Origin of the sequence: Pseudomonas sp. NPDC099000 (genome assembly GCF_044759925.1) — a bacterium.
GTDB lineage: Bacteria > Pseudomonadota > Gammaproteobacteria > Pseudomonadales > Pseudomonadaceae > Aquipseudomonas.
The window spans coordinates 230,831-285,344 of sequence record NZ_JBIWAF010000006.1; the positions used below are offsets into that span (position 1 = coordinate 230,831).

At 60.1% G+C, this 54,514-nt stretch carries 54 protein-coding genes, 4 tRNA genes, 1 pseudogene and 1 riboswitch (1 of these 60 only partly in view); of the genes and pseudogenes, 17 read left to right on the plus strand and 42 right to left on the minus strand.

Annotated features, from left to right (window positions below):
• Window positions 1–297, plus strand: the final stretch of a protein-coding gene (locus ACIQV9_RS10730; RefSeq protein WP_403100933.1) for a catalase family protein. Its footprint begins 837 nt before the window's first position; 297 of the gene's 1,134 nt are visible here — the last part of the coding sequence; the start codon falls outside the window, past its left edge; it ends in the stop codon at window positions 295–297.
• An 85-nt stretch (window positions 298–382) separates the two neighbouring features.
• Here ACIQV9_RS10730 and ACIQV9_RS10735 read toward each other — a convergent pair.
• The 4 genes from ACIQV9_RS10735 to ACIQV9_RS10750 all read right to left on the minus strand — a co-directional run bounded on the left by ACIQV9_RS10735 (window position 383) and on the right by ACIQV9_RS10750 (window position 924).
• A tRNA-Asp gene (locus ACIQV9_RS10735) sits at window positions 383–459 on the minus strand.
• Window positions 460–478: 19 nt separating this feature from the next.
• Window positions 479–554: transfer RNA gene (locus ACIQV9_RS10740), tRNA-Val, on the minus strand.
• 199 nt (window positions 555–753) lie between these two features.
• Window positions 754–830 (minus strand) — tRNA-Asp (locus ACIQV9_RS10745).
• 18 nt (window positions 831–848) lie between these two features.
• Window positions 849–924, minus strand: a tRNA-Val gene (locus ACIQV9_RS10750).
• Window positions 925–1,084: 160 nt separating this feature from the next.
• On the opposite strand from ACIQV9_RS10750, the gene rdgC reads away from it, so the two are divergent.
• Together rdgC and sugE are read left to right on the plus strand one after the other, a co-directional pair.
• Window positions 1,085–2,005, plus strand: coding sequence for a recombination-associated protein RdgC (rdgC, locus tag ACIQV9_RS10755; RefSeq protein ID WP_403100935.1), 921 nt, complete (start codon window positions 1,085–1,087; stop codon window positions 2,003–2,005).
• 326 nt (window positions 2,006–2,331) lie between these two features.
• Window positions 2,332–2,646 (plus strand): quaternary ammonium compound efflux SMR transporter SugE, encoded by a 315-nt coding sequence (gene sugE / locus ACIQV9_RS10760; RefSeq protein WP_010456757.1) that lies wholly within the window; start codon window positions 2,332–2,334, stop codon window positions 2,644–2,646.
• Between the two features lie 125 nt (window positions 2,647–2,771).
• On the opposite strand, the gene ACIQV9_RS10765 is transcribed toward sugE, so the two are convergent.
• The 4 genes from ACIQV9_RS10765 to ACIQV9_RS10780 form a co-directional block, all read right to left on the minus strand.
• Window positions 2,772–4,646 carry an MFS transporter gene (locus tag ACIQV9_RS10765; RefSeq protein ID WP_403100937.1) on the minus strand — a complete coding sequence of 625 codons (1,875 nt, stop codon included), beginning with the start codon at window positions 4,644–4,646 and terminating at the stop codon, window positions 2,772–2,774.
• 98 nt (window positions 4,647–4,744) lie between these two features.
• Window positions 4,745–5,896, minus strand: a complete 1,152-nt coding sequence (locus ACIQV9_RS10770) for a TDT family transporter (protein ID WP_403100939.1) — start codon at window positions 5,894–5,896, stop codon at window positions 4,745–4,747.
• A 105-nt stretch (window positions 5,897–6,001) separates the two neighbouring features.
• Window positions 6,002–6,313 carry a cupin gene (locus ACIQV9_RS10775; protein WP_109628676.1) on the minus strand — a complete coding sequence of 104 codons (312 nt, stop codon included), beginning with the start codon at window positions 6,311–6,313 and terminating at the stop codon, window positions 6,002–6,004.
• Between the two features lie 35 nt (window positions 6,314–6,348).
• A complete protein-coding gene (locus tag ACIQV9_RS10780; RefSeq protein WP_403100942.1) occupies window positions 6,349–7,248 on the minus strand; it encodes a LysR family transcriptional regulator in 900 nt (299 codons plus the stop codon).
• Window positions 7,249–7,408: 160 nt separating this feature from the next.
• Here ACIQV9_RS10780 and ACIQV9_RS10785 point away from each other — a divergent pair, with 160 nt between their 5' ends.
• Window positions 7,409–8,158: an SDR family NAD(P)-dependent oxidoreductase gene (locus ACIQV9_RS10785; protein WP_403100944.1), complete on the plus strand. Its 750-nt coding sequence runs from the start codon at window positions 7,409–7,411 to the stop codon at window positions 8,156–8,158.
• 44 nt (window positions 8,159–8,202) lie between these two features.
• Here the strand turns inward: ACIQV9_RS10785 and ACIQV9_RS10790 are convergent, their stop codons facing one another.
• Window positions 8,203–9,399, minus strand: a complete 1,197-nt coding sequence (locus tag ACIQV9_RS10790) for an MFS transporter (RefSeq protein WP_403100946.1) — start codon at window positions 9,397–9,399, stop codon at window positions 8,203–8,205.
• Between the two features lie 91 nt (window positions 9,400–9,490).
• On the opposite strand from ACIQV9_RS10790, the gene ACIQV9_RS10795 reads away from it, so the two are divergent.
• Window positions 9,491–10,030, plus strand: a complete 540-nt coding sequence (locus ACIQV9_RS10795) for a TetR/AcrR family transcriptional regulator (RefSeq protein ID WP_403100948.1) — start codon at window positions 9,491–9,493, stop codon at window positions 10,028–10,030.
• Window positions 10,031–10,258: 228 nt separating this feature from the next.
• Complete coding sequence (locus ACIQV9_RS10800; protein ID WP_403100951.1) at window positions 10,259–13,729, plus strand: NahK/ErcS family hybrid sensor histidine kinase/response regulator; 3,471 nt, start codon at window positions 10,259–10,261, stop codon at window positions 13,727–13,729.
• Between the two features lie 193 nt (window positions 13,730–13,922).
• Here ACIQV9_RS10800 and rmuC read toward each other — a convergent pair whose 3' ends face one another.
• The gene (rmuC, locus tag ACIQV9_RS10805) at window positions 13,923–15,287 is read right to left on the minus strand and encodes a DNA recombination protein RmuC (protein WP_403101038.1); all 1,365 of its coding nucleotides are present in this window, start codon (window positions 15,285–15,287) and stop codon (window positions 13,923–13,925) included.
• Window positions 15,288–15,462: 175 nt separating this feature from the next.
• Window positions 15,463–15,786 carry a sel1 repeat family protein gene (locus tag ACIQV9_RS10810; RefSeq protein WP_403100953.1) on the minus strand — a complete coding sequence of 108 codons (324 nt, stop codon included), beginning with the start codon at window positions 15,784–15,786 and terminating at the stop codon, window positions 15,463–15,465.
• A 940-nt stretch (window positions 15,787–16,726) separates the two neighbouring features.
• Between ACIQV9_RS10810 and ACIQV9_RS10815 the strand changes: the two genes are divergently transcribed.
• The 3 genes from ACIQV9_RS10815 (at window position 16,727) to ACIQV9_RS10825 (ending at window position 19,129) form a co-directional block, all read left to right on the plus strand.
• Complete coding sequence (locus tag ACIQV9_RS10815) at window positions 16,727–16,951, plus strand: hypothetical protein (protein WP_008031832.1); 225 nt, start codon at window positions 16,727–16,729, stop codon at window positions 16,949–16,951.
• 277 nt (window positions 16,952–17,228) lie between these two features.
• Window positions 17,229–17,711: a hypothetical protein gene (locus tag ACIQV9_RS10820; protein WP_046032924.1), complete on the plus strand. Its 483-nt coding sequence runs from the start codon at window positions 17,229–17,231 to the stop codon at window positions 17,709–17,711.
• 146 nt (window positions 17,712–17,857) lie between these two features.
• The gene (locus tag ACIQV9_RS10825; RefSeq protein WP_403100956.1) at window positions 17,858–19,129 is read left to right on the plus strand and encodes an OmpP1/FadL family transporter; all 1,272 of its coding nucleotides are present in this window, start codon (window positions 17,858–17,860) and stop codon (window positions 19,127–19,129) included.
• An 89-nt stretch (window positions 19,130–19,218) separates the two neighbouring features.
• Here the strand turns inward: ACIQV9_RS10825 and ACIQV9_RS10830 are convergent, their stop codons facing one another.
• From ACIQV9_RS10830 to cobO, 14 genes are all read right to left on the minus strand, one after another.
• On the minus strand, window positions 19,219–19,770 hold the full coding sequence (locus ACIQV9_RS10830) for a glutathione peroxidase (protein ID WP_403100958.1): 552 nt from the start codon (window positions 19,768–19,770) through the stop codon (window positions 19,219–19,221).
• 55 nt (window positions 19,771–19,825) lie between these two features.
• Window positions 19,826–19,948: a hypothetical protein gene (locus ACIQV9_RS10835; RefSeq protein WP_403100960.1), complete on the minus strand. Its 123-nt coding sequence runs from the start codon at window positions 19,946–19,948 to the stop codon at window positions 19,826–19,828.
• Window positions 19,945–21,153 carry an MFS transporter gene (locus ACIQV9_RS10840; protein WP_403100962.1) on the minus strand — a complete coding sequence of 403 codons (1,209 nt, stop codon included), beginning with the start codon at window positions 21,151–21,153 and terminating at the stop codon, window positions 19,945–19,947. Before ACIQV9_RS10840 ends, ACIQV9_RS10835 begins: the two co-directional genes overlap by 4 nt.
• Before the next feature lie 51 nt (window positions 21,154–21,204).
• Window positions 21,205–21,609, minus strand: coding sequence for a MarR family winged helix-turn-helix transcriptional regulator (locus ACIQV9_RS10845; protein WP_403100964.1), 405 nt, complete (start codon window positions 21,607–21,609; stop codon window positions 21,205–21,207).
• Between the two features lie 151 nt (window positions 21,610–21,760).
• Entirely contained in the window at window positions 21,761–22,495 is a 735-nt protein-coding gene (locus tag ACIQV9_RS10850; protein ID WP_403100966.1) for an adenosylcobinamide-GDP ribazoletransferase, read from the minus strand.
• 2 nt (window positions 22,496–22,497) lie between these two features.
• Window positions 22,498–23,073, minus strand: a complete 576-nt coding sequence (gene cobC / locus ACIQV9_RS10855; RefSeq protein WP_403100967.1) for an alpha-ribazole phosphatase family protein — start codon at window positions 23,071–23,073, stop codon at window positions 22,498–22,500.
• Window positions 23,070–24,125: a nicotinate-nucleotide--dimethylbenzimidazole phosphoribosyltransferase gene (gene cobT / locus ACIQV9_RS10860; RefSeq protein WP_403100969.1), complete on the minus strand. Its 1,056-nt coding sequence runs from the start codon at window positions 24,123–24,125 to the stop codon at window positions 23,070–23,072. The genes cobC and cobT overlap by 4 nt, the downstream gene beginning before the upstream one ends.
• Window positions 24,122–24,643 (minus strand): bifunctional adenosylcobinamide kinase/adenosylcobinamide-phosphate guanylyltransferase, encoded by a 522-nt coding sequence (gene cobU, locus ACIQV9_RS10865; RefSeq protein ID WP_403100971.1) that lies wholly within the window; start codon window positions 24,641–24,643, stop codon window positions 24,122–24,124. The genes cobT and cobU overlap by 4 nt, the downstream gene beginning before the upstream one ends.
• A 118-nt stretch (window positions 24,644–24,761) precedes the next feature.
• A complete protein-coding gene (locus ACIQV9_RS10870) occupies window positions 24,762–26,213 on the minus strand; it encodes a cobyric acid synthase (protein ID WP_403100973.1) in 1,452 nt (483 codons plus the stop codon).
• Complete coding sequence (gene cobD / locus ACIQV9_RS10875; protein WP_403100975.1) at window positions 26,210–27,202, minus strand: threonine-phosphate decarboxylase CobD; 993 nt, start codon at window positions 27,200–27,202, stop codon at window positions 26,210–26,212. Before cobD ends, ACIQV9_RS10870 begins: the two co-directional genes overlap by 4 nt.
• Entirely contained in the window at window positions 27,195–28,103 is a 909-nt protein-coding gene (gene cbiB / locus ACIQV9_RS10880) for an adenosylcobinamide-phosphate synthase CbiB (RefSeq protein ID WP_403100977.1), read from the minus strand. The genes cobD and cbiB overlap by 8 nt, the downstream gene beginning before the upstream one ends.
• A complete protein-coding gene (gene bluB / locus ACIQV9_RS10885) occupies window positions 28,100–28,750 on the minus strand; it encodes a 5,6-dimethylbenzimidazole synthase (RefSeq protein WP_403100979.1) in 651 nt (216 codons plus the stop codon). The genes cbiB and bluB overlap by 4 nt, the downstream gene beginning before the upstream one ends.
• Window positions 28,747–30,144, minus strand: a complete 1,398-nt coding sequence (locus tag ACIQV9_RS10890; protein ID WP_403100981.1) for a cobyrinate a,c-diamide synthase — start codon at window positions 30,142–30,144, stop codon at window positions 28,747–28,749. The genes bluB and ACIQV9_RS10890 overlap by 4 nt, the downstream gene beginning before the upstream one ends.
• A gap of 10 nt (window positions 30,145–30,154) precedes the next feature.
• Window positions 30,155–30,766 carry a cob(I)yrinic acid a,c-diamide adenosyltransferase gene (cobO, locus tag ACIQV9_RS10895; RefSeq protein WP_059402199.1) on the minus strand — a complete coding sequence of 204 codons (612 nt, stop codon included), beginning with the start codon at window positions 30,764–30,766 and terminating at the stop codon, window positions 30,155–30,157.
• Between the two features lie 80 nt (window positions 30,767–30,846).
• Window positions 30,847–31,082: riboswitch (cobalamin riboswitch) on the minus strand.
• 157 nt (window positions 31,083–31,239) lie between these two features.
• Here cobO and ACIQV9_RS10900 point away from each other — a divergent pair.
• Entirely contained in the window at window positions 31,240–31,824 is a 585-nt protein-coding gene (locus ACIQV9_RS10900) for a hypothetical protein (protein WP_403100983.1), read from the plus strand.
• 67 nt (window positions 31,825–31,891) lie between these two features.
• Complete coding sequence (locus ACIQV9_RS10905) at window positions 31,892–33,205, plus strand: PQQ-dependent sugar dehydrogenase (protein WP_403100985.1); 1,314 nt, start codon at window positions 31,892–31,894, stop codon at window positions 33,203–33,205.
• A 103-nt stretch (window positions 33,206–33,308) separates the two neighbouring features.
• Here ACIQV9_RS10905 and ACIQV9_RS10910 read toward each other — a convergent pair whose 3' ends face one another.
• The 6 genes from ACIQV9_RS10910 to ACIQV9_RS10935 form a co-directional block, all read right to left on the minus strand.
• The gene (locus tag ACIQV9_RS10910; protein ID WP_403100987.1) at window positions 33,309–33,962 is read right to left on the minus strand and encodes an O-methyltransferase; all 654 of its coding nucleotides are present in this window, start codon (window positions 33,960–33,962) and stop codon (window positions 33,309–33,311) included.
• 22 nt (window positions 33,963–33,984) lie between these two features.
• Window positions 33,985–34,521, minus strand: a complete 537-nt coding sequence (locus tag ACIQV9_RS10915; RefSeq protein WP_403100989.1) for a C40 family peptidase — start codon at window positions 34,519–34,521, stop codon at window positions 33,985–33,987.
• 219 nt (window positions 34,522–34,740) lie between these two features.
• Window positions 34,741–35,382: a C40 family peptidase gene (locus tag ACIQV9_RS10920; protein WP_403100991.1), complete on the minus strand. Its 642-nt coding sequence runs from the start codon at window positions 35,380–35,382 to the stop codon at window positions 34,741–34,743.
• A gap of 214 nt (window positions 35,383–35,596) precedes the next feature.
• Complete coding sequence (gene hda / locus ACIQV9_RS10925; RefSeq protein ID WP_010456804.1) at window positions 35,597–36,301, minus strand: DnaA regulatory inactivator Hda; 705 nt, start codon at window positions 36,299–36,301, stop codon at window positions 35,597–35,599.
• A gap of 219 nt (window positions 36,302–36,520) precedes the next feature.
• Window positions 36,521–37,594 carry an AI-2E family transporter gene (locus ACIQV9_RS10930; RefSeq protein WP_403100994.1) on the minus strand — a complete coding sequence of 358 codons (1,074 nt, stop codon included), beginning with the start codon at window positions 37,592–37,594 and terminating at the stop codon, window positions 36,521–36,523.
• A gap of 38 nt (window positions 37,595–37,632) precedes the next feature.
• Window positions 37,633–38,694, minus strand: coding sequence for a DUF2066 domain-containing protein (locus tag ACIQV9_RS10935; RefSeq protein ID WP_403100996.1), 1,062 nt, complete (start codon window positions 38,692–38,694; stop codon window positions 37,633–37,635).
• A 381-nt stretch (window positions 38,695–39,075) separates the two neighbouring features.
• Between ACIQV9_RS10935 and purM the strand changes: the two genes are divergently transcribed.
• From purM to ACIQV9_RS10950, 3 genes are read left to right on the plus strand one after another with little or no spacing between them, the layout of a single operon-like run.
• Window positions 39,076–40,134 carry a phosphoribosylformylglycinamidine cyclo-ligase gene (purM, locus tag ACIQV9_RS10940; RefSeq protein ID WP_010456810.1) on the plus strand — a complete coding sequence of 353 codons (1,059 nt, stop codon included), beginning with the start codon at window positions 39,076–39,078 and terminating at the stop codon, window positions 40,132–40,134.
• Window positions 40,134–40,784, plus strand: a complete 651-nt coding sequence (gene purN / locus ACIQV9_RS10945; RefSeq protein ID WP_403100998.1) for a phosphoribosylglycinamide formyltransferase — start codon at window positions 40,134–40,136, stop codon at window positions 40,782–40,784. Before purM ends, purN begins: the two co-directional genes overlap by 1 nt.
• An 8-nt stretch (window positions 40,785–40,792) precedes the next feature.
• Window positions 40,793–41,506 (plus strand): DUF3108 domain-containing protein, encoded by a 714-nt coding sequence (locus tag ACIQV9_RS10950; protein WP_403101000.1) that lies wholly within the window; start codon window positions 40,793–40,795, stop codon window positions 41,504–41,506.
• 64 nt (window positions 41,507–41,570) lie between these two features.
• Here ACIQV9_RS10950 and ACIQV9_RS10955 read toward each other — a convergent pair whose 3' ends face one another.
• The 3 genes from ACIQV9_RS10955 to ACIQV9_RS10965 all read right to left on the minus strand — a co-directional run bounded on the left by ACIQV9_RS10955 (window position 41,571) and on the right by ACIQV9_RS10965 (window position 45,281).
• The gene (locus ACIQV9_RS10955; protein WP_403101002.1) at window positions 41,571–42,749 is read right to left on the minus strand and encodes a trans-sulfuration enzyme family protein; all 1,179 of its coding nucleotides are present in this window, start codon (window positions 42,747–42,749) and stop codon (window positions 41,571–41,573) included.
• Window positions 42,746–44,122, minus strand: coding sequence for a pyridoxal-phosphate dependent enzyme (locus ACIQV9_RS10960; RefSeq protein ID WP_403101004.1), 1,377 nt, complete (start codon window positions 44,120–44,122; stop codon window positions 42,746–42,748). Before ACIQV9_RS10960 ends, ACIQV9_RS10955 begins: the two co-directional genes overlap by 4 nt.
• Window positions 44,123–44,270: 148 nt before the next feature.
• Complete coding sequence (locus ACIQV9_RS10965) at window positions 44,271–45,281, minus strand: amidohydrolase family protein (protein WP_403101006.1); 1,011 nt, start codon at window positions 45,279–45,281, stop codon at window positions 44,271–44,273.
• 142 nt (window positions 45,282–45,423) lie between these two features.
• On the opposite strand from ACIQV9_RS10965, the gene ACIQV9_RS10970 reads away from it, so the two are divergent.
• Together ACIQV9_RS10970 and ACIQV9_RS10975 are read left to right on the plus strand one after the other, a co-directional pair.
• Entirely contained in the window at window positions 45,424–45,840 is a 417-nt protein-coding gene (locus tag ACIQV9_RS10970) for an OsmC family protein (RefSeq protein ID WP_403101008.1), read from the plus strand.
• A 61-nt stretch (window positions 45,841–45,901) separates the two neighbouring features.
• Window positions 45,902–46,789 carry a pirin family protein gene (locus ACIQV9_RS10975; RefSeq protein WP_403101010.1) on the plus strand — a complete coding sequence of 296 codons (888 nt, stop codon included), beginning with the start codon at window positions 45,902–45,904 and terminating at the stop codon, window positions 46,787–46,789.
• Between the two features lie 130 nt (window positions 46,790–46,919).
• Here ACIQV9_RS10975 and ACIQV9_RS10980 read toward each other — a convergent pair whose 3' ends face one another.
• The 4 genes from ACIQV9_RS10980 to ACIQV9_RS10995 all read right to left on the minus strand — a co-directional run bounded on the left by ACIQV9_RS10980 (window position 46,920) and on the right by ACIQV9_RS10995 (window position 50,626).
• Window positions 46,920–47,648 (minus strand): dienelactone hydrolase family protein, encoded by a 729-nt coding sequence (locus ACIQV9_RS10980; protein WP_403101012.1) that lies wholly within the window; start codon window positions 47,646–47,648, stop codon window positions 46,920–46,922.
• 66 nt (window positions 47,649–47,714) lie between these two features.
• The gene (gene htpG / locus ACIQV9_RS10985) at window positions 47,715–49,619 is read right to left on the minus strand and encodes a molecular chaperone HtpG (protein WP_403101014.1); all 1,905 of its coding nucleotides are present in this window, start codon (window positions 49,617–49,619) and stop codon (window positions 47,715–47,717) included.
• Between the two features lie 81 nt (window positions 49,620–49,700).
• Window positions 49,701–50,153, minus strand: a complete 453-nt coding sequence (locus ACIQV9_RS10990; RefSeq protein WP_403101016.1) for a PaaI family thioesterase — start codon at window positions 50,151–50,153, stop codon at window positions 49,701–49,703.
• Window positions 50,150–50,626, minus strand: a complete 477-nt coding sequence (locus ACIQV9_RS10995; RefSeq protein WP_403101018.1) for a PaaI family thioesterase — start codon at window positions 50,624–50,626, stop codon at window positions 50,150–50,152. Before ACIQV9_RS10995 ends, ACIQV9_RS10990 begins: the two co-directional genes overlap by 4 nt.
• Window positions 50,627–50,783: 157 nt before the next feature.
• On the opposite strand from ACIQV9_RS10995, the gene ACIQV9_RS11000 reads away from it, so the two are divergent.
• Window positions 50,784–51,017 (plus strand): hypothetical protein, encoded by a 234-nt coding sequence (locus ACIQV9_RS11000; RefSeq protein WP_109635983.1) that lies wholly within the window; start codon window positions 50,784–50,786, stop codon window positions 51,015–51,017.
• A gap of 67 nt (window positions 51,018–51,084) precedes the next feature.
• Here ACIQV9_RS11000 and ACIQV9_RS11005 read toward each other — a convergent pair whose 3' ends face one another.
• The 4 genes and pseudogenes from ACIQV9_RS11005 to ACIQV9_RS11020 all read right to left on the minus strand — a co-directional run.
• Entirely contained in the window at window positions 51,085–51,486 is a 402-nt protein-coding gene (locus ACIQV9_RS11005) for an MAPEG family protein (RefSeq protein WP_403101020.1), read from the minus strand.
• On the minus strand, window positions 51,486–52,223 hold the full coding sequence (locus ACIQV9_RS11010; RefSeq protein ID WP_403101022.1) for a DUF599 domain-containing protein: 738 nt from the start codon (window positions 52,221–52,223) through the stop codon (window positions 51,486–51,488). The genes ACIQV9_RS11005 and ACIQV9_RS11010 overlap by 1 nt, the downstream gene beginning before the upstream one ends.
• Window positions 52,224–52,475: 252 nt before the next feature.
• Complete coding sequence (gene brnQ, locus ACIQV9_RS11015; RefSeq protein ID WP_403101023.1) at window positions 52,476–53,789, minus strand: branched-chain amino acid transport system II carrier protein; 1,314 nt, start codon at window positions 53,787–53,789, stop codon at window positions 52,476–52,478.
• A gap of 455 nt (window positions 53,790–54,244) precedes the next feature.
• A pseudogene (locus tag ACIQV9_RS11020) lies at window positions 54,245–54,514 on the minus strand (succinate--CoA ligase subunit alpha); the annotation flags it as partial.

The following is a 54,514-nucleotide window of genomic DNA, read 5'->3' on the forward strand; positions in this document are numbered from 1 at the left end:
GTGCCCGCGTGCTTTGTCTTGCAGATCCAGCGGCAGGATGCCGGTAAATACATGCCGATCGAGGACACGAGTATCGAGTGGAAGGAAAAGGAGGCGCCGTTCGAAACCGTGGCGCGGATCAGACTGCCCGCTCAGGACTTCGACACGCCGGCGCTGAACCTGCAATGCGACAACCAGTCATTCAATCCGTGGTTCGGCCTTGAGGCTCATCGACCGATTGGCGGTATCAACCGCCTGCGCAAAGCAGTGTATGAAGCGGTCAGCGATTACCGCCACAGCCGCAACGCCGAGCAATAAAGCCAAATCCCGGACAGCAAAAAGCCCGCATCAAGCGGGCTTTCTGTGTGGTGACCTGGCGTTCAGCGTTCCAGGTTACCGAATATGGCGCAGCGGACGGGACTCGAACCCGCGACCCCCGGCGTGACAGGCCGGTATTCTAACCGACTGAACTACCGCTGCGCGTAGCGTTGAAAGTAAGTGGTGGGTGATGACGGGATCGAACCGCCGACATTCTGCTTGTAAGGCAGACGCTCTCCCAGCTGAGCTAATCACCCTTTACCTTCGTTGCGGGGCGCATTGTGCCACAGATTTTCATAAAGTGTTGATTTAATTGAATAATTTTTCAAAAAAATCTGAAAACCGGTAAAACGACACGACCTGCAGGAACAACGTACAAACTGTGGGCAGAAAAAAACCCGCGTTAGCGGGCTTTTCCGTGGTGACCTGGCGTTCAGCGTTCCAGGTGACCGAATATGGCGCAGCGGACGGGACTCGAACCCGCGACCCCCGGCGTGACAGGCCGGTATTCTAACCGACTGAACTACCGCTGCGCGTAACACTAAAGCGAATGGTGGGTGATGACGGGATCGAACCGCCGACATTCTGCTTGTAAGGCAGACGCTCTCCCAGCTGAGCTAATCACCCTTCACTTTCGGTGTGGCGCGCATTCTACGGAGCGACCCCACCTCTGGCAAGCACTTTTTTAAATAATTTTTTCAGGCCTTCCAAAGGCTTAGAGAAGGGTTGGCCTACGGCTTCGCTAAGAGAATAATGCCCCCCTTTGTATAAAGGAGAGACTCGCCCCATGTGGTTCAAAAACCTGCTTATCTATCGCCTGACCCAAGATCTGCCTTTTGATGCCGAGGCGTTGGAAACTGCACTGGCCACCAAACTGGCGCGTTCATGTGCAAGCCAGGAGTTGACCACTTACGGTTTCGTCGCGCCCTTCGGCAAAGGCGAAGATGCCCCCCTGGTGCACGTCAGCGGCGACTTCCTGCTGATTTCCGCCCGTAAGGAAGAACGTATCTTGCCGGGCAGCGTCGTGCGTGATGCCGTGAAGGAAAAGGTCGAAGAGATCGAAGCCGAACAAATGCGCAAGGTCTACAAAAAGGAACGCGACCAGATCAAGGATGAAATCATCCAGGCGTTCCTGCCGCGTGCCTTTATCCGTCGTTCGTCGACCTTCGCTGCCATTGCGCCGAAACAGGGCCTGATCCTGGTCAACTCGGCCAGCCCGAAACGTGCCGAAGACCTGCTGTCCACCTTGCGTGAAGTAGTCGGCACACTGCCGGTACGTCCACTGACCGTTAAAATGTCGCCGACCGCGACCATGACGGAATGGGTCACCACCCAGAAAGCCGCGGACGACTTCTTTGTGCTGGACGAGTGCGAACTGCGCGACACCCACGAAGACGGTGGCATCGTGCGTTGCAAGCGTCAGGACCTGACCAGCGAAGAAATCCAGCTGCACTTGAGCACCGGCAAAGTGGTCACTCAATTGTCGCTGGCCTGGCAAGACAAGCTGTCTTTTGTCCTCGACGACAAGATGGTGGTCAAGCGCCTGAAGTTCGAAGACCTGCTGCAAGACCAGGCGGAACAGGACGGCGGCGAAGAAGCCCTCGGCCAGCTGGACGCCAGCTTCACTTTGATGATGCTGACCTTCGGCGACTTCCTGCCGGCGCTGGTTGAAGCGTTGGGTGGCGAAGAGCTTCCGCAAGGGATCTGAAAATAACCGGTTCCCCTGGAGGAACCGGATCAAATGTGGGAGCTGGCTTGCCTGCGATAGCGGTGTGTCAGGCAACTAAGATGCTGGCTGACACACCGCTTTCGCAGGCAAGCCAGCTCCCACATTGATTGGGTTTCCAACTCAGGAACCCCACTTACATAACAGAAACAAGACCGGGAAACCGCGGCTCAGCAAGCAGCCGAGTAATCCGCAAACTTGATCCCAGGATTAATGATGGGCACTCTATGGCGCAACGCGAGGACGACCTCGCGGCTCGATCGAGTCATTAATCTGGGGACGACCCCGTCAATCGATGGAGGTCTCTCATGTCCTGGATCATTCTGTTTTTCGCTGGCCTGTTCGAAGTCGGCTGGGCCGTCGGCCTGAAATACACCGACGGTTTCAGCCGCCCTCTCCCTACCGCATTGACCGTTGCCGCCATGGCGATCAGCCTTGGCTTGCTGGGCCTTGCCATGAAGGAATTGCCGCTGGGCACGGCCTATGCGATCTGGACCGGTGTGGGTGCGGTGGGCACGGTGATCGCCGGGATCATTCTGTTTGGCGAGTCCATGGCGCTGTTCAGGCTGGCCAGTGTGGCGTTGATTATTGCCGGGTTGATTGGGCTCAAAGTCAGCGCCTGACCTTTAGATCGCCTTCGCGGGCAAGCCTCGCTCCTACAGGGTTTGCGGCGCATCCCCAATAATGGATGTGCCACAAACCCCGTAGGAGCGAGGCTTGCCCGCGAAGAGGCCCTCACAGTCACCGCCTATCTAACTGTGCCGCGCAAATCCCCGACCATTGCCTGCAACTTCGCAGGCTCCGCCGCCTCAACCGCCACCGCCGGCCCTGCCACCAACGTCACCCGCGACCACAACCGACGAAACAGCCCCTTGCCCGGATCGCGACTGAAGAAACTCCCCCACAACCCTTGCAACGCCAGCGGAATCACCGGCACCGGCGTCTCTTCGAGAATGCGCACAAGGCCGCCCTTGAACTCACTCATCTCCCCGTCACCGGTTAACTTGCCTTCCGGGAAGATGCACACCAGTTCTCCGTCCTTCAGATATTGGGCGATACGCGTGAAGGCTTTTTCGTAGATTTGAATGTCTTCCTGGCGCCCCGCAATCGGAATCGTCCCCGCCGTGCGGAAGATGAAGTTCAGCACCGGCAGGTTGTAGATCTTGTAGTACATGACAAAGCGAATCGGCCGACGCACTGCGCCGCCAATCAGCAATGCGTCGACAAACGACACGTGATTGCAGACCAGCAATGCCGCGCCTTCATCCGGAATCAGGTCCAGATTGCGATGCTCCACGCGGTACATGGAATGGCTGAGCAGCCAGATCATGAAACGCATGGTGAACTCGGGAACAATGCTGAAGATGTAGGCGTTGACGCCGATGTTCAGTAGCGACACCACCAGAAACAGCTGCGGGATCGACAGCTCGACCATGCTCAGCAGGATGATTGAGACAATCGCCGACACCACCATGAACAGTGCGTTGAGAATGTTGTTGGCGGCAATCACCCGGGCCCGCTCGTTCTCGGGGGTGCGCGACTGAATCAGCGCATACAGCGGCACGATGTAGAAACCACCGAAAATCCCAAGGCCCAGAATGTCGATCAGCACCAGCCAGGTGTGGCCAAAACCAAGGATTTCGATCCAGCCATGGCCGTTAACGCTGTCTGGAATACCGCCGGAATGCCACCACAGGAGCAAGCCAAACACCGTCAGGCCAAACGAGCCGAACGGCACCAGGCCGATCTCGACTTTGCGCCCGGAGAGTTTCTCGCAGAGCATCGAACCGAGGGCGATGCCCACCGAGAACACCGTCAGAATCAGCGTCACCACGGTCTCGTCGCCGTGCATCCACTCCTTGGCATAGGCCGGGATCTGCGTCAGATAAATCGCCCCGACAAACCAGAACCATGAGTTGCCAACGATAGATCGCGACACCGCAGGCGTTTGCCCCAGGCCCAGCTTCAAGGTGGCCCAGGACTGACTGAAAATGTTCCAGTTGAGGCGCATTTGCGGTGATGAGGCCGCCGCCCGGGGAATGCTGCGACTGGCCAGGTAGCCGAGCACCGCGACACCGATGATCGCGGTGGACACGATGGGCGCGTAATGACTGGAGGACATCATGATCCCGGCGCCGATGGTGCCGGCGAGGATCGCCAGAAACGTGCCCATTTCGACCAGCCCGTTGCCGCCCACCAACTCTTCTTCACGCAGGGCCTGGGGCAGGATCGAGTATTTGACCGGCCCGAACAGCGCCGAGTGCGTGCCCATGGCGAACAGCGCCACCAGCATCAGCGACAGGTGATCGAACAGGAATCCGACCGCGCCGACCGCCATGATGGCGATTTCCCCGAGCTTGATCAGCCGAATCAGCGCGTCCTTGGCGAACTTTTCCCCGAACTGGCCGGCCAGCGCCGAGAACAGGAAGAACGGCAGGATGAACAGCAACGCACACAAGTTGACCCAGATCGAACGGTCACCTTCGATAGTCAGCTTGTACAGAATGGCGAGGATCAACGACTGCTTGAAAATGTTGTCGTTGAACGCCCCGAGGGACTGCGTAATAAAGAATGGCAGGAAGCGCCGGGTGCGAAGCAAGGTGAACTGTGAGGGGTGGCTCATCTTCCATGTGTCCCTGATGTTGGGTAAAGAGTGGCTTGGCAACGGTTATTGGAATGTCGAACGTCGACCCAGGCCACACATTACCTAAACTTTGCCGGTTATTTCTTTAATCCTGCAATGCACGGCGAGACAAACAACTCGCCCCGCCACGCGCCCTGCACGGTGCGTTTGGAGACGATCAGCCACATCACCGCCAGCATCGCCACCAGCACGCAGCCAAAGACACTGAAAAACGCCAGGTTCAGGGTGCTGCCCAGTTTCAACGTCGTCAGAGAATAGACGCCCAGCGGGAAGGTGAAGCCCCACCAGCCAAGGTTGAACGGGATACCGTCGCGCAAGTAACGCACGGTGATCAGCACCGCCATCAGCATCCACCAGAAGCCGAAGCCCCACAGCGTGATCCCGGCCACCAGGCCCAACCCGGCAGCAATTTCACCGATGCCCGGCAGACCGTTGGCCGCGAAGATCGCCGGCGCGTCGGAGCCCAGCAGCAACATGCCTAATGCCCCGGTGCCGATCGGCCCCAGCGCCAGCCAGCTGGAGGCGGCCATGTTTTCGTGAGGCAGTTTATGCAGCGCCATACGCAGCAACAGAATCGTCAGAATGCTGAACGCCACCGGTAGGGAAAAGGCCCAAAGCACGTAGCTGGTCGTCAGCACCACCAGTTGCGAATGGGCATCGGCCAGGTGCGGTGCCAGCAGGCCCCCGCTGGCGGCCGCTACTTCCGCCGCAACCACGGGCAACAGCCAGACCGCTGTCATCTGGTCGATGCTGTGCTCCTGACGGGTGAACATCATGTAGGGAATCAGCACGCCGCAGGCCAGGGACATGGCCACATCGAGCCACCACAGCACTTCGGCGACATGAATCACTCCATCGCCCCAGCGCGGCAGGCCGAACACCAGGAAGCCGTTGATGATGGTCGCCAACCCCATCGGGATGGTGCCGAAGAACATCGAGACCGTGGAATGGCCAAAAATCCTTCGCGCTTCATCAAAGAACAACACCCAACGTGCCGTGTAGGCGACGGTGAATAAAACAAACAGGCAGATATTGAGCAGCCAGAGACCTTCGGCCACTGCGTGCAGGCCGGGTATGGCGACGGGCAATTGCGCCAGGGCCAATGCCAGCACACCTGTGCCCATGGTCGCGGCGAACCAGTTGGGCGTGAATTGGCGAATGGCCTCTAGCGGGTGCTGCAAATGGCTGAACGGTTTGAAACCGGGGGTGGTGGTGTTGGGGCATGTCATGGCGAATTCCTCTCCTCTTGTGAGGTGGAATTCATGGTAGATCCGAATCGAATATCTATATAACGGGTAATATCTCTAACTGTTATCTGTTTTGCAGATATAGAATCAAACGCTGCCTTCAGTTTCGATTACCAGGATCCTCGCCGCACCTAGCGGATGGGCGACGTGCTCGGTGCCGACCGACGCATAGAAAATATCGCCCACGTCCAGCAGCGTTTCCTTTTCGACGCCCTCCTCGCGGTAGCGCATTTGAACCTGGCCATCGAGCACCACGAATACTTCCTGCCCATCGTTGACGTGCCATTTGTACGGCTGATCGGTCCAGTGCAAACGGGTGGTGATGCCGTTCATGTTGGCGATATCCAACGCGCCCCAGGCACGGTCAGCGGTGAAGGATTTGCTGCGGATGATCTTCATGGGGCGTTCCGTTCAAAGAAGTGGCGGTGCCAAGGCTACGCCAAACCGGCGAACAGTTGCGCCAGCCAATCGATAAATACCCTTACCCGATTGCTCAGGTGCCGGTTCGGCGGGTACAGCACATGAAACGGGTAACGCGGTGGCCGCCAGTCTTCGAGAATCGGCACCAGTTCGCCACGCTCGATGTGCGACTGCACGGTGTAGGTAAAGGTGTGAATGACGCCCAGTCCGGCCAGCCCCGAAGCCAGTTGGGCGTTGCTCTCGTTGACCGAGAAGTGTCCTTGCCCGCGGATCTCCAGCTTCTCGCCGTTGCGCTCGAACCGAGCTGGCATCACCCGCCCCGTGCGGGCCGAGTGATAGTTGACTATGCGATGTTTTTTCTCCAGTTCGCGCGGATCGGTCGGGACACCAAAGCGCTCGAGATACCGCGGCGCCGCGCACGTTGTCCATGACGACAAACCTAAGGGTCGCGCTGCCATGGACAGTTCGATCAACGGCCCACCGCGAATCACGCAGTCGACGTTTTCGCTGACCAGGTCGACCGGCCGGTCGCTGACGCCCATGTCGATCTGAATGTCCGGGTAGCGCGCGTAGAAATCCGGCAGCGCCGGGATGATCAGGATCGTTGCGACCGAGCCGCCGACATCGACACGGATCTTGCCGCGAGGATGGCCCTGGGCGCTGGCGAAACTGTTGTCCAGGTCATCCAGTTCCCCTATCAGTTGCAGGGCGCGCTCGTAATAACTCATGCCATCCGCCGTCACGGTAAGCCGCCGAGTGGTGCGCTGCAGCAGTCGCGCACCGAGATGTTCCTCCAGTTCCGCCACCAGTTTGCTGACCGAGGTTTTCGGCATATCCAGCGAGTCGGCGGCTTTGGTAAACGACCCGGCCTGCACGACCCGGGCAAAGACGCGCATGGCCAATAGCTGATTCATGAGAAAAACCTCAGGTGACGTGCCCTGAGTATTGTCCACAACCTTGCACAAACAAACCCGATTCAGGTGATTTTTCTGCCCAATTTTCCGGCATAGAGTTCGTTCAACGGCGCACAACCTTGCCGACAACTTCCTACATGACTCTCCGGAGATTCACACCATGAGCAGCACTCTAAAAGGCAAAGTTGCACTGATCACGGGCGGCACCACCGGCATCGGCCTGGCGTCGGCCCAAGCATTCGTCGATCAGGGCGCCACCGTGTTCATCACAGGTCGGCGCCAGGCGGAACTGGATGCAGCGGTCAACGCCATCGGCCATCACATCACCGGGATCCAGGGCGACGTGTCGAACCTTGCCGATCTGGACCGGATTTTTGAAATCATCAAGGCATCAGCCGGACACCTGGACATCGTGTTTGCCAACGCCGGCGGCGGTGACATGCTGGCACTTGGAGAGATTACCGAAGAGCACTTCGACCGGATTTTCAGCATCAACGTCAAAGGCCTGCTGTTCACCGTGCAGAAATCCCTACCCCTGCTCAAGGATGGCGGCTCGGTGATCCTCACCGCATCCACCACCGCCACCAAAGGCACCGAGAATTTCAGCGTCTACAGCGCCAGCAAAGCCGCGGTGCGCAACTTCGCCCGCTCATGGCTGCTGGATTTGAAAGCCCGCAGGATTCGCGTGAATGTCATCAGCCCCGGCCCGATTCACACCCCAGGCCTGACTGAACTCGCGCCGCCGGATCAGCAGCAGGGCTTGCTGGATTTGCTGACCAGCCAAGTGCCGATCGGCCGTCTCGGAACGCCATCTGAAGTGGGGAAAGCGGCGGTGTTCCTGGCCTCGGATGACAGCAGCTTTATCAACGGGATCGAGCTGTTTGTGGATGGCGGGTTCGCGCAGATCTGATCGCGTCCAACAAAAACGCGGCGCCTTGACGGGCGCCGCGCTTTTTATGGCTGACCGTTAACGCTGCAGGCCTGGGCGGTTCGCTGGCGCATCAATGCCAACAACGCAACGACGGCCAGGACAATCAGCACCGCGCCATAGCCATCGGTCGTCGCCACCAGACCAAAGGCTCGCGTCAGGTTCCCCGCCAGCAACGACGGCAGGCAGAACGCCAGATAGCTGAGCACATAAAACGCCGACATCAACCCGGCCCGCTCGTGAGGCAAGGCCAACGGCACGACACTGCGCAACGCGCCGAGGAAACTGGCGCCGAAACCGCATCCAGCCACCAGCGTCCCGATGAAGAACAGCGGCAGGCTGGCGCTGTGGACCGCCAGTAAAATCAGCACCACGCCCACCGGCAGAATGCTTGCGCCGACCCGCAGGACTTTGTCGGCCGGGCGACTGCGCAACGTGTAGATCATCAATGCGCCGGTGACAGTCAGCGCGGCCACTGTCGCGCCGCCAATCAGATTCGAAGTCGATCCGGTGGCCGTCCGCACAAGGGACGGCGCGAGGGAGGCGTAAAAACCGCCGAGCGCCCACGCCGCGGTGTTAAGCGGCATCACCAGCCACAACACGCGCCGAGCCTGGACCGGCACATGCAGGGTAGGAAGCAACGAAGCCAGCGCCCCCCTTTGCGGACTGACGCTTTCCGGAAGACGCCAAACGTACAACGCCTGCAACCCGAACATCGCGAGCAGCACCCAAAAGGTCAATTGCAGCGGCAGCGGCGCGAACTCGGCCAACAAACCACACCCCATGGCACCCGCCGCCATGCCGAGCAGCGGCGCGACGCTATTGACCAGCGGACCTTGCTGGCGATCAGTGTCGAGCAGCGCGGCACCTAATACCGCCGTGGCCATTCCAGTAGCAAAGCCTTGAAGCACTCGGGCGCTGATCAACCAGGCGACGCTGTCGGCATTGATAAACAGCAGCATGGCCAGCATGTTCAGTGCCACAGCGGTGAAAATCACCGGTTTGCGTCCCAGGTAATCCGAAAGCGAACCGACGGTGAGCAGCGCGGCGAGCAAGCTGATGGCGTACACGCCGAAGATCAGGGTCAGGGTCGCTGCCGAGAATTGCAGGTGTTCCTGATACAAGTGGTACAGCGGCGTTGGTGCAGTGGAAGCGGCGAGAAAACTCAGTAAAGTAATCGCCAGGAACCACAGACTGGAACGGTTTGATATCGAGCTGGACATGCGCACACTCCGCAAAAGCTAATTTGTTGCTTTTGCGGAGTGTGCTACTGGCCTGCGCTTAAAGCAAATTCTTTGTGTTAAGGTCCGCCGTATGGCTATTAAAGAAGGTTTACGCCCCGGCGGTCGAAGCGCCCGGGTGCAAGAGTCGATTCATTCGGCTGTTCGCGATCTGCTCGAAGAGCAGGAACGCTCGACCGTGACCGTGCCGCAAATCGCTGCGCGCGCGGGGGTGACGCCGTCGACCATTTATCGACGCTGGGGCGATTTGTCGGTGTTGCTGGCAGACGTCGCGCTGGCGCGCATGCAACCCGACAGCGAGCCGGCCAATACGGGCAGCCTGCGCGGTGACGTGCGAGCCTGGGCCGAGCAATACCTGGACGAGATGAGTTCCGAGCCTGGCCGCAACATGCTTCGCGACGTGCAATGCAGCACCACACCGGTCTACTGCACGACGATCATTGGCGGGCAGTTGCAGACGATTCTGGATCGTTACCCGGATCAGCCGAAGCCGAGTGTTGATCGGCTGATCAATCTAGTGGCGGCGCCGACGGTGTTTCGCATCCTGTTTTCGGCGGCGCCGTTGGAAGTTGGGGAATTGCATCGGTTGATTGAGATTGCGTTGAGTCAGTGAGGCCGTCTTCGCGGGCAAGCCTCGCTCCCACAGGTTCTGCGTCGTTCACATCCTGTAGGAGCGAGGCTTGCCCGCGAAGAGGCCAGCAAAAACACTAAAAATCCAACTGGCGAACACCCTGCGACACCCCGCCACGCCACGACCTTGGTCGACACTGACTAACCCCGGCCATCGTGCGAGACTGTCTGACCGGGCGGGAGTCCCGGGTGTCTTTTGTCGGGAGTTCCCATGTCGCTGTCCAGCGGGCTGATCGCCGCCGTCGCCTTGGCCTACATGGCCATCATGTTCGCCATCGCCTTTTACGGCGACCGTCGCAGCACACCGTTGCCGCCGCGAGTGCGCGCGTGGGTGTACAGCCTGTCGCTGGCGGTCTATTGCACCAGTTGGACCTTTTTTGGCGCCGTGGGCCAGGCCGCCGAACAGCTCTGGTCTTTCCTGCCGATCTACCTCGGGCCGATCCTGCTGCTGGTGTGCGCGCCGTGGGTCCTGCAAAAAATGGTGATGATCAGCAAACAGGAGAACATCACCTCCATCGCCGACTTCATTGCCGCCCGCTATGGCAAATCCCAATCGCTGGCGGTGGTAGTGGCGTTGATCTGCCTGGTGGGCGTGTTGCCCTACATCGCGCTGCAACTCAAGGGCATCGTCCTCGGGGTGAACCTGCTGATCGGCGCCGGTGCCGACGCCATGGGCACCCGCGCCCAGGACACGGCGCTGATCGTGTCGCTGGTGTTGGCGCTGTTCACCATTGTCTTCGGTACCCGCAACCTCGACGCCACGGAACACCACCGTGGCATGGTGCTGGCGATTGCCTTCGAATCGCTGGTCAAGTTGTTCGCGTTTCTCGCGGTCGGTGCGTTCGTGACCTACGGCCTTTACGACGGATTCGACGACCTGTTCAACCAGGCCATGCTCGCCCCGCGCCTGGAGGAATACTGGAAGGAAACCATCAACTGGCCGTCGATGGTGGTGCAGACCGGCGTGGCGATGATGGCGATCATCTGCCTGCCACGGCAGTTCCACGTGACGGTGGTGGAAAATATCGACCCTCAGGATTTGCGCCTGGCGAAATGGGTATTCCCTGCCTACCTGGCGCTGGCAGCGCTGTTTGTCGTACCCATCGCCCTCGCCGGTCAGATGCTGCTGCCCAGCTCGGTACTGCCGGACTCTTTCGTCATCAGCCTGCCGTTGGCCCAAGCCCACCCGGCCCTGGCGATGCTGGCCTTTATCGGTGGCGCCTCGGCGGCGACCGGCATGGTGATCGTCGCCAGCGTGGCGCTGTCGACCATGGTGTCCAACGACATGTTGCTGCCGTGGCTGCTGCGGCGAAACAACGCTGAGCGACCGTTCGAAGTGTTCCGCCAGTGGATGCTGTCCGTGCGCCGGGTCAGCATCGTGGTGATCCTGTTGCTGGCTTACGTCAGTTATCGCCTGCTTGGCTCCACGGCGAGCCTGGCGACCATCGGCCAGATCGCCTTCGCCGCCGTGACCCAACTGGCCCCGGCCATGCTGGGCGCGTTGTACTGGAAACAGGCCAATCGCCGGGGCGTGTTCGCCGGTCTCGCCGCCGGCACATTCCTCTGGTTCTACACCCTGATTCTGCCAATCGCCGCCCACAGCCTCGGGGTGTCCTTGAACAGTTTCCCGGGGCTGGCCTGGTTGCACAGCAATCCGCTGAACCTGCCGCTCACCCCGCTGACCCAAGGCGTGGTGCTGTCGCTGGCGGCCAACTTCACGCTGTTCGCCTGGGTGTCGGTGCTGTCACGCACAAGGGTGTCGGAGCACTGGCAGGCGGGTCGTTTCATCGGTCAGGAAATCAGCGCGCGCCCCAGCGCCCGCTCGATGCTCGCGGTGCAGATCGGCGACTTGCTGCAACTGGCCGCACGCTTCGTCGGTGAAGAACGGGCGCGACAGAGCTTCATCCGTTTTGCCTACCGCCAAGGCAAAGGCTTCAACCCGAACCAGAACGCCGACAGTGAATGGATCGCCCACACCGAACGCTTGCTGGCCGGTGTACTCGGCGCTTCTTCGACGCGTGCGGTGGTAAAAGCCGCCATCGAAGGTCGGGAAATGCAACTGGAGGATGTAGTCCGCATCGCCGACGAAGCCTCGGAAGTGCTGCAGTTCAACCGCGCCCTGTTGCAAGGCGCTATCGAAAACATCACCCAGGGCATCAGCGTGGTCGACCAGTCGCTGAAACTGGTGGCCTGGAATCGACGCTATCTGGAGCTGTTCAATTACCCGGACGGGCTGATCAGGCTTGGCCGCCCGATTGCCGACATCATTCGCTACAACGCCGAGCGCGGATTGTGCGGCCCCGGTGAAGCCGAGGTGCACGTCGCCCGCCGCCTGCACTGGATGCGTCAGGGCCGCGCCCACACCTCTGAAAGACTGTTCCCCAACGGGCGTGTGATCGAACTGATCGGCAACCCGATGCCCGGCGGCGGTTTCGTCATGAGTTTCACGGACATCACCGCGTTCCGCGAGGCCGAGCAGGCGCTGACCGAAGCCAACGAAGGCCTGGAGCAGCGGGTCACCGCGCGGACCCATGAACTGTCCCAACTCAACGTGGCCTTGACCGAAGCCAAGGGCACCGCCGAATCGGCCAACCAGTCGAAAACCCGCTTTCTGGCGGCGGTCAGCCATGACTTGATGCAACCGCTGAATGCCGCACGCCTGTTCTCCGCCGCCCTCTCCCATCAAGACGATAGCCTGTCCAGCGAGGCGCAGAAACTGGTGCATCACCTCGACAGTTCGTTGCGCTCGGCCGAGGACCTGATCAGCGATCTGCTGGACATTTCCCGCCTGGAGAACGGCAAGATCAACCCGGACCTCAAACCCTTCGTGCTCAACGAGTTGTTCGATGCACTCGGTGCCGAGTTCAAGGCACTGGCCCAGGAACAAGGGCTGAAATTCCGTGTTCGAGGCAGCGCATTACGAATCGACAGCGACATCAAACTGCTGCGGCGGATCCTGCAGAACTTCCTGACCAACGCGTTCCGCTACGCCAAGGGACCCGTGCTGCTCGGCGTCCGGCGGCGCAAGGGCGAGTTGTGCCTGGAGGTGTGGGACCGTGGACCGGGAATCCCTGAAGACAAACAGCAGGTGATTTTCGAAGAATTCAAACGCCTCGACAGCCACCAGACGCGCGCCGAGAAAGGCCTGGGGCTGGGGCTGGCGATTGCCGATGGGCTGTGTCGCGTGCTGGGTCACACCTTGCGCGTAAGGTCCTGGCCGGGGCGCGGTAGCGTGTTCAGCGTCAGCGTGCCGCTGGCGCGGGCACAAACCGTCGCGCCGACCCAAGTCAGCGAGCTCAATGGCCATGTGTTGAGCGGCGCGCAGGTGCTGTGTATCGATAACGAAGACAGCATCCTGATCGGCATGAACAGCCTGCTGACACGCTGGGGTTGCCAGGTCTGGACCGCACGCAACCGCGACGAATGCGCAGCGCTGCTGAAGGACGGTGTACGCCCGCAATTGGCGCTGGTGGATTACCACCTGGACCATGGCGAGACCGGGACCGAGTTGATGGCGTGGCTGCGCACCCAGCTTGGCGAGCCGGTGCCGGGGGTGGTGATCAGTGCCGATGGCCGACCGGAGACGGTGGCCCAGGTGCATGCGGCGGGCCTTGAGTACTTGGCCAAACCGGTGAAACCGGCGGCGTTGCGGGCGTTGTTGAGTCGGCATTTGCCGTTGTAGCGCAGGAGGGTTCAACACACATCAATGTGGCGAGGGGGCTTGCCCCCGTTGGGCTGCGCAGCGGCCCCAGAACCCTTAACGCGATTCCTTCAGGTAATAACGCGCGGCCTGATTGACGGCTGCTGCGCAGCCGAACGGGGTGATGCGGCATTCCGACAAGCCCCCTCGCCACAAAGTCCAGGTGGTGCCTTGTTTATTCAGGTAACTCGGCGAGGCCATCGACATCGGTCATCGCCCGCTCCAACAGATCAGCCGGCAAGCTCTTGCTGGCTCGCGCACCCAGCAACTTCAACTGCTCACTGCGACTGACCAGGTTGCCGCGCCCTTCTGTCAGCTTGTTGCGTGCTGAACTGTAGGCTTTGTCCAGTTGCTGCAAGCGATTGCCGACTTCATCCAGATCCTGGATGAACAACACGAACTTGTCGTACAGCCACCCGGCGCGCTCGGCGATTTCCCGGGCGTTCTGGCTCTGGCGCTCTTGCTTCCACAGGCTGTCGATAACCCGCAGAGTCGCCAGCAATGTGGTCGGGCTGACGATGACGATGTTGCGGTCGAAGGCTTCCTGGAACAGTGTCGGCTCAGCCTGCAACGCAGCGGAGAACGCCGCTTCGATCGGCACGAAGAGCAACACGAAATCCAGACTGTGCAAGCCGTCGAGTCGCTTGTAATCCTTGCCTGACAGGCCTTTGACGTGATTGCGCAGCGACAGCACGTGCTGCTTGATGGCGATCTGGCCGATGGCATCGTCTTCAGCCGCCACGTATTGCTGATAGGCCGTGAGGCTGACTTTGGAGTCGACCACCACCTGCTTGTCGCCCGGCAGATAAATGATCACGTCCGGCTGAAAACGCTCACCGTCCGGCCCTTTGAGATTGACCTGGGTCTGGTACTCGCGGCCCTTCTCCAGCCCGGCATGTTCAAGCACGCGCTCAAGAATCAACTCGCCCCAGTTGCCCTGGGTTTTCTGCCCTTTCAACGCACGGGTGAGGTTGGTGGCTTCGTCGCTCAGGCGCAGGTTCAGCTGCTGCAGGCGTTCTAGCTCTTTGGCCAGGGAAAACCGTTCGCGGGCTTCGGCCTGATAGCTTTCCTCAACGCGCTTTTCGAAAGACTGAATGCGTTCTTTCAAAGGATCGAGCAACTGGCCCAGGCGCTGCTGGCTGGTTTCGGCGAAACGCTGCTCGCGCTCGTCGAAGATCTTGCCTGCCAGTTCGGCGAACTGTGCTCGCAGTTCGTCTCGTGAGCCTTGCAGGTCGTTGAGGCGCTTTTGATGACTGTCCTGCTGCTCACGCAGTTCAGCGGTGAGCGAGGCCGCCCGGGCGTCCAGGCGTCGCAGCTCGGCGTCTTTGCCGGCCCGTTCGATGTTCCAGGCGTGAGACGCGTCGCGGGCATCGTCGCGCTCTATCTGTAGCAGTTCGATTTCACGGCGCATGGCGGCGAGTTCTGCTTGCTTGGCGGCGTTGGCCTGGCTCAGATCACCGATTTCATCGCGGCAGGCTTCGAGCTGAGCGTTCAAGCCGTCCTGCGCCAGTTGCGACATGGCCAGACGCTCTTCCAGCAACGCCACCTCGGCCTGCCCTGCGCTCGCCCGGCGCTGGATTTGCCAGGCCAGTACCAGCAAGGGCAGTGCAGCGCCCGCCAGACCCAGCAAAATGCTGGTCAAGTCCATAGCCATAGCGACTCCTGCCGATGAGATAAAGCTTGAAGGGTAACGAAGGCGTCAGAACTTGGACAGCTCAGTCTTCGACCAGACCCAGTTCCTGAAGGGCGCGCCGATCCCCTGCTCGTGCGGCTTGGCGCAGCAGGTCCTGGCCAATGCGGCGATCCCGGGCATTGCCGCATTCGCGGCACATCAGCTGGCCGAGACGACTTTGCGCAGCCACGACACCTTCACGGGCAGGCTGTTTGAGCAAACGCCCGGCGAAGTGTTTGACGTTGGTGTTTTCGCCAAGGCGCGGGCTGTCCAGCAACCACTCCGCCACTCGCATCGAAAGGCGTTTGGGAGGGGTAACACCGGAAGGTGTGGAAGTGGCAGCAACTGATACGGAGCGAAACTTCATAAAGCACTGTGGGGCAGATCGGAAGGCGCGCCACTCTACTCTTTTTTTCTTACAGGTAAAGCCTAAAAAACCCGGCACGCCCGTCCTAGAGCAAGCGCTCGGGACAATCCACAGAAGCTGTGGATAACTCAGTGGACAACCGCCCTTGAACTCTCGCAAAGCCCTGTGGAACGGGGCTCGCAGTCAAACTGACGATTTTTTCACCAGTAAAAAAAAGCGATGTTTTTCATTGACTTAAATTTTCAATACAGGCACCCACTGTGGTCGGGGCGCGGATGACAGTCCGGTTACAGTCTGCGCAACTTATGTGCACAAGTACCTTCGCGGCAGTTATATCGATGCACTTTTTCGGAGCGATTTGTGGAGGGTTTCTGGGGATAACCTTGGTAAACCCTTGTCCCAGGCTTATGCCGGAGCGACTACCAGTGGTCGGAAATTGGCCCATTGCGCAGCGAGATTGCGGGGCTTCGGAATTATTTTGCTTTCGCGCTTCCCTTCACCGACTCGATCCGTTAGTATCCGCGGCGTTAGTACCAAGCTGAAAGTCAATTCTGGTCGAACAAATCCTCCCGGTCAGCCTTCCCAAAGGAAGCTTCTACCGAACAAGCGGGATCGACCACCTCGATGGTTTCCAGGTAAACCTTGCGCCAACACAGCCTTTGAATCGAAAGCAAAGGGTGTTGCGAAGCTCACTTACTCTGACCGAACCAGCCTGCAAATTGATCAGGATCTTCACCCCGGGCCCAGAACCTTTGCCCTTGATGTGTTGCCTGCCCTCCTAAGTACCTACCTGCCAGCCCAAGCGCGCCAATTATCAGCGCTTCAAACTGGCTGCTTTGTTCCAGTCGGGTTCTTCGTTCGACCAATGGTGGTCGTCGTCACTGGAACGTTTTAATTTTGCACGGCTCTTATCCGTGTCGCTTGTAGGAACACCCATTTAATGACTACTCAAATCCACACCCAGGATGCCATTCGCACCCTAACCAACGCTTTTGCACCAATGAATTGCCTGATCATGGCCGCTCGCAAAGGCTGCTTCAGCTTCACTCTGGTCAACGAACACGGCATCGCTCGTCACAGCGAACGCCTCTACCCCGATCAATACTCCAGCGCAGAACCGCTGCAGGCAGTGATCGAGCGTACCCGTCAGGCACTGGTTGCCTGATACGCCAGAAAGACTGAAAACCTCAAAAGCCCTGCTCAAAAAGCGGGGCTTTTTATTGCCTGTTATTTCCCCTCAGGCAGCCTGCGGCTAAGCACTAACCGATATAACGGTTATAACTCGAAGCCGGAAATATTTTAAAAACAGTCCTTTACAGCGCGAATATGACACTACACTTCAACTCAAGCGGCTTGTTCCGCTTCCGGCGAGCCTGATTCGATTCACCAGCTGCCAACGCTTCCTTCAGGTATCGCCGACCACTTAATGTTCCGAGGGCTTTATGGGTATCGCTGCCAGCGAACTGTGCCGTTATGTGATCCGCCCTACTTTGATTTACCTGGGGCGCCATAGCGCAACTGCCGAATCCCTTCTGCTGGGTATCGCCGCCAGCCAGTCTGCCCTTGGTTCCGCCCTGCATGACCGCCGTGGACACGGCCTGTACCGGATTGCCGAACCCCGCCACCAGGCTCTCTGGGATCACTATCTGGCATTGGACCCGGAGCGCGCGAGCCTTGTGCGCGGCCTCGCCAGTCAGCATGCCTTTCTCAGCGGGCCCCACCTGGAATTGACCGTCAACCTGCGTTATGCCACTGCCATCGCCTGGCTGCTGGTAGAAGAACAGAACACTCCCCTCCCCGCCGCAGATGACTTGTTGGGTATGGCCCGAATCTGGCGCCAGACTTTTCAACCTCAAGGCCGCCTGCGCGACTTTACCTGCGCATGGCAAACCTGTGTTTCACCACTGAATCAGGTCGCCTGCTGACCCACCGGTTTCCAAAGATCCTCTAACGGGTCGCGAATCTGGTCGGATTGTCCTACAAAACCGCTCTAACTCAAGCCATACAGCCTATAGCGCTGGGACGAAAATGTTGGTAATTTTCGCCCCGGTGATCACCAGGAGTTCTAATAATGAAAAAAGTAATGCTCAAAACCACCATTAGCCTCGCCGTTGCCATGGCATCCACCCAGATCTTTGCAAGTGGCTTTGCCCTCAACGAACAAAGCATCAGCGGGATGGGAACAGGTTTTGCCGGGCGATCTTCCTCTGCCGACGACGCATCTACCATTGCTGGCAACCCTGCCGGCATGTCTCGCCTCAAGCGCGAACAAGTGACTGGTGGTGTCGCATTCATCGACGCACACACTGACATCAGTGACGCCAGCTCCAGTCCGAATGGCGGTACCAACAAAGGTGACATGGTCCCTTTCATGGGCGTGCCGATGGGCTACTACGTCAAGCCAATCGATGACCATTGGGCAGTCGGTTTCGGCGTCTACGCTCCATTCGGCCTGGTGACCGACTACGAGAACGGCTTTGCCGGCCGTTACTTCGGCAGCAAGAGCGAAGTCAAGATCGTCACCCTGCAACCGACTGTCAGCTACGCCTTCAACGACAAGGTTTCCATCGGCTTCGGTCCGACCATCAACCGCATCGACGGCACCCTGGAATCGAACCTGTCGATCACCCAGGCCGCGCCGGATGGCAAGGTCAAGATCGAAGGTGACGACACTGCGCTGGGCTACAACATCGGCGTGTTGGTACAGGCCACCGACAGCACCCGCGTCGGCCTGACCTACCACTCGAAAGTGAAGTACAAGCTCGAGGGCAACACCAAGGTCGACTACAACGTGCTGGGCCTGATCGGTCAGAACCCAAGCCAGAAGTACGACGCCTCGCTGGACCTGACCACGCCTGAATCGGTGGACTTCTCGGTCACTCATCAGCTGGACGACCAGTGGACCCTCTACGCAGGCAGCACCTGGACTCGCTGGAGCCGCCTGAAAGAAATCACGGTCGATAACAAAGGTGTTCCAGCCGTCTTGAACGGTCAGTTCGGCACCATCACCGAAGATCAGAACTGGCACGACACCTGGGCTCACGCCATCGGCGCGTCCTACCAGCTGAACAAGCAATGGGTATTGCGTACCGGTCTGTCCGTCGACCAGGCGCCGACCAACAACACCGACCGTTCCCCACGCATTCCGACGGGCGATCGCAAGATTTTCAGCCTGGGCGCTGGCTGGAGCCCGACCGACGACCTGACCATCGACGTCGCGTACTCGTACCTGCGTGAAGAGTCGGTCAAAGTCGACAACAGCAACAACCGTGGCCAGAACTACAACGCCAAGTATGAAAACTATGCAAACGGTTTCGGTGTTGGTGCGACTTACCGCTTCTGATGAAGCTCGGCGCGCCTGAAACGCTCGCCACCGGAATCAAAAAAGCCCCGCGCTCTTGTACAGAGGCGGGGCTTTTTAGTCGGCGTCAATCAGGGTTGCGAGGCCAGGGCTTTTTCCACCGCCTCGATGAACTCGGGATCGTCGGGCTTGGTCAGGCTGGAGAAGCTGGCAATTACCTTGCCCTTGCGATCCACCACGTATTTGTAGAAATTCCACTTCGGCGCGCTGGACTGTTTGGCGAGGACTTTGAACAGGTGAGTCGCGCCGTCGCCGCGGACTTTTTGCGGCTCGGTCATGGTGAAGGTCACGCCGTAGTTCACGTAGCAGACCTTGGCGGTCTCAGCGCCGTCCTTGGACTCCTGCTTGAAGTCATTGGACGGAACGCCGATCACCTCCAGCCCCTGGTCCTTGTAGCGCTGATTCAGCGCCTCAAGGCTTTTGAACTGCGGAGCGAAGCCACAGAAGCTTGCGGTATTGACCACCACCAGCGGTTTACCCTCAAACCGTTGGCACAGGTCGATGGATTCCTTGGCGCGCAGCTTGGGCAACGAGCCCTGCAACAGTTCCGAGCACTCGGCCGCCTGTGCCAATCCGGTAAACGCCATCAGCAACGCGGGGACTGCAATCCAGCGCATCAGCATGTCGGTGCATCCTTGTTCAATGGTCACAAACGAAGTTACTCGCCCTCGCCTGTTCCTAGCAAGCGCCCATGCCCAACTGCATCAGCGCCAATCCGCCCTGATGCCAGCCCCACCAGGCCAAGGCCAGCAGCAAGGCGCCGACAGCGACCACCGCCATTCGCGGCAAGAGACGGTTCATATCGCACTCAACCGGGTTTGCAGGCGCGCCACCGGCTGCTCACGCACCGGCCAGTTCAGGGCGGCGGCCAACAGACTCAACAGTATTGCCACTTGCCAGATCAAGTCATAACTCCCGGTTCGGTCATACACCACGCCACCCAGCCAGCCGCCAAGGAACGAACCGAGCTGGTGGAAGAGGAAAACAATCCCACCGAGCATGGACAGATTTCGCACACCGAACAAGGTCGCCACCGTGCCGTTGGTCAACGGCACGGTGGATAACCACAGTAAGCCCATGGCCATGCCGAACAGGTAGGCGGTGGTCGTGGTGACCGGTGCCCAGAGAAACAACGTAATCACCACCGCCCGCAACAGGTACAAACCGGTCAGCAAGCGCGGTTTGGACATGCGACCGCCGAGCCATCCTGCGGTGTACGTGCCGAAAATATTGAACAGCCCGATCAGCGCCAGCACCGTGGTGCCCACTGTGGCTGGAAGATGCTGATCCACCAGATACGCCGGCAAATGCACGCCGATGAACACCACCTGGAAACCGCAGACAAAAAAGCCGAACGCCAACAGCCAGAACCCCGAATGGGAGCAGGCTTCACGCAGCGCTTCAGAGAGGGTTTGTTCATGGCCGAGCATTGGCAGCGGTTTGTCCTTGAGCATGCTCACCAACGGGATAATCAGCGCCACCAGCAGACCCAGCACCAGCAATGCCGCAGACCAGCCGAGCCAGCCAATCAACCCCAGCGTACCCGGCAACATGGCGAACTGACCAAACGAACCGGCGGCGCTGGCGATGCCCATGCCCATGCTGCGTTTCTCCGGCGGCACGGCACGACCGACCACGCCGAGGATCACCGAGAACGACGTGCCCGACAGGCCGATGCCGATCAACAGGCCCGCACTCAGGGACAACGTTACCGCCGAGTCGGACAAGCCCATGAACACCAGGCCCAATGCGTACAGAACACCACCGACCAACACCACTTTCGCCGCGCCAAAGCGGTCAGCCAGCGCGCCGGTGAATGGCTGCGCCAGGCCCCAGATCAGGTTCTGCAGAGCGATGGCAAAAGCGAACGTCTCACGCCCCCAGCCGAATTCGGCACTCATCGGTGCCAGGAACAGGCCGAAGCCGTGTCGCACGCCCAACGACAATGCCAGGATCAGCGCACTCCCCACCAACACCCAACCGCATGTACGCCACATCGAGGTCATTCTTATTCTCCGGTAGCGGGTATATACCCGCTTAAGATCGGAAAACCGGCATCACGCCAGTTCGTCCAGCAGTCGCAACAAGGTTTCGCGTTTTTCGGCGCCCAGACGATCGATCAGCCGCTGCTGCGCCGCTTCCCAGGCAGGCAAGGCCGCTGCCAGGCGATCTGCACCCGCCGCGGTCAGGCGAACGATGCGATTACGCATGTCCTCGCCCTCGACCAGCGCCACCAGGCCTTCGCCCTCCAGCACTCGAAGATTGCGCCCCAAGGTGCTGCGGTCCAGGCCCATGGCTTCGGCCAGGGTGGAAATACTCGGCTCATTCAGACGCTGCAGATTGCACAGCAAAGAATACTGGGCAACGTTGATCCCGAAGCCGTCGAGAGCGCCGTCGTAATGCCTGCTGACGCCACGAGCGGCGCGACGCAGGTTGATGCATAAACATTGAGAGTCGAGCATGGTGCGTGTATATACCCGCGGTTAAATGAAAGCAAATTTTTGACACATATTACCGTAGGAGCGAGGCTTGCCCGCGAAGAAGATAATGCGGTTTGGCAGACAAACCGCGTCGCGCCCTTCGCGGGCAAGTCGGATCGCCGCCCGCTCGCTCCTACAGGATCAGGGCAACGCCCACCAGCACCGCCACCTCCAACAACTCCAGCAACGCCCCGGCCGTATCCCCCGTCGTCCCGCCCAATCGCCGCAACATTACCTGCCGCAACCAGACGAACATCCCGCCCGCCAGAACGAGCGCCCAGACACCGCTGAACCCTGCGATCAGCACACATGCCAACCCACTGACCGCCAACACTTGCTTACCCGCTGAACGCGGCAAATGATCGGCCAGCGCCTGGCCCAACCCGCCGGCACGCACATACGGCGTGGTCAGGAACAACCCCAGCATCGCGCTACGACCAATCAGCGGAACGATGATCAGCAAAACATTGTGCTGCTGCTCGATCAACGCCAGCAACGCGGCGAATTTGAGCAGCAACACCAGCACCAGCGTCACCACCGCAATCGGCCCGCTGCGCGGGTCTTTCATGATGGTCAGCGTGCGCTCGCGATCGCCGAAGCCACCGAGCCACGCATCGGCGCTATCGGCCAGGCCGTCCAGGTGCAATCCGCCGCTGAGCAATACCCAAGCGGTCAGCAGCAGCGCGGCGTGAAGCAACAAAGGCGTGCCCAGTAACAGCCAGTTCAGCGCCCACAAAATGGCGCCGAACAGCAGCCCGACCAACGGATAAAACAGCAGCGAACGTCCGAGTTCCTGAGGTGCCGGCATGCCGGGCAGGCGAATCGGCAAACTGCTGAGAAATTGCAGGGCGATCCAGAAGGGCAACATGGTCAGATCGCTTCCTTGAGAATGACGCCTGACTCGACGCTCAACGAAAACAGCGAGCCATGGCCGACTTCGACATTCAACAACTGCTCACGGGGCAAAGCCCGGGCCTGCGCCAGCAACAAACGCATGACACCGCCATGGCTGATCAGCAAGATCCGCTCACCCGCATACGCCGCGTGCAGTCGCGCCACCGCCGCCAGCACCCGCGCTGAGAAATCCCCGACCGGCTCACCCTCCGGCGGCGTAAAGGAATACGGATCGGCCCAGAACAGGCCCAACCCTGCGGCGTCAGTCTCCATCAACGCCGCAGCACTCTGCCCTTCCCAGGCGCCGAAGTGCAGTTCTTGCAGATCGTTTTCGAGGTGCACGGGCAGCCCCAACTGTGCACCGAGTTCATCCGCAAACCGCGCACAACGTTGCAGCGGTGAACTGATCAACCGATCCCACGGCCCCTGCTCAACCACCGCCGCGCGCATCTGCTCCCAGCCCTTGCCGGTCAGCGCATCGTCGAGGCTGCCGCGCAAACCGCCACCGAGTTCGGTTTCACCGTGGCGCAGAAGATCCAGTCGCAACGTCATGCCGGACGGTCCGCCACCGCCGCTTCGGCGAAGGTTGCCATCTGCCCGTGAAGATCGCAGGCCAGACGCAGCAACGGCACGGCCAACGCGGCGCCACTGCCCTCGCCCAGACGAAGACCGAGGTCCAGCAGGGGTTCGGCGTTCAGTGTTTCCAGCACATGACGATGGCCCGGCTCGGCACCGCGATGGCCGAACAACAACCACTGACGGCATTCAGGATTCAAGCGCACCGCCACCAACGCGGCGACGCTGCAGATAAAGCCGTCCACCAGCACCGCAACGCCTTCCTGGGCACACGCCAGATACGCGCCGACCAGCGCCGCAATTTCAAACCCGCCGAGGTTGAACAGGGTTTGCAACGCATCACCGCGCTGAGCGCCGTGCAATGCCAAGGCGCGTTCAATGACTTGGGCTTTGTGGCTGACCCCCGCCGCGTTCAAACCGGTGCCGGGCCCGGCCAGATGCACCACCGGGCAATCGAGCAAGGCACAGGCCAGCGCGCTGGCCGCCGTGGTGTTGCCGATGCCCATCTCGCCGCCGATAAACAACTGCGCACCTTTGGCGACCGCACGCTGCACGCTGTCGCGACCGGCCTGCAAGGCGAGTTCGCCCTGGGCAGCCGTCATGGCCGGGCCTTCGACGAAATTGGCGGTGCCCGCGCCGATGTTGAGATGACGCACGCCCGGCAGGTTCAACGACGGCGTTACCGTGCCGAGGTCGACCACTTCGAGGGAAGCCCCGAGCTGACGCGCCAACACGCTGATCGCCGCACCACCGCTGACGAAGTTGTGCAGCATCTGCCCGGTGACTTCCTGAGGGAACGCCGACACGCCTTCTGCAACCACACCATGATCGCCGGCAAAAATGGCGATCCACAGCTGATCGAGACTCGGTTTGACCTGCCCTTGCAGCCCCGCCAATTGCACGGCCACCGATTCCAGTCGGCCGAGGGATCCGGCAGGCTTGGTCAGCTGCTGTTGACGTGCCTGCGCCTGCTCGACGGCTTGCGCGTCGATCGGCTTGCACGGGTTCAGCCACCAGGATTGGGTCATAACGCGGTTCCTTTCAAAGTCAGGGGCAGGCCGGCGACGGTCAGGACGACACGTTGGCAGCGCTCGGCCAGGGCTTGATGCAGCCAACCGGCCTCATCGACATAGCGGCGAGTCAATTCGCCCAGCGGCACGACACCCATTCCGGTTTCGTTGCTGACAAAAATGATTTCACCCGGCAATGACGCCAGGCAGTCCAGCAGGGCTTCGCGTTCTGCGTTCAGACGTTCGGCATCGTCGAGCATCAGCAGATTGGTGATCCACAGGGTCAGGCAATCCACCAGCAGGCAACGCTCGGCGCGGGCGCTTTCGCGCAATACACGGGCGAGTTCGATCGGCTCTTCGATCAACGCCCATTCAGCCGGACGACGGGCGCGGTGATGGGCGACCCGTTCGTTCATTTCACCGTCCAGCGGTTGGCTGGTGGCGATGTAGGTGACCTGAAGCTGGCTATCTGTCGCGAGTTTTTCAGCGAGGCGACTTTTGCCGGAGCGGGCGCCGCCGAGGATCAGTTGCAGCATGGTTCATTCCTTAAATATGCGGTGTAGGTACTGGCCTCTTCGCGGGCAAGCCTCGCTCCTACAGGTATGTCCCGCTCTTGACCTTGTAGGAGCGAGGCTTGCCCGCGAAGACGTCCTCTCAAATACCGCAGAGTTCACGCAGCAATCGGGTATCCAAATGCTTCTCCACCAAATCCGCCAACCGCTCGATATCGCGCTCGCGCAACCCGTGGTAATCCACTGCCTGCACATCCTGCAAACCCGCCCAGCGCAGCAGCGCACTGCACGCCGCCGGGGATTCAAACAGGCCGTGCAGGTAGGTGCCGAAAATCTGCCCGTCAGCACTTTGCGCGCCATCGCAGCGACCATCGTCCAGCTGCACGGCAGCGTTTTCCAGCGCCAACCCGGTGGTCACTCCGGCATGTATTTCGTAGCCGCTGACTTCAGCATTTTCCAGCGCCAAATGCCCGCGCACATTGCGCAATTGCTTCTCCTCTTCAAGCTGTGTTTCGAACGCCAGCAGGCCCAGACCGGCACTGGAACCCGGCGCGCCTTCGAGGCCCAGCGGATCGTGCACTTGCTCACCGAGCATTTGCAGACCGCCGCAAATCCCCAGCACTTTGCCGCCATAGCGCAGATGACGACTGATGGCCGTGTCCCAGCCATTGGCCCGCAGGTACGCGAGGTCACTGCGTACGCTTTTCGAGCCGGGAAGAATGATCAGGTCGGCCGCAGGAATCGCCTGGCCGGGGCCGATGAATTGCAGGTCGACTTGCGGATGCAGGCGCAGCGGATCGAAATCGGTGTGGTTGCTGATGCGCGGCAGCACCGGCACCACCACTTTGAGCACGCGCTCAGCCTTGTCGGTCTGGCGCTGATCGATGCCGTCCTCGGCTTCCAGGTGCAAATCCATGACATAGGGCAGCACGCCGATCACCGGTTTGCCGGTGCGCGCTTCCAGCCAGTCGAGGCCGGGTTGCAGCAAGGCGATGTCGCCGCGAAAACGGTTGATGATGAAGCCTTTGACCCGCGCTTGCTCGGTCGGCGACAGCAGTTCCAGCGTGCCCACCAGATGCGCGAACACCCCGCCGCGATTGATGTCGGCGATCAACACCACCGGGCAATCCACCGCCTCGGCAAAGCCCATGTTGGCAATGTCGCCGGCACGCAGATTGATCTCGGCCGGCGAGCCTGCGCCTTCGACCATCACCACCGGATACGCCGCGCTCAATCGTTCATGGGAGGCCAGCACGGCTTGCATGGCAATGGCTTTGTAGTCGTGATAGGCGACCGCGTTCATCGTCGTGACCGCACGACCATGGATGATTACCTGGGCGCCAGTGTCGCTGTTGGGTTTGAGCAACACAGGATTCATGTCGGTGTGCGGTTCAAGGTTGGCCGCTTGAGCCTGCACCGCCTGAGCGCGGCCGATCTCGCCACCGTCGGCGGTCACGGCGCTGTTGAGGGCCATGTTCTGCGGTTTGAAGGGCACAACGCGCACGCCCTGACGCGTGACCCAGCGACACAACGCCGTCACCAGCGTGCTTTTACCGGCGTCGGATGTGGTGCCTTGCACCATCAACGTTGTCATTGGATTTCCTTGACGAAGGCCTGAAGTGCTTGCTCGAGGCGCTGCCAGTCCGCCTCATCCGCCGGCAAGCCGAAACGCACGCTGCTGTTGTGGGTGAACAACCGCAGCAAAATGCCACGCCTTGCCATGAACTCGTGAAGCGCTTCGGCATGCTCGGTGATCAGCCATTGAAACAATGCGCAGCCACCCTGAGGCTGCAAACCATACTGCCCAAGCAAAAGTGCCAGGCGTTTGCTGGCTTCTTCGCTGCGCACGCGCTGCCTTGCATGGCCTTCGCTGTCCAGCAAACAGGCTTGGCCCAACACCCGTGTCGGCCCACTGACCGCCCAGGGCCCCACCTGCTCGGCGAGCAACTTGAGCAACTTGCGCTCAGCCAGCACAAAGCCCAGCCGCACACCGGCCAGGCCAAAAAACTTGCCGAAGGAACGCAGCACAATCAAACCGACCAGATGGGCAAACGGTGCCAGGCTCAGCGATGGCGTGTTGTCCATGAACGCTTCGTCCACCACCAGCCAGCCACCGCGAGAGGCCAGTCGGGCGTGCCAGTCGAGCAGGCGATTCGGGGTCAGGCTCAGGCCCGTCGGGTTGTTCGGATTGACCACCACCAGCACGTCTAAGCTGTCGATATAGAAGTCGACTTCCTGCTCCAGCACTTCGCGCACGATGTAACCGTTACTGCGCCATGCTTGCGCGTGTTCGGCGTAACACGGCGACAGCACACCGACCTTGCCGGCCCGACGCAAACGCGGCAGCAACTGGATGGCCATTTGCGAACCGGCCACCGGCAGCACCTGTCCGGTGCCGTAATAATCGCAAGCGGCCTGCTCCAGACCGTCATCGGTTTCCGGCAAGCGTGCCCAGGCTCGCAACGGAATGTCCGGGATCGGGAATGGCCACGGCGCGAGGCCGCTGGACAGGTCCAGCCAATCGGCTTCGGCAATGCCGTATTCGAGCGCAGCCTTGCGCAAGCGGCCACCGTGCTCAAGCATAGAATTCAGCTCCCACGCAGAGAATCAGCAGCCATAACCATACGCCGCGCTGGACCAATTGCCAGCCACGGTCGATGGAGTCGGCATCCGCCGGCACGCCTTCGCCCAGTTGCGGACGCTGATGCAGTTCACCGTGATAGATCGCCGCCCCGCCCAACTCGACGCCGAGCGCACCGGCACCGGCCGCCATCACAGGTCCGGCGTTGGGGCTGTCCCAGGTTGGGCCCTGAGTGCGCCAGCATTTCAACGCCAGTCGGGTTTTGCCCAGCAGCGCGTAGGTCAGCGCCACCAGGCGCGCGGGAATGTAGTTGAGGACATCGTCGATCTTCGCCGCCGCCCAGCCGAAACGTTCGAAGCGTTCGTTGCGATAACCCCACATGGCATCGAGGGTGTTGCTCAAGCGATAGAGCACCACGCCGGGCGCGCCGGCCACGGCAAACCAGAACAGCGCGGCGAACACCGCATCGCTGCCGTTCTCCAGGACAGATTCAGTGGCGGCGCGGGCGACTTCGGTTTTATCCAGCTCGGTGGTCTGACGGCTGACCAGATAACCCACGCGCTTGCGGGCTTCGTCGAGATCATCACTGCGCAAAGCCTTGGCCACCGGCTCGACGTGCTCACCGAGGCTGCGCATGCCGAGGGCGCAATAGAGCGCGAGAATCTCGACAATCCAGCCGACATAAGGCGCCCAGGAAAACGCCGTGGCCAGCAAGGTCAGCGGCACAACCGCGATCACCCACGCGGTGACGCCATGGCTGCGCCAGCCACGTCCCTCACCGTTGAAACGTTGCTCGATGCGGTCGGCAAAACGGCCGAACGCCACCAGCGGATGCCAGCGTTTGGGTTCACCCAGCAGCGCGTCCAGCGCAACCGCGGCGACACTCAATAACGCCACACTCATTGACTCACTCCCCAATAATTTTCATACAGCAACTCACTGAGCGGACGCGCCTGCGTCCACCCTTCGAGTACCAGCATCGGCGCCGGATAGAATTCCTTGACCGGGCCAAGGCAAAGAACCGCCAACGGCTTGGCCCCTGGCGGTAAACCCAGCAAGTCCGCCAGCGCTTGCGGCTCGAACAGCGACACCCAGCCCATGCCCAGACCTTCGGCCCGGGAGGCCAACCAGAGGTTCTGGATCGCGCAGGACAACGAGGCCATGTCCATTTCCGGCAAGGTGCGACGACCGAAAATGTGGCGCTCGCGATCGTCCATCAGCGCGGCGACCAACACCTCGGCGCAGTCGTTGATGCCTTCGACTTTCAGCTTCATGAATTCGTCGGTGCGCTCGCCGAGGGCTTCGGCGGTGCGGATGCGTTCTTCTTCCACCAGTTGCTGGATCTTGCCGCGCACGGCCCGGTCGCTGATGCGGATGAACCGCCAGGGTTGCATCAGGCCCACGCTGGGGGCCTGGTGGGCGGCTTCGAGCAGGCGTCGCAGTAATTCGGGTTCGACGGTGCCGCCGCTGAAGTGGCGCATGTCGCGGCGTTCAGCAATTGCCCGATAGACCGCTTCGCGTTCGGCTTCGGAGAATGCGTTGTCGGTCATGGCCTCTTCGCGAGCAAGCCCGCTCCCACAGGGGTTAAGGGATCCATTGTAGGAGCGACGGTGCGACGATTCGACCTGCTCGCGATAGCGGCTTCAAGGTCAGGTGCAAAAAGTGCGGCAACCGCCGAAGGATTGGACGGAAAATAAAAGTGTACATAGGACGCAGTCATCCGCCCCTCACGATAAACCGCCTCCGCCCCACGCCCGCCATTGGGGCTCAGCCCACGAGCAATCGGCTCAAGCTCAGTGCTGGTCAACGAGTGGTGATAGGTGTGCCCGCGCAACGAACCTTCCGGCAACTCGACCGCTTGCAACGCCAGCGCGGCCAGACGCTTTTGCATCACCGCGTCACCTTTGAGCAAGCCGACCAGTTCAGCGCGAGTGCCCTCGACATCGGTCAATGAGTCGAGCAGGTACAACATCCCGCCACACTCGGCCAGCAACGGTTTGCCGACGGCATGATGGGCGCGGATCGCGTCGAGCATCGAGGTGTTCTGTGACAGCGCCACATGGTGCAGTTCCGGATAACCGCCCGGCAGATAAAGGCTGTCAGCTTCCGGCAAATCAGCATCGCGGATCGGCGAGAAGAACAGCAACTCGGCGCCCATGGCCCGCAGCAAATCCAGGCTCGCGCCGTAGGTGAAGGCAAACGCTTCATCACGGGCCACGGCGATTCGGATGCCTTTAAGCAAAGGCTCGGCGGCAATCACATCGGGCCCGGCGAATTCCACGGCGGGCGGCAACGCCACATCGCAACTGCTGGCCAGCGATTCGGCTGCCGCATCGAGGCGCAGATCAAGATCATTCAACTCGCTGGCCTGGACCAGACCCAGATGCCGACTCGGCAATTCGATCCCGATCTCCCGCGACAAGGCGCCGTACCAGCGCAAGCCTTCAGTCAGGCTGCCTTCGAGCAATTGCGCATGACGCAGCGTGCCCACTCGGTTGGCCAGCACACCGGCAAACGGCAAGTCCGGCTGATATTTCGCCAACCCCAGCGCCAGCGCACCAAAGGTCTGCGCCATCGCCGTGCCGTCGATCACGCCGAGCACCGGCACACCGAAGTGCCGCGCCAGGTCGGCGCTGGACGGCGTGCCGTCGAACAGGCCCATGACGCCTTCGATGAGGATCAGGTCGGCCTCACCGGCGGCTTCCCACAACAGACGACGACTTTCCTGCTCGCCGACCATCCACATGTCCAGTTGATACACCGGCGCACCGCTGGCGCGCTCGAGAATCATCGGGTCGAGAAAGTCCGGGCCGCATTTGAACACGCGGACCTTGCGCCCCTGATTGCGGTGCAAACGGGCCAGCGCGGCAGTGACGGTGGTCTTGCCCTGACCGGAGGCCGGCGCGGCAATCAATACCGCCGGGCATTGACGATGGCTATTCATAAAGTGCAGCTCACAATTCGACGCCTTTTTGCGCTTTGATCCCGGCCTGGAACGCGTGCTTGATCACGCCCATTTCGGTGACCGTGTCGGCCAGTTCAATCATTTCCGGCTTGGCACCGCGACCGGTGACCACCACATGTTGCATCGGCGGACGCGCCTGCAAATCACTGAGAACCTGATCCAGATCGAGGTAGCCGTGCTTGAGGGCGATGTTCAACTCATCCAGCACCACCAGACCGATCGACGGGTCACGCAGCAGTTCCTGGGACACCGCCCACGCGGCTTCGGCGGCGGCGATGTCGCGCTGGCGGTCCTGGGTTTCCCAGGTGAAGCCCTCGCCCATCACATGAAAACGCACCTGCTCCGGGAAGCGCCGGAAGAACAGCTCTTCGCCGGTGCTGTTGCGCCCCTTGATGAACTGCACCACGCCGCACTGCATGCCGTGGCCCATGGACCGGGCGAGCATGCCAAAGGCCGAGCTGCTCTTGCCTTTGCCGTTGCCGGTCAGCACCAGCAGCAGGCCGCACTCATTCGGCGAGTTGGCGATGCGTTCGTCGATCACGGCTTTTTTGCGTTGCATGCGCGCCAAATGGCGTTCGTCACGATCGGGGGTATCAGTCATGGGGGAGCTCTCCGTTGAGGCTGGATAACGGCGGGCAGGCACAAGAATAGACGGCAAGAAGCCTGGCATCGCCCACCGTGATGCCGTTGGATGAATCAGGCCGGTCTCCGGGCTCATGAGCGGCGCAAGGCCTGACTGCGCGCCTTCCCATGTCGACAGTCGACACAGTGGCTCAAGGCGCAGCTTTCACTCATTTACCGTTGCGGGGGCAGCGCCGGGATCGTGACGTTTCGTCGCGTGAAGATAGTCACTCACCGGCTTCCCTGTTTCACTCTGTCGGCCATCGCCACAGAGCACCTGAAACAAGCCGCGAAGGTTAGAGGGTTGGGGGTGGAGCGTCAATTGAAGACAAAGCCCGGGCGGGCGATATACTGCCGCCGGTCAATTTACTGACCCTCCCAACTTGCACCACACTGTCAGCAGTGATATCAAAGCGCCACAAACCCAACATCACAATTACAAGGGTGAGCAACATGCAAGGCATGATCATCAGCAATCCGAAGCTGGAATTCCTGCGACCGGTGCTGGAACGCTGGTTTGACTGTATCGACCGCTACAATGCGGTGCGCGGCGATAACGACACGCCTTATTGGTACGACGAAAAAGCCAACCTTGGCCTGCTCTCCGCCGCAGCCTGGATGGCGGAAATGGTCACGCTGCAACAAACACCGACGCGCAAGCAGAACGAAGAAGGTGAACGCAACAGCCGCGCCGACCTGTTTATCGCCACCGCTGAAGAACGCGCCTACCTCCAGGCCACTCAACGCTGGCCGCGGGTCAATAGCCTGAACCTGACCCAGGCGCTGCAGGACATCACCGGCGACGCCAAACGCATCAGCTATTCCAGCGACCTGAAACTCGGCTGCTTGTTCGTTGCACCACAAAAAGCCCAGCAGAGCGCGACACCGGAAGAACTCCAGGACATGGTCGACGACCTGCAAAAGGAACACAGCTGCGCCGTGGCCTGGTATTTCCCATACGCCTACCGCAAGTTGCGCAACGAAGCCGGCAACTATCACCCCGGCATCGCGGTCCTGCTAAAGGAAGCCCGCGGCTGACCGTTTGAACCATCGCGCGTCTAAGCTTCTCTATGATTAAGTCAATGCATTCATAGGGAAGTCCAGCATGCGTAAGCCCCAGCTCGTTCTCGTCATCGCGCTCGCCGGAGGGCTCGCCGCTTGCGGTGAAACCTCCAGCTTGCAAGTCTCCGACGGCACCGGCCCGTCACCCAAGCTGCCCGAACCGAACAAGACCCTGATCCCGACGGTGAATATCGCCCCGGCGATCGGCTGGCCGGACGGTGCGAAACCCACCGCCGCGGCGGGCACTCAGGTGGCGGCATTTGCCGAAGGGCTCGATCACCCGCGCTGGCTCTACGTGCTGCCCAACGGCGATGTGCTGGTGGCGGAAACCAACGCGCCACCGAAACCCGATGACGGCAAAGGCGTTAAAGGCTGGGTCATGAAGAAAGTCATGGGCCGTGCCGGCGCCGGCGTCCCCAGCCCGAATCGCATCACGCTGCTGCGGGACAAGGACCACGACGGCATCGCCGAAACCCGCACGGTGTTTCTGGAAAACCTCAATTCGCCCTTCGGCATGACCCTCGTCGGCAATGACCTGTACGTCGCCGACACCGACCGTCTGCTGCGCTTTCACTATGAAAATGGCGACACCGCGATCAAGTCGCAGCCAATCAAGGTGGTCGACCTGCCCGGCGGCACGCTGAATCACCACTGGACCAAAAACGTCATCGCCAGCAAGGACGGGAGCAAGCTGTACGTCACGGTCGGCTCCAACAGCAATGTCGGCGAAAATGGCCTGGACCAGGAGGAAGGTCGCGCGGCGATCTGGGAAGTGGATCGCGCCACCGGTAATCACCGAATCTTCGCCTCGGGGATTCGTAATCCCAACGGCCTGGCGTGGGAACCTCAGACCGGCGCCCTGTGGACGGCGGTCAATGAGCGTGACGAAATCGGCAGCGACCTGGTGCCGGACTACATCACGTCAGTGAAGGACGGTGGGTTCTACGGCTGGCCCTTCAGCTATTACGGCCAGCACGTCGACATTCGAGTCGAGCCGCAAAACCCGGACCTGGTGGCCAAGGCCATTGCGCCGGACTACGCGGTCGGCCCGCATACCGCGTCGTTGGGCCTGTCGTTTGCCGAGGGCAACACACTTCCAGCGCAATTCAAGGAAGGCGCCTTCATCGGCCAGCACGGCTCGTGGAACCGCAAGCCGCACAGTGGCTATAAAGTGATTTTCGTCCCGTTCGCGGGAGGCAAACCGACCGGGCAACCGGTTGATGTGCTGACGGGGTTTCTCAATGAGGATGAGAAAGCCATGGGCCGGCCCGTGGGCGTGGTGATCGATCAGCAGGGCGGTTTGCTGGTGGCCGATGATGTGGGGAACAAGGTGTGGCGGGTGTCGGCCGCTAAATAGCCGCCCTGTAGGAGCGAGGCTTGCCCGCGAAGGCGTCGGCACATCCAACATTGATGTCGCCTGACCTACAGCCTTCGCGGGCAAGCCTCGCTCCTACCAAGGATCAGCGTTTACGACAGAGCGTGAGCCCATCCCCCAACGGCAACAACGACAGATCCACCCGCGAGTCATCCCTCAAGGCGCGATTGAGCGCCTGGATGGCTCGGGTGTCTGCGCTCTCGGCGTTCTGCTCAAGCACCCTCCCGCTCCACAGCGTGTTATCGAACACCGCCAGACCGCCGACACGCAGCAGACGCAGTGCATGCTCCAGATAGTTCGGATAGTTGGACTTGTCGGCATCAATGAAGATCAGGTCGAACTCCCCCGACTGATCCAATATGGCGAGCGTTTCCAGCGCAGGCGCCAGACGCAGGTCAATTCGCTCGGCCAGCCCCGCTTCCTGCCAATAACGGCGTGCGATCGCGTTGTAGTCGCCGGGGATATCACAGCAGATCAGCGAACCACCCTCCGGCAACGCAGCGGCCATGCACAAGGCGCTGTAACCGGTGAACGTGCCGACTTCCAGCAAGCGCTTCGCGCCAATGAGTTTGACTAGTAACGCGAGGAACTGCCCCTGCTCCGGTGCCACCTGCCAGCGCGCCATCGGCAGCGCCTGGGTTTCGTCGCGCAAGCGCTTGAGCAGCGGCGTTTCCCTCAGGGAAACGTCGAGCAGGTATTGGTACAGGGAATCATCGAGATTGAGGGTGCGAGCGGTCATGACAACCTCTTCGGACAGGACGCTACGGGTTGCGCGCCAGGTGCTCAGGCTGCAGAACGCGCTTGGCACTCAGATAAGCCTTCTGCCAGTAAGCCTTGGACAGGCTGTCGAGCTTCACCGTGCCGCCAGTGGCCGGCGCATGAACGAAGCGACCTTCGCCGACGTAGATCCCGGCATGGCTGACCTGGGAGCCGCCATTGGTGGCGAAGAAGATCAAGTCACCGGTTTGCAGGCCTTCCTTGCCGACGCTGGCCGCCTGCATGGTGATCATTTCGCGGGTGGTACGCGGCAGGGAAATACCAGTGACATCACGATAGACGTAACCGATCAGGCCACTGCAGTCAAAGCCCGAATCCGGCGTGTTACCGCCCCAACGATACGGCGTGCCCACAAGACCAAGCGCGCGGAACAGCACGTCTTCTGCCTCGGCGGAAAAGGGTTGCGGGTTACCGAAAACAATTGGGGCGCGAACTACCGGCGCAGGCGGCGGTGTGCGACTGGCGCAGGCGCTGAGCAGCGCTGCGAAGAACATGATTGCGAGGCGGGCCGACATCGTCATAAGCAGAACATCCTGATCTGGCTGCGGCTTTTTCTGTCGGGAAGGCAGAAAAGAAAACCGCCTGCGCAGGACGCAGGCGGTTTGCCATCAATAATAGATCTGGATTCTAGCGGCTATGGGCCAAACTTCAAGTAAGACTTTAAGTTCGCCTTACAAACTGTCCGCCTACTTCGTTGCGAAGAGGCATTTGTCGCCACTGACGTGGCGACAGGTCAAGCCTTATTTGCGTGCAGTGACCACAGTCGGTGCCATCGCGAGGGCGCGCTTGGCTTCGATGAAGGTCTTGCTCCAGTAGCTGTCGCCCAGGCTATCGACCCGGACACCACCGCTTTTGCGGCTGCTGGAGTGGATGAACTGGTTGTCACCCAGGTAGATCCCGGCGTGACTGACACGACCGCGACGACCATTGGTGGCGAAGAACAGCAGATCACCCGGCTTCAGCGCACTGCGAGATACAAGCGGAGCGTCGACGTTGATCATTTCGCGAGTAGAGCGCGGCAGGTTCATGCCGGCTTCTTCACGAAACAGATAACCGATGAAACCGCTGCAATCGAAGCCGGCCTCGGAGGTGCCGCCGAAACGGTAACGGGTACCGATCAGGGACATGCCACGCTCGAGGATGCTGTCGGCCAGAACCGGAAGCTGATACGACTTGCCATCGGCGAAGTTTGCCAGTTCTTTATCGGTGGCCACGCCGTCTTGATAAAGATCTTCCTGGAAAAGAACGGAAGAAGACTGTGCGGTGACTGAATTCTTGACCTGCTGTTGTTGCTCTTGCTGAGTCACTGGAGAGTGGGCAGCGCAACCGAACAACAGGGTGACGAGTGCGAGAGGCACGAGGGGTGCGAAGCGCTTTAGCATGGGCACGACCGTGGCTGATAGTTGTAAAGAAGGCGAGACTATGCCCGCTATCATCCTCATTTGCAAATTCAATCGAACTTTATGTGACTTATCGGTTTCTCGTTTACATCTAAGCGCTTAAGCCCCATTTAGACACTCGCGCAGCGTGCAGCCCTGTAGGAAAGCGGATTTTCTGGCGCCTGAAATATGCCGAAACCTGCGCCAGGCCCAGGTTTTACCAGCCTAGAGTTTCTTTCAGGAACGGAATCGTCAGCTTGCGCTGAGCTTGAAGGGAGGCCTGATCGAGACGTTCAAGCAGCTCGAAAAGCGCGCTCATGCTGCGGGTACCGCGAGTCAAGATAAAATGCCCGACTTCATCGGTCAGGTGCAGGCCGCGACGGGATGCGCGAAGCTGCAAGGCGCGCAATTTGTCTTCGTCGGAGAGCGGACGCATCTGGAAGATCAGTGCCAGGGTCAGGCGCGATTTCAGGTCAGCCAGTTTCACCGGCAATTCGCGCGGCGAGGTTGATGCAGCAATCAGCAGACGCCGACCGCTGTCGCGCAGACGATTGAACAGATGGAACAGCGCCTCTTCCCAATCCGCCCGGCCGGCAACCGCCTGCAGATCATCGAGGCAGACCAGTTCGTATTGTTCAAGGTTGTCGAGAATCGAGATGCCGCGATCCAGCAGCTCGGCCAGCGGCAGATACACCGCCGGCTCACCCAGTTGCTCGAAGCGCAGGCAGGCTGCCTGCAACAAGTGCGTGCGCCCTACCCCGTCCTTGCCCCAGAGATAAATCAGGCTTTCGGTCCAGCCGGCGTCGGCTTCGCATAGCCGCTCGACATAGCCGAGTGCAGCGGCATTGGCGCCTGGGTAGTAATTGATAAAGGTAGCGTCATCACGCAGACGCACACCTAGGGGCAGCTGAATCGGTTTCATGCTGACTGAACAGTTCCAAAGGAACCGTTAGTGGCCTCTGTGTAAAGTTTGCGAAGTTTATACCCGTGAGGCGGGTCGCACAATGCGACAGACCACAAGCAAAATCAAAGGTTTGCGTTAACGCCCTGGTTTCATGACAGTTTCTTTGGCGGCGCATGTGACAGCAGCGAGAGGGATACGGGCGAATCTGGCGTGAAACCAGGTCGCCCGCGACGAACCTTATAGCTCAGGTTCGTCAACACCACTGTAGATACCCGAATCCTTATACAAATCATGCACATGGCGCACCAGCACCATGATGACCGCCGCGACCGGCAACGCCAGTAACACGCCGGTAAAACCGAACAGCTCGCCCCCCGCCAGAATGGCGAAGATCACCGCCACCGGGTGCAGACCGATACGATCGCCCACCAACAACGGCGTCAGCACCATGCCTTCCAGTGCCTGCCCGACCATAAACACCGCGACGATACCGATCATGGGATACAGATCGCCACCGAACTGGAACAGGCCGGCGATCAACGCCGCACCGATACCGATGACAAACCCCATGTACGGCACAATGGCCGCCAGGCCTGCGATCAGACCGATCAACAACCCCAACTCCAACCCCACCAGCATCAATCCCGCGGCGTAGATCACGCCCAGCGCCAGCATCACCAGCAACTGCCCGCGCACGAATGCCCCCAGTACTTCATGGCATTCACCCGCGAGGGTCATGACGCGCTCTTCGCGATCACGGGGCAGCAGGCTGCGGACCTTGGTCATCATCAAGTCCCAGTCCCGCAGCAGGTAAAAGCTCACCACCGGGATCAGCACCAGATTCGCCAGCCAACCAATCAACGCCAGCCCCGAAGCCGTCGCCTGACTCAGCACCACCCCGACGATGTCGGTGGTCTGGCCCATGTGTTCGCTGATCGCCGCCTTGAGCTTGTCGAACTTCCAGAAATTATCCGACAGTCCAAATTTCGATTGCGCCCACGGCAGTGCGGTGTGCTGTAGCCAGTCGAGCATCTGCGGCGCCAGTTCATACAAGCGAAACAACTGCTTCGCGAGCATCGGCACCAACACCAACAGCAATGTCGTGAAGATCAAGGTGAACAACGCGAACACCGCCACCACGCCCCAGGTCCGTGACAGGCCAGCCCTTTCCAGTCGATCCACCAGCGGATCGAACAGATAGGCCAGCAGCAACGCGACCAGAAAAGGCGTCAGGATCGGATGCAACAACCAGACAAACACGCAGAGCAGAACCACCCCACCCAACCAGAACCAACGCCGCGTATCGGCCATGTACCACTCCATCTGCATCTATATAAAGAAAGAAAACCTTACCAACGGAATCTCAACTGCGGCACCGGTGCCGGGGTTGGCGCAACCACAGGCGCCGAACCTTCGGCCACCGGTTGCACAGGCGCTGCCGGAGCGGGTGCCTCACCGGCCGGAACCTCCTGCAACTTCGCCAGGGACAGCTGCGAGCGTAACTGCTCGGCGCTGCCATTGACCCGATAAAGAATGCGCTCGCCGTCAACCGTTTGCAGGCGCGCCCCAAAAGGCTCCAGCAAGCGCCCAAGGGCGGCGTAGCGTTCCAGGTTCATGCCCTGCACTTCCAGCAATTGTTCGCCCGAAGCCCCCGGCTTGACGACAAACCGCGGCGCCAGACGCTGACTCACCGCCAGCATCACCGCATCGGCCACCGCGGCCTGGTCCGCCCCCTGTACGCTGCCGGCTTCCTTCTTGTCGCCCAGCCACAAATTCCACTTGGCCTGCCACTGGCCACCCTCTTCCCGGGCATGCACCGCAAGCAAGGCGTCCGCGTTGTAACGGTCCGATGCACCGCGCAGTGGCGTTGCATCCGCACCTTCAAGGTTCGGTGCCGTAGCGACCAGTTGCTCACTCAGGTCTGCCAGCGGCAGACGCAACGGCAGACCACGATGTTGTGCCGCGCGACGCAACGGCGCGGCGCTGGCCTGGCCATCACCCACCAGGCTCGATCCCTCGGCGGAGTCGTTCAACCACCAACTCAGGATCGACGGGCGATTCGCCCCCCACAAAGACAACCCGGCGCGGCGCAAGGCTTGTTCGGTGGTGGCCGGATCAAAATCGACCTTCAGCACTTCCGGCGGGCCGGCGTCGAAACCGTATTGACTGATGATCTGTTGCGGGTCTTTGCGCAGCGCCGCCAATCCCGGGCTTTGCGCTGCCTTGGGGTCGCCGGTCAGGCGCAACACCAGGGTATCCAGCGCGCGCTGGGTCGCCTGGTCGCGCTCCTCAGTCGATTGACTGCTGACAGGCTCGCGCACTTGATACAAGCCTTTGACGGCTTCGGCATGACTCGCCAGGCTGACCAGTGAAAAACAGCCTGCAAATAAAAATCTGGAAAAAAAACGCATGGAAGATTCCTGACGACGAGCGGCTGGAACAGACCGCATGAAGATGATCGAGCAAGGCTGTGACCATGTCCTTGCGCAAAACATTCACCACGATCTGACTAAGTTTTCGCACTGTCATAACGATAGACGGTTAATCGCGATACCTTATACAGCCATCACGGCTGCGACCAACATGGGCAATAACGGTTTTTTTCAGCCGATATGCCCCTGCCGTCGGCGTGAGGATGGCCGCTGCCCTTCAAGCCTGATAAAATCGCGCGCCTTCGCAGACCGGCAACAGCCGGGCACCCTGAAATTCGTGCAAGGCGCTCGCCTTCGTTTATTTCGGCGGTCCCACTGGACTCGGTCGTTACCCCTGAATCCCCCCTAAAGGCCTGGATCATGAGCAAGCAACCCTCCCTGAGCTACAAGGACGCCGGTGTAGACATCGACGCCGGTGAAGCATTGGTCGAACGCATCAAGAGCGTCGCCAAGCGCACTGCGCGCCCGGAAGTCATGGGCGGCCTGGGCGGTTTCGGCGCCCTCTGCGAAATCCCGGCCGGCTACAAGCAGCCCGTGCTGGTTTCCGGCACCGACGGCGTGGGCACCAAACTGCGTCTGGCGCTGAACCTGAACAAGCACGACAGCATCGGCATCGACCTGGTGGCCATGTGCGTGAACGACCTGGTGGTCTGCGGCGCCGAGCCACTGTTCTTCCTCGACTACTACGCCACCGGCAAACTCAACGTCGAAACCGCGACCCAGGTCGTGACCGGCATCGGCGCTGGCTGTGAACTGTCCGGCTGCTCCCTGGTCGGCGGCGAAACCGCTGAAATGCCTGGCATGTACGAAGGCGAAGACTACGACCTGGCCGGTTTCTGCGTCGGCGTCGTGGAAAAATCCGAAATCATCGACGGTTCGAAAGTCGCTGCCGGCGATGCCCTGCTCGCCCTGCCGTCTTCCGGCCCGCACTCCAACGGCTACTCGCTGATCCGCAAAATCATCGAAGTGTCCGGTGCCGACATCGAAAACATCCAGCTCGACGGCAAACCGCTGACCGACCTGCTGATGGCCCCGACCCGCATCTACGTGAAGCCGCTGCTCAAGCTGATCAAGGACACCGGCGCCGTCAAAGCCATGGCCCACATTACCGGTGGCGGCCTGCTGGACAACATCCCGCGCGTGCTGCCAAAAGGCGCCCAAGCCGTGGTGGACGTGGCGAGCTGGACCCGTCCGGCCGTATTCGACTGGCTGCAAGAGAAAGGCAACGTCGACGAAAACGAAATGCACCGCGTGCTGAACTGCGGCGTCGGCATGGTCATCTGCGTCGCTCAAGAGCACGTCGAGACTGCACTGAACGTCCTGCGTGAAGCCGGCGAGCAGCCATGGGTTATCGGTCAGATCGCCACCGCTGCCGAAGGCGCAGCCCAGGTTGAACTGAAGAACCTCAAGGCTCATTGATGTCTCAGACCTGTGATGTGGTGGTGCTGTTGTCCGGCACCGGCAGTAACTTGCAGGCCTTGATCGACAGCACGCGGACCGGCGACAGCCCGGTCCGCATCGCTGCGGTGATATCCAACCGCGCCGACGCTTACGGCCTGCAACGCGCCAGGGACGCGGGTATCGACACCCGCTCCCTGGATCACAAGGCTTTCGAAGGCCGCGAAGCCTTTGATGCCGCGCTGATCGAACTGATCGACGCCTTCAACCCCAAACTCGTGGTACTGGCCGGATTCATGCGCATTCTCAGCGCTGACTTCGTGCGCCATTACGCGGGTCGCCTGCTGAACATTCATCCCTCGCTGCTACCCAAATACAAAGGGTTACACACTCATCAGCGCGCGCTGGAGGCCGGTGACACGGAACACGGCTGCTCCGTGCACTTCGTCACCGAGGAACTCGATGGCGGACCACTGGTCGTACAGGCAGTAATACCGGTAGAGTTGCACGATTCGCCGCAGAGTCTGGCGCAGCGGGTCCACACTCAGGAACACCTGATCTACCCGATGGCCGTACGCTGGTTTGCCGAGGGTCGTTTATCGCTCGGCGAGCAAGGTGCTTTACTGGATGGAACGTTACTCGCGGCCAGCGGCCACTTGATTCGAAACTAGGAGATTTTATGCGTCGCGCCCTGCTCTTCGCTTGCGCTCTGCTCGCACTGCCTTTTGCGCAGGCTGCAGAACTTCAACCTTTCTCCGCCAGCTACACCGCCGACTGGAAGCAGCTGCCCATGAGTGGCACGGCTGAACGCAGCCTGACCAAGGGAGCCAACGGTGTCTGGAAGCTCAGCTTCAAGGCCTCGATGATGATCGCCAGCCTGACTGAAGAAAGCACCCTGACCCTGGACAAGGACACTTTGCTGCCACAGTCCTACCACTTCGAACGCGGCGGTCTGGGTAAAGCCAAGAAAGCCGACCTGGACTTTGACTGGACCAATAAAATGGTCACCGGCACCGATCGCGGTGACGCGGTCAAGATCCCGCTCAATCGCGGCATGGTCGACAAATCCACCTACCAACTCGCCCTGCAGCACGACGTGGCCGCCGGCAAGAAAAGCATGAGCTATCAGGTTGTCGACGATGGCGAAGTCGATACCTATGACTTCCGCGTGCTGGGTTCGGAAAAAGTCGACACCAAGGCCGGCCAGATCGATGCGATCAAGGTCGAGCGCGTGCGCGACCCGACGCAAAGCAAGCGCATCACCGTCCTGTGGTTCGCCAAGGATTGGGATTACCTGCTGGTCCGCCTGCAACAGGTCGAAACCGACGGCAAGGAGTACAACATCATGCTCCTCGACGGTACGGTCAACGGCAAGACTGTCAAAGGCAGCTGATCCGGGCTTGAACAAAAATCCGGAATCCGACAAGGATTCCGGATTTTTTTATGCCTGCTGAATGTCAGATCCGCGACAGCGCCTGGGCCAGGTCGGCGCGCAGGTCTTCGACATCTTCGACCCCCACGGACAAACGCACCAGCGCATCGCCGATCCCGAGTTGCGCACGGGTGTCTGCGGGGATGGTGGCATGCGTCATGATTGCCGGATGCTCGATCAGGCTTTCCACCCCGCCCAGGCTCTCGGCCAAGGCGAAAATCTGCACGCTTTCGAGGAAGCGCCTGGCGCCGGCCAGGTCGCTGTTCAGGTCGAGGGAAATCATCCCGCCGAATCCTCGCATCTGCTGTCGTGCCAATTCGTGCTGCGGGTGCGACGGCAAGCCTGGATAGTAGACGCGCGCCACCTGCGGCTGACGCTCCAGCCATTGCGCCAGCGCCAGCGCGTTACTGCAATGACGCTCCATGCGCAACGCCAGGGTCTTCACGCCGCGCAGGGTGAGGAACGCGTCAAACGGCCCGGCGATGGCGCCCACCGCGTTCTGCAAAAAGCCCAGGCGCTCGGCCAGTTCGGCGTTCTGCCCGACCACCGCGATGCCGCCGATCACGTCGGAGTGGCCGTTCAGGTACTTGGTCGTCGAGTGCACCACAATATCGAAACCCAGCTCCAGCGGGCGCTGGATCCACGGGCTGGCGAAGGTGTTGTCGGCCACACAGAGGATGCCTCGTTCGCGGCAGATGCGCGCAATGGCGGCGAGATCCGACAGGCGCAGCAAGGGATTGCTCGGCGTCTCGACACAGACCATCCGCGTGTCGTCCTGCAACGCCGCTTCGAAGGCCGACAGATCGGTCAGGTCGACGTAGCTGAACCGATGCCCGGCGCTGCGCTGACGCACCTTGTCGAACAGTCGGAATGTTCCGCCGTACAGGTCGTTGCCGGAGACGATGTGCGCGTTGGCGTCGAGCAGCTCCAGTACGGTGGAAATCGCCGCCAGCCCGGAGGCGAAGGCAAACGCCCGGGTTCCGCCCTCGAGGTCTGCCACACAACGTTCCAGCGCGAAACGCGTCGGGTTGTGAGAGCGCCCATAATCGAACCCCTTGTGTACGCCGGGGCTCTGCTGCAAGTACGTGGAGTTGGCATAAATCGGCGGCATCAGCGCCCCGGTGGAAGGATCCGGCGTCTGTCCGGCATGGATCACACGGGTGCCGAAGGCGCGTGGCGCGCCGGATTCATCGTGCTGACTCATGAAAGGGATCTCCGTAAGTGATTGAGCATGTCGACTCGCGTAATCAAGCCATGGAAGCCCGAGGCGTCGGCGATGATCGCCACCAGCCCGCGATCGAGCTCCGCCTGCAGTTCGGCCAGACTGGCGTCAGCCGGCAGGGTTTGCAACTTGTCGGTCATCGCACTGGCCACGGGCATGCGCAAGTGCGAAGCATCCTGGTGCACGCCCAGCAGAATATCGGACTCGTCGATCACACCGATCAGCCGCTTGCCGTCCGCCAGCACCGGCAGTTGCGAGACATCCGCCAGGCGCATGCGCTGGAAGGCGGTGAGCAGCGTGTCGTCGGGGCCGACGCTGATCACCCGGCCATCCTCGAAACGTCGCGCGATCAGGTCGCGCAGATCGCCGTAGCGCTTGTATTGCAGCAGGCCCTGATCGTTCATCCACTGGTCGTTGTAGACCTTCGACAGGTAGCGGGTGCCGGTGTCGCAGACGAAGCTGACCACCCGTTTCGGCTCGGTCTGCTCGCGACAGTAACGCAGGGCCGCCGCCAGCAAGGTGCCGGTTGAGGAACCGCCGAGAATGCCTTCGGCACGCAGCAATTGGCGGGCATGATCGAAGCTTTCCTCGTCGCTGATCGAATAGGCGTGGCGCACGCTGGAAAGGTCGGCAATCGACGGAATGAAATCCTCACCGATGCCTTCCACCGCCCATGAACCGGCCTTGCCGAGGGTGCCACTGCGGCTGTACTCGGCCATCACCGAGCCGACCGGATCGGCCAGCACCATTTCCAGGTTCGGTTGCACGCGCTGGAAGAAACGGGTCAACCCGGTCAGAGTGCCGGCCGAACCGACGCCGACGACGATGGCATCCAGATCATGCTGGGTCTGTGCCCAGATCTCCGGCGCGGTGCTGCATTCGTGGGCCAGCGGGTTGGCCGGGTTGTTGAATTGATCAGCGAAGAACGCATCGGGGATTTCCTGCGCCAGCCGCGCCGCCACGTCCTGATAGTAATCGGGATGGCCCTTGCCGACGTCGGAGCGGGTGATGTGCACCTCGGCGCCCATAGCCTTGAGGTGCAAGACCTTCTCGGTGGACATTTTGTCCGGCACCACCAGCACCACTCGATAGCCTTTGGCACGGCCGACCAGGGCCAGGCCGAGGCCAGTGTTGCCGGCGGTGGCTTCGACGATGGTGCCGCCGGGTTGCAGACGGCCATCGCGTTCGGCGGCGTCGATCATCGCCAGACCGATGCGGTCCTTGATCGAACCGCCGGGGTTCTGTGATTCGAGTTTGAGAAAAAGCGTACACGGGCCGGTATCGAAACGGCTGACGCGCACCAGCGGCGTATTGCCGATCAGTTCAAGCACGGCAGGACGGGAGTCGTTTGGCATGTCGTTACCTCGCAGCGAGAATCCGCACTGGATGGACAGCGACCTGCGGCGGATCATTGCGCGCCAGTCGCCAGTAATGCCTCGCATGGAACATAGGCAGGGATTGCGCCATCCGCAACCGTGCGCAGCCAATCGGTCGCCCGACGCCTTAACGGTTACGCGGCAGAATCGACAGGAAATTGTCCCGTGCGACTTTCCTCGCAACCTGCTCAGGCAAGGCGTCGAGAAACGGATCGAAGCTGCGCATTTCCTTACAGAGTTTGTTGAAACGTCCCACCACATCAGAGCCGAGCATGAAGCGATCCGGGAAGCGCTCCACCAGTTTCAGCCAGGCTTCTGAAGGCTTGCCCTGCGCATCCAGCAAGTAAGGCGTCAGCATGCTCCAGGACAGATCGATGTACAGATTGGGATAAGCCTCGAGCATTCGGCTCAGGGTCGGCAACAGAAAATCCAGCCGAGTCTGATGCCGATGGACTTCAGCGCTGGTGCCCGCGTGAGCCCAAATGAATCGCGTGTGCGGATGATTACGCAGCGGCTCCTCGACTTCCGACAGATACAGCGGATTTTTCTCACGCTTGGAGGTGATGTTGGAGTGCAGCATCGCCGGCAAGTCGTTCTCGGCCGCGAGGTGATAGATCCGGGTCATCGCTTCGTTGTTGGCCCGTGGCGTGTCCCCGGAAGTCAGCGCGGTCAGGTCATCGTGCCGGGTAAACACTTCGCCAATCCCCTGCCACAGCCCCGGATTGAGGTCGAGCATGCGCTGGATGTGCGCCGCGGAGTTTTTGTCGTTGGGATTGAAGCCTGCCAGGAACGGGTGAAAACGCTGGCGCTGCTCGGGCGTCAATTTGTTTACCGCTGCCGCGACGATCACATCCGTCGCGCTGTACCAATAGGCATCGGCATCATCACCGGCGTAATAGCGCGGGCGCTTCGGTTCGTCTTCGTGCCATTTCTTCGCCACCGGGATGCCGGAAATCATCACATGATCAATGGCATTGTCGTCCATGGCCTTGAGCAATGCTGGCATGCCGGCGGTTTCCTGGAAAAAGTCCACGTAATGCAGGTGCGCGTCGCTGTAGGCGTATTCGCGTGCATTGGCGTAAGCACTGGGCAGCGCCAGCAAACAGGCAAGGCTCAAACGAAACAAGGGCACGGGCATTCTCCGGGAGCAGGAAAAACATAGACCTCTGCACACTTGAGACGGTTCAGCCGGTAAGAAAGTGGAACGCGCATCGGTAGGGATGCTCTATACCTTCAAGGTCTTTTTTGTTCGAATGACTTTTTAGCCTGGGAGGCTTCTCATGACCGTTACCGTCAATACCGTTTCCGCCGAAGGTTTTCGCCACAGTGTCCAGATCGACGACCACGAACTCTTTGCCGATGTACCCAAAACCTCTGGTGGCGAAGGCACCGCCCCCGAGCCACACGACTACTTCGACGCGGCCCTGGGTGCCTGCAAGGCCCTGACCCTGAAGATGTACGCGAAGAAGAAAGACATTCCGCTGACCGGCGTCACGGTCGAAGTCAAACGTGACAACAGCGAAGAGCAGAAAGGCAAATATGCCCTGCACGTCAAACTGACCCTCAAGGGTGTGCTCACTGATGCTCAGCGCGACGAATTGCACCGTGTGGCCGACCGTTGCCCGGTGCACAAGCTGATGACCAGCTCTGAAGTCAGCATCGAAACCCATCTGTCCGAAGGTGCCTTCAGCCAATAGCGGCAAGCGCTGCACAAGCGGGTTATGCTCCACGCGTCACCCGCTCAGCCTGGAATGCACCATGAACACTCCGCTCGTGATCCGCCCCCGCGCCGAAGATGTCGAGGGCCAACCGATTCTGCGCCCGCTGCCGTCAGCCAAATGCCGTAGCGTCGGGCCTTTCGTGTTTTTCGACCACATGCTCCAAATCCGTTATCCGGCGGGTAAAGGCATGAACATCCGTCAGCATCCGCACATTGGCCTGTCCACCCTCACCTACTTGTTCGAAGGCAAAATCCAGCACAAGGACAGTCTTGGCTCCGATCAAGTGGTAGAGGCCGGCGATGTCAGCTGGATGACGGCGGGCAGTGCGATTGCTCACGTTGAACGTACCCCTGAAGCCTTGAAGGCAAGCGGCTTCACGATGCATGGCTTGCAGATTTGGCTCGCCTCTCCGAAAGAGTATGAACAGGGGCCTGGCCACTACAGCCATCACCCGGCGGCGACGTTGCCGGTCAGCGATAACCTTGGCGTGAAGATCCGGATGATTGCCGGGTCAGGCTTTTGCCTGGAATCGCCGGTGCCGGTGCTTTCTCCTACGCTGTATGCAGAATTGAACCTGCAAACGGCGACCACCTTGCTGATTCCGACCGAGCATCAAGAACGGGCGCTGTATGTGCTCAGTGGCGAAGCGCAGCTGGATGGCGAGTTGCTGGAACCGCATGCGCTGGTGGTGCTGCCTGCCGGAGAGGAAATGACGTTGTTCGCCGAGAGCGACTGTCATGCGGTGCTGTTTGGCGGGGCGCCGCTAGACGGGCCGCGGCGAATCAACTGGAATTTTGTGGCGAGCGATCCGGCGGCGATCGATGAAGCGCGGCGACGCTGGGCGGCCGGGGATTGGCCGACGGTGCCCGGGGAAAGCGAGCGGATCGAACTGCCGAAACACCGAAGCGAACCGACTCCCCTGTAACTGATCGTTCCCACACTCCGCGTGGGAATGCAGCCCGTGACGCTCCGCGTCACTGGACGCGGAGCGTCCCTAGAGGCATTCCCACGCAGAGCGTGGGAACGATCAAGAGTGTCAGGACAGAAAACAACTATCAGCCGCTAAACACTTCATCCAGCAGATTGTGCATCGAGGTAAACGCCCGCTCCGCTGTCTTCGCGTCATACATCATCTTGCCCGGCACATTCGCATGCGGATCGGTAAATGAATGCACCGCGCCGCCGTAGCTGAGTAGCTGCCAATCCACGCCCGCCGCATTCATTTCCACTTCAAACGCCGGTAATTGCTCCTTCGGCACCAACGGATCGGATGCGCCGTGCAACACCAGCACCGAGCCCTTGATGTTTTTCGCATCAGCGACGTTCGGCGTATCCAGCGTGCCATGGAACGAAACGGTCGCTTTTACCGGCGCGCCCGTGCGGGCCAGCTCCAGAGCGCAGCAACCGCCAAAACAGAAACCGAAGGTCGCCAGTTTCGAGGTATCGACCGCCGCCTCGTCCTGCCCTTGCAACTGTTCGAACGCCGCCTGCATGCGTTTGCGCAGCAAGGCGCGGTCGTTCTTCAGCGGCATCATTGCTGCACCCGCCTCGTCGCCATTCTGCGGACGCACCGGCTGGCCGTACAGATCCGCAATCAGCACCACATAACCCTTGGCCGCCACCGACTTGGCGATCGCCTCGGCACCGGCGCTGACACCCATCCAGTTCGGCGCCATCAACAGACCGGGACGTGGGCCTTTGTGGTCGGCATCGAACGCCAGACGGCTTTCATACGCCTGGCCATCAATCTGATAAGCGACGGAACGAACAGTGATTTGGCTCATGACTAACTCCCAGTAAAAGACACCAGAATAAAAAAACCCGCCGAAGCGGGTTTTTGTACAACGCAGTTAAACCGACAGTTCAACCAGCAGCTTGTTGAGACGGCGCACGTAGGCGGCCGGGTCTTTCAAGCTGTCGCCGGCGGCCAGGGCCGCCTGATCGAAGAGAATGTGCGACAGGTCGCCGAAGCGCTCGTCGCTCTGCTCGTTGTCGAGTTTCTCGATCAGCGGGTGAGCCGGGTTGAATTCGAAGATCGGCTTCGAATCCGGAACCTTCTGACCGCTGGCTTCGAGGATCTGACGCATCTGCATGCCCAGGTCCTGCTCGCCGATGGCCAGAATCGCCGGGGAATCGGTCAGACGGTGGGAAACCCGCACTTCGGCGACGGAATCGCCCAGTGCAGTTTTCAGACGCTCAACCAGACCTTCTTTGGACTTGGCAACTTCTTCCGCGGCTTTCTTGTCCTCTTCCGAGTCCAGGTTGCCCAGGTCCAGGTCGCCGCGCGCTACGTCGACAAAGCTCTTGCCGTCGAAGTCGCTGAGGTAGCTCATCAGCCACTCGTCGATGCGGTCGGTCAGCAGCAGCACTTCGATGCCTTTCTTGCGGAAGACTTCCAGGTGCGGGCTGTTTTTGACTTGCGCATAGGTTTCGCCGGTCAGGTAGTAGATCTTGTCCTGACCTTCCTTGGCGCGCGCCAGGTAATCGGCCAGACCCACCACTTGCTCGCCTTCATCACCGCTGGTCGATGCGAAACGCAGCAGGCCAGCGATTTTTTCTTTGTTGGCGAAGTCTTCTGCCGGGCCTTCTTTCATGACCTGACCGAAGTTCTTCCAGAAGCCTTTGTATTGCTCAGGCTCGTTCTTCGCCAGTTTTTCCAGCATGTCCAGAACGCGCTTGGTCAGCGCCGACTTCATGGAATCGATGATCGGGTCTTTCTGCAGGATTTCCCGCGACACGTTCAGCGACAGGTCGTTGGAATCGACCACGCCTTTGATGAAGCGCAGGTACAGCGGCAGGAACGACTCGGCCTGATCCATGACAAATACGCGCTGTACGTACAGCTTCAGGCCTTTCGGCGCTTCACGCTGGTACAGATCGAACGGAGCACGGGTCGGCACATACAGCAGCGAACTGTATTCGAGCTTGCCTTCGACCTTGTTGTGGCTCCAGCTCAGCGGATTTTCGAAATCGTGCGCGATGTGTTTGTAGAACTCCTGGTATTCCTCGTCCTTGATCTCGGTGCGAGGACGGGTCCACAGGGCGCTGGCGCGGTTGACGGTTTCCCATTCAACGGCTGGCGCCTCTTCGCCTTCAACGGCGGCCACTTCTTTCGGCAACTCGATCGGCAAAGCGATGTGGTCGGAGTACTTCTTGATGATGTTGCGCAGACGCCAGCCATCGGCGAATTCGTCTTCACCGGACTTCAGGTGCAGGACGATACGGGTGCCGCGCTCGGCTTTCTCGACGGTGGCAACTTCAAAGTCGCCTTCACCCTTTGACGACCAATGCACGCCTTCGCTGGCGGCAGCACCGGCACGACGGCTGAACACGTCAACTTTATCGGCAACGATGAACGCCGAGTAGAAACCGACACCGAACTGACCGATCAGGTGCGAGTCTTTTTTCTGATCGCCGGACAGGTGTTTCATGAAATCGGCAGTGCCGGATTTGGCGATGGTGCCCAGGTGGGTAATCGCGTCTTCACGGCTCATGCCGATGCCGTTGTCTTCGAGGGTGACGGTTTTGGCGTCCTTGTCGAAGCTCACACGGATTTTCAGTTCGGCGCCACCTTCCAGCAGTTCAGGCTTGGAAAGGGCTTCGAAACGTAATTTATCGACAGCGTCAGAGGCGTTCGAGATCAATTCGCGAAGGAAAATTTCCTTGTTGGAATACAGCGAATGGATCATGAGGTGCAGCAGTTGCTTCACCTCGGTCTGGAAGCCCAGGGTTTCCTTTTGAGTTTCCACACTCATGGTCATCAAACTCCAATCAGATGGCAGTGGCCGCGACCTTGAGGGTCGGCGGCGGGTTGTCATCAGAGTTTGGGGCTGAGTTCAGGATTTCAAGGGCTCTTCAATTTTGAAATGGCCGCGGGCCGTGGCAATCGGTTCGGCTTCGGTGGTTTGCCAAGCCGTAATCGCAACGTTTGCCACGCGTCGGCCCTGTCGGCAAACCTGACATTTAGCCCACGTATCGCGAAACTGCCCGGCTCGCAGGTAGTCGAGGGAGAAGTCGATGATCTTCGGCACACCCGGCGAACCGGTGAAAATCAGCAGGTGCAGCGCTGCGGACAGCTCCATGAACCCGGCAATCACCCCACCATGGATCGCGGGCAGCAAAGGGTTACCAATGTTGTCCTTGTTGGCCGGCAGGCGGAACAGCAACTCATCCCCGACACGGGAACACTCGACGCCGATCAGTTTGGCGTAAGGGAGCAGGTGCAGCAGCGAGGCGTAGTCTCCCTGCTCGTGGGCCTGCTGAAGTTGTTCTTTGAAAGTGTCAGTCATTTCGCACCTCTGGCGATCGTACCGCCAAACCCCTTGGCGCCTTTGATGGCTTTGCCCATGCGCATGAATGTGCCGACGACATGGGCGATGGGCTGCTCGGGATCGTCCTGGTAGGCAAAGCCTCGAGCGAAGATCACGTCGGTGGTCACCCGGTAGCATTGGGCGAAACCGTAGACATCCTTGTGAGGCTCGGCGGCGTGCATGTAGTCAATGCGCAAATCGAGGGTCGGGCAGACTTCAAATTCGGGCAGGACGCAGAGGGTCGACATGCCGCAAGCGGTATCCATCAGGGACGTCAGCGCGCCGCCATGGATCACGCCGGTCTGTGGGTTGCCGACGATTTGCGGGCTGTACGGCAGGATGACCGTCAGTCCTTCGCTGCTGGCGCTGTGAACGCGCAAACCCAGTACCTGACAATGCCTGAGCGCTGAAAGAAATCGCGTCGCGCGCTCAAAAACGGGGTTTTCGGCCATGTGATAAACACTCTTCTTAGTATTCGGAAAACGTATTCGACGTATTCGTAAAAGTTCCCACGAGAATAATCTTATATATCTGAACGAATTGAGGAACTTAACCCTGGTGGCTATGCTCGAAAGGCCAGTAGATATTTTCCATAAGGAGATACACCCCATGCGTAAGACTTTAGCTATTGCCTTGATGTTGACCGCTTCCCTCGGTCTCGCTGCCTGCGATAAAAAATCCGAGGACAAAGCTCAAGATGCTAACCAACATGCCGAGCAAGCTCAGCAAGACATGAACAAAGCTCAGGATAAAGTGAACGACGCTGCGAAAGAAAACGCCGAAGCCGCCAAAGCTCAGGCTGAATCGGATGCAGCGGCAGCAAAAGAAGCACCTAAAAACTAAATCAGTTTTTAGCGTGATAAAGAAAACCCGCCAAGTGCGGGTTTTCTTTTGTCTGTGATTTACCCCGCTAGAGCAAAATAGTTCTAAAAGTCGGACTAATCATCAGCAGCAACGAACACACTAGCCCGATGAACCACACCAGACTCCGCTGCCAGGCAAGGTCAGCCCAATAGCACAGTAAATAAATGATCCGGGTAATCACAAAGATGATTGCCAGCGAATCGATCAGCCACCCCGCCGTTTGCGTGGTGTGCGCCATCAACACCCCCACCGCAAACAATATGAAGGCCTCGAAGCAGTTTTGATGCGCTGCCACGGCACGGGCGCCGAAGCCTGTGAGTTGCGCTTGTTGCTGACGCGGCAGGTGATTGTTGTAACCGCCCTGCTCTTTCATGGCCTTGGCCACGGGCATGCGGGCCACGTAGATCAGCAAGGCGCTGATAAACACGCACCAGAACGGAATACTCATCAAGCGGCCTCTTTATTGGCTTCGGGCAGTGGCGCCTCTGTAGGGGTATAGACCATCACATCGAGAACGTCGGAATGAAACTCCCGGCGATACAACACCAGCACCACGCCGGCACTCATCAACATGAACAGCCACGGGCTGACGAACCAGGCCAGCATGGTCATGCCGAAGTAGTAAGAGCGCAGGCCAAAGTTGAACTGGTTGGCGGCCATGGAGATCACCCGGGCGGCTCGGGCAGCGAACGCTTTGCGCTCTTGTTCGGACACGTGGCGCTCGCCGATCATTGGCGCCGATCCGATCAAAATGGCGGCGAAGTTGTACTGGCGCATGCACCAGCTGAAGGTGAAGAACGCGTAGACAAACACCAGCGCCAGGCACAGCAACTTGATCTCGGACATGCCCTGCGATGCCTGTTGCACCATCGGAATATCTGCCAGCAACGACACGGCCCGTTCAGAGGCGCCGAGTACGGTGAGAATGCCGGCCAGGATAATCAGCGTGCTGGAGGCGAAGAACGAGGCGTTGCGCTCCAGGTTGCCAATCACGCTGGCGTCGGCGATGCGGTTATCGCGCAGCAGCATGCGGCGCATCCAGTCTTCACGGTACAAGTGCAGCACACTGGCCAGGCACGCGGTGTCGCGGCCTTTCCACGAGGCATACCGGGTGTAACCGCCCCAGCAGATGACAAACCAGAGCGCGGCGAGGATGTGGATGATGTTGGCGTGGATGAACGACATGCAGGTCCTTGTGAACGTTGGCATTGACCTTGTAGGAGCGAGGCTTGCCCGCGAAGGCGGTGTGTCAGGCGATAAATTTCTCCTGTGACACCGCCTTCGCGGGCAAGCCTCGCTCCTACAGGGTACTGGTTCGACGTTAACTCAAGGAAAAAGACACCGCATCTCGCGCATAAAAAATGCCCCGTATCGATTGATACGGGGCATTTCTGTTTTCTGCTTGATTGGCCCGCTTGTGGCGGGCCATGAAGCAACTTAAGCCAGCGCTTCTTCGCGCTTGCCCAGCAGACGGTCGCAAACCACCGCAACCACCAAGGTCATCACCGACGGCACCAGCCACGCAAGGCCTTGCTCGCTCAGCGGCAGGTGGGACAGCTGCGTCGGCATCCAATCCGCCAGACCGGCGCCCTTGAGCGCGTCGATCATGCCGAAGATGAACGACACCAACATCACCGGGCCAACGATACGGCCCTGTTCATGCCAGAAGTCTTTGCAGAAGCTCAGCGCCACCAGGGCGATGCACGGCGGGTAGATCGCAGTCAGTACCGGGATCGAGAACGCAATCAGCTTGGTGAGGCCCAGGTTGGACACAAACAGCGAGAACACGGCCAGGATGATCACCAGCGTCTTGTAGGACAGCGGCAGCACACGGCTGAAGTATTCAGCGCAAGCACAGGTCAGACCGACCGCCGTCACCAGACAGGCCAGAGAGATCAGCACCGCCAGAAAACCGCTGCCCAACGAACCGAAGGTGTGTTGAACATAAGCGTGCAACACCGCGGCACCGTTGGTTGCACCGGCCGCCACTTCATGGCTGCCGGAACCAAGACGGAACAGGCTGACGTACACCAGCGCCAGACCCACACCGGCAATCAACCCGGCAATGATTGCGTAACGGGTGATCAGCGCCGGCGACTCGACGCCACGGGAGCGGATCGCGTTGACGATGACGATGCCGAACACCAGCGCGCCGAGGGTATCCATGGTCAGGTAACCATTGATGAACCCTTGGGAGAACGGCGCCGCGACATACTCAGGCGTCGCCACGCCGATGTCACCGGCAGGCAGCGCGAATGCGGCGATGCCGAGTGCGGCCAGGGCGATGATCTTCAGGGGGGCGAGGAAACGTCCTACGGTATCCAGCAAACGCCCCGGATAGAGCGAAATGAAGAACACCAGCAGGAAGTACACCGAACTGTAGAGGAACAGCGCCAGCGGGCTCTCGCCGGTCAGCGGTGCCAAGCCTACTTCGAACGACACGGTCGCGGTGCGCGGCGTGGCGAACAGCGGGCCAACAGCGAGGTAGCACGCAGCGGCCAGCAGGCCACCGGCGATTTTGCCGATCGGGCTGCTCAAGGCATCCATCGCACCACCGACCTTGGCCAACGCAACCACGGTGATCACCGGCAAACCAACCGCTGTGATCAGAAAGCCCAGCGCCGCCATCCAGACATTGGGCCCGGACTGCAAACCGACGATAGGCGGGAAGATAATGTTGCCGGCCCCGACAAACAGGGCAAACGTCATAAAACCAAGTGCCAGGATGTCCTGACCTTTCAAAACTTTCATTAAGGAAATACCACACTACTGAATCGGAATTTAGAGAGGGATTTCCCTTGTGGGTGAGGGAAATGCTGTCGGTCCGTATAGGACTGACCCTTTAGCGCGTTGCTTCCTTGTGGGCCGCGGACGCAAAAATGGCTGCTAGCCTAACGAATTTGCCCGACAAACGCACTGTTAAGGGGCGATCTATCCGATACGCGACATTTCCGTGTCGCGTTTACATATTTTATTTACTTGCACAGAACCCCGTGGCGAGGGGATTTATCCCCGTTGGGTCGCGAAGCGGCCCCAAACCTGAATTCGAGGTGTATCAGATGCACCGCATACAATGGTTTTACGACTGCTGCGCAGTCGAACGGGGATAAATCCCCTCGCCACAACGGCCCATCACAATCTCCAGAAACGACAAAGGCCACCCGAAGGTGGCCTTTGTTTGGTGAAGCGTCAGCTAAGCGCGAGGCTTACTTGATCGCCCAACCGGTCAGCTCGGACAAAGCCTTGCCGATGTCTGCCAGCGAACGCACGGTTTTAACGCCTGCGTCTTCCAGGGCAGCAAACTTCTCGTCTGCAGTGCCCTTGCCGCCAGAGATGATTGCGCCAGCATGGCCCATGCGCTTGCCCGCAGGGGCAGTCACACCAGCGATGTAGGAAACAACCGGCTTGGTCACGTGTGCCTTGATGTAGGCAGCCGCTTCTTCTTCAGCCGAACCGCCGATCTCACCGATCATCAC

What these genes read in the sequence shown, in the direction of transcription:
- rdgC (WP_403100935.1), top strand. Translation starts at nt 1,085, where the DNA reads ATGTGGTTCAAAAACCTGCTTATCTATCGCCTGACCCAAGATCTGCCT.
- sugE (WP_010456757.1), top strand. Translation starts at nt 2,332, where the DNA reads ATGTCCTGGATCATTCTGTTTTTCGCTGGCCTGTTCGAAGTCGGCTGG.
- ACIQV9_RS10765 (WP_403100937.1), bottom strand. Translation starts at nt 4,646, where the DNA reads ATGAGCCACCCCTCACAGTTCACCTTGCTTCGCACCCGGCGCTTCCTG.
- ACIQV9_RS10770 (WP_403100939.1), bottom strand. Translation starts at nt 5,896, where the DNA reads ATGACATGCCCCAACACCACCACCCCCGGTTTCAAACCGTTCAGCCAT.
- ACIQV9_RS10775 (WP_109628676.1), bottom strand. Translation starts at nt 6,313, where the DNA reads ATGAAGATCATCCGCAGCAAATCCTTCACCGCTGACCGTGCCTGGGGC.
- ACIQV9_RS10780 (WP_403100942.1), bottom strand. Translation starts at nt 7,248, where the DNA reads ATGAATCAGCTATTGGCCATGCGCGTCTTTGCCCGGGTCGTGCAGGCC.
- ACIQV9_RS10785 (WP_403100944.1), top strand. Translation starts at nt 7,409, where the DNA reads ATGAGCAGCACTCTAAAAGGCAAAGTTGCACTGATCACGGGCGGCACC.
- ACIQV9_RS10790 (WP_403100946.1), bottom strand. Translation starts at nt 9,399, where the DNA reads ATGTCCAGCTCGATATCAAACCGTTCCAGTCTGTGGTTCCTGGCGATT.
- ACIQV9_RS10795 (WP_403100948.1), top strand. Translation starts at nt 9,491, where the DNA reads ATGGCTATTAAAGAAGGTTTACGCCCCGGCGGTCGAAGCGCCCGGGTG.
- ACIQV9_RS10800 (WP_403100951.1), top strand. Translation starts at nt 10,259, where the DNA reads ATGTCGCTGTCCAGCGGGCTGATCGCCGCCGTCGCCTTGGCCTACATG.
- ACIQV9_RS10810 (WP_403100953.1), bottom strand. Translation starts at nt 15,786, where the DNA reads ATGAAGTTTCGCTCCGTATCAGTTGCTGCCACTTCCACACCTTCCGGT.
- ACIQV9_RS10815 (WP_008031832.1), top strand. Translation starts at nt 16,727, where the DNA reads ATGACTACTCAAATCCACACCCAGGATGCCATTCGCACCCTAACCAAC.
- ACIQV9_RS10820 (WP_046032924.1), top strand. Translation starts at nt 17,229, where the DNA reads ATGGGTATCGCTGCCAGCGAACTGTGCCGTTATGTGATCCGCCCTACT.
- ACIQV9_RS10825 (WP_403100956.1), top strand. Translation starts at nt 17,858, where the DNA reads ATGAAAAAAGTAATGCTCAAAACCACCATTAGCCTCGCCGTTGCCATG.
- ACIQV9_RS10830 (WP_403100958.1), bottom strand. Translation starts at nt 19,770, where the DNA reads ATGCTGATGCGCTGGATTGCAGTCCCCGCGTTGCTGATGGCGTTTACC.
- ACIQV9_RS10835 (WP_403100960.1), bottom strand. Translation starts at nt 19,948, where the DNA reads ATGAACCGTCTCTTGCCGCGAATGGCGGTGGTCGCTGTCGGCGCCTTG.
- ACIQV9_RS10840 (WP_403100962.1), bottom strand. Translation starts at nt 21,153, where the DNA reads ATGACCTCGATGTGGCGTACATGCGGTTGGGTGTTGGTGGGGAGTGCG.
- ACIQV9_RS10845 (WP_403100964.1), bottom strand. Translation starts at nt 21,609, where the DNA reads ATGCTCGACTCTCAATGTTTATGCATCAACCTGCGTCGCGCCGCTCGT.
- ACIQV9_RS10850 (WP_403100966.1), bottom strand. Translation starts at nt 22,495, where the DNA reads ATGTTGCCCTTCTGGATCGCCCTGCAATTTCTCAGCAGTTTGCCGATT.
- cobC (WP_403100967.1), bottom strand. Translation starts at nt 23,073, where the DNA reads ATGACGTTGCGACTGGATCTTCTGCGCCACGGTGAAACCGAACTCGGT.
- cobT (WP_403100969.1), bottom strand. Translation starts at nt 24,125, where the DNA reads ATGACCCAATCCTGGTGGCTGAACCCGTGCAAGCCGATCGACGCGCAA.
- cobU (WP_403100971.1), bottom strand. Translation starts at nt 24,643, where the DNA reads ATGCTGCAACTGATCCTCGGCGGCGCCCGCTCCGGCAAAAGTCGCCTC.
- ACIQV9_RS10870 (WP_403100973.1), bottom strand. Translation starts at nt 26,213, where the DNA reads ATGACAACGTTGATGGTGCAAGGCACCACATCCGACGCCGGTAAAAGC.
- cobD (WP_403100975.1), bottom strand. Translation starts at nt 27,202, where the DNA reads ATGCTTGAGCACGGTGGCCGCTTGCGCAAGGCTGCGCTCGAATACGGC.
- cbiB (WP_403100977.1), bottom strand. Translation starts at nt 28,103, where the DNA reads ATGAGTGTGGCGTTATTGAGTGTCGCCGCGGTTGCGCTGGACGCGCTG.
- bluB (WP_403100979.1), bottom strand. Translation starts at nt 28,750, where the DNA reads ATGACCGACAACGCATTCTCCGAAGCCGAACGCGAAGCGGTCTATCGG.
- ACIQV9_RS10890 (WP_403100981.1), bottom strand. Translation starts at nt 30,144, where the DNA reads ATGAATAGCCATCGTCAATGCCCGGCGGTATTGATTGCCGCGCCGGCC.
- cobO (WP_059402199.1), bottom strand. Translation starts at nt 30,766, where the DNA reads ATGACTGATACCCCCGATCGTGACGAACGCCATTTGGCGCGCATGCAA.
- ACIQV9_RS10900 (WP_403100983.1), top strand. Translation starts at nt 31,240, where the DNA reads ATGCAAGGCATGATCATCAGCAATCCGAAGCTGGAATTCCTGCGACCG.
- ACIQV9_RS10905 (WP_403100985.1), top strand. Translation starts at nt 31,892, where the DNA reads ATGCGTAAGCCCCAGCTCGTTCTCGTCATCGCGCTCGCCGGAGGGCTC.
- ACIQV9_RS10910 (WP_403100987.1), bottom strand. Translation starts at nt 33,962, where the DNA reads ATGACCGCTCGCACCCTCAATCTCGATGATTCCCTGTACCAATACCTG.
- ACIQV9_RS10915 (WP_403100989.1), bottom strand. Translation starts at nt 34,521, where the DNA reads ATGACGATGTCGGCCCGCCTCGCAATCATGTTCTTCGCAGCGCTGCTC.
- ACIQV9_RS10920 (WP_403100991.1), bottom strand. Translation starts at nt 35,382, where the DNA reads ATGCTAAAGCGCTTCGCACCCCTCGTGCCTCTCGCACTCGTCACCCTG.
- hda (WP_010456804.1), bottom strand. Translation starts at nt 36,301, where the DNA reads ATGAAACCGATTCAGCTGCCCCTAGGTGTGCGTCTGCGTGATGACGCT.
- ACIQV9_RS10930 (WP_403100994.1), bottom strand. Translation starts at nt 37,594, where the DNA reads ATGGCCGATACGCGGCGTTGGTTCTGGTTGGGTGGGGTGGTTCTGCTC.
- ACIQV9_RS10935 (WP_403100996.1), bottom strand. Translation starts at nt 38,694, where the DNA reads ATGCGTTTTTTTTCCAGATTTTTATTTGCAGGCTGTTTTTCACTGGTC.
- purM (WP_010456810.1), top strand. Translation starts at nt 39,076, where the DNA reads ATGAGCAAGCAACCCTCCCTGAGCTACAAGGACGCCGGTGTAGACATC.
- purN (WP_403100998.1), top strand. Translation starts at nt 40,134, where the DNA reads ATGTCTCAGACCTGTGATGTGGTGGTGCTGTTGTCCGGCACCGGCAGT.
- ACIQV9_RS10950 (WP_403101000.1), top strand. Translation starts at nt 40,793, where the DNA reads ATGCGTCGCGCCCTGCTCTTCGCTTGCGCTCTGCTCGCACTGCCTTTT.
- ACIQV9_RS10955 (WP_403101002.1), bottom strand. Translation starts at nt 42,749, where the DNA reads ATGAGTCAGCACGATGAATCCGGCGCGCCACGCGCCTTCGGCACCCGT.
- ACIQV9_RS10960 (WP_403101004.1), bottom strand. Translation starts at nt 44,122, where the DNA reads ATGCCAAACGACTCCCGTCCTGCCGTGCTTGAACTGATCGGCAATACG.
- ACIQV9_RS10965 (WP_403101006.1), bottom strand. Translation starts at nt 45,281, where the DNA reads ATGCCCGTGCCCTTGTTTCGTTTGAGCCTTGCCTGTTTGCTGGCGCTG.
- ACIQV9_RS10970 (WP_403101008.1), top strand. Translation starts at nt 45,424, where the DNA reads ATGACCGTTACCGTCAATACCGTTTCCGCCGAAGGTTTTCGCCACAGT.
- ACIQV9_RS10975 (WP_403101010.1), top strand. Translation starts at nt 45,902, where the DNA reads ATGAACACTCCGCTCGTGATCCGCCCCCGCGCCGAAGATGTCGAGGGC.
- ACIQV9_RS10980 (WP_403101012.1), bottom strand. Translation starts at nt 47,648, where the DNA reads ATGAGCCAAATCACTGTTCGTTCCGTCGCTTATCAGATTGATGGCCAG.
- htpG (WP_403101014.1), bottom strand. Translation starts at nt 49,619, where the DNA reads ATGAGTGTGGAAACTCAAAAGGAAACCCTGGGCTTCCAGACCGAGGTG.
- ACIQV9_RS10990 (WP_403101016.1), bottom strand. Translation starts at nt 50,153, where the DNA reads ATGACTGACACTTTCAAAGAACAACTTCAGCAGGCCCACGAGCAGGGA.
- ACIQV9_RS10995 (WP_403101018.1), bottom strand. Translation starts at nt 50,626, where the DNA reads ATGGCCGAAAACCCCGTTTTTGAGCGCGCGACGCGATTTCTTTCAGCG.
- ACIQV9_RS11000 (WP_109635983.1), top strand. Translation starts at nt 50,784, where the DNA reads ATGCGTAAGACTTTAGCTATTGCCTTGATGTTGACCGCTTCCCTCGGT.
- ACIQV9_RS11005 (WP_403101020.1), bottom strand. Translation starts at nt 51,486, where the DNA reads ATGAGTATTCCGTTCTGGTGCGTGTTTATCAGCGCCTTGCTGATCTAC.
- ACIQV9_RS11010 (WP_403101022.1), bottom strand. Translation starts at nt 52,223, where the DNA reads ATGTCGTTCATCCACGCCAACATCATCCACATCCTCGCCGCGCTCTGG.
- brnQ (WP_403101023.1), bottom strand. Translation starts at nt 53,789, where the DNA reads ATGAAAGTTTTGAAAGGTCAGGACATCCTGGCACTTGGTTTTATGACG.